The sequence below is a fragment of the Streptosporangium sp. NPDC000509 genome (assembly GCF_042898365.1).
In the GTDB taxonomy this organism is placed as follows: domain Bacteria; phylum Actinomycetota; class Actinomycetes; order Streptosporangiales; family Streptosporangiaceae; genus Streptosporangium.
This window is the reverse complement of record NZ_JBIAYX010000012.1, coordinates 112,679-168,881: the sequence shown is the minus strand read 5'-3', so window position 1 is coordinate 168,881 and position 56,203 is coordinate 112,679. Positions and strand designations below refer to the sequence as shown.

Sequence of the window (56,203 nt, the reverse complement as noted above, 5' to 3'; positions counted from 1 at the left end):
CACCTCGCCGAGGGCGATCTCCGGCCGCGACGCCCGAGGACCACGCCAGGCCACGAGGTCGTGGGGCGGGTGGCGTCCGCCGCCCCCGACGCCGTGCGGCTCGCGCCGGGCACCCGGGTGGGGGTGGCCTGGCTCCGCTCGACCTGCGGGCACTGCCGCTACTGCCTGCGGGGTGCGGAGAACCTCTGTCCCGGTTCGACCTACACCGGCTGGGACGCCGACGGCGGCTACGCCGAATACCTGACCGTTCCCGAGGACTTCGCCTACCCGCTCCCCGGCGACGTCCCCGCGGAGAAGCTCGCGCCGCTGCTGTGCGCGGGGATCATCGGCTACCGGGCCCTGCTCCGCAGCGACCTGCCACCCGGCGGACGGCTGGGCGTCTACGGCTTCGGCGCCTCGGCGCACCTGACCGCGCAGCTCGCCCTCGCCCAGGGGGCGACCGTGCACGTGCTGACCCGCTCGGCCAAGGCCAGGGAGTTGGCCGTCGCCCTGGGCGCGGCCTCGGCGGGCGGCGCCGCGGACGCCCCGCCGGAACCACTGGACTCGGCGATCCTGTTCGCCCCGGCGGGCGAACTGGTGCCGGTCGCGCTGGCCGCCCTGGAGCGGGGCGGAACCCTGGCGGTCGCGGGCATCCATCTCAGCGACATCCCGCCCCTGACCTATCAGCGGCACCTGTTCCAGGAGCGCACGCTGCGCAGCGTCACCGCCAACACCCGCGCCGACGGCCGCGCCTATCTGGAACTGGCGACGCTCCACCCACCCCGGGTGACGACGGTGCCCTATCGGCTGGCCGAGGCCGACCGGGCTCTGGCGGACCTGGCCGGGGATCGCGTCGAGGGCGCCGCCGTCCTGATGCCCTCCCACTCCGACCCCTGACGCGATGCTCACCCCCGTACGGGGGTGAGCATCGGCGCGAGCACTCCTCGCGGGTCTTTTCCGCCGCTCGGGCTATGTTCAGTCGGCGGGCCTGCCGAACCAGCGGGAGAGGTGGTCGTCCAGGTCCTGCTGGTCGTCGCCGATCCAGGCGACGTGGCCGTCGGGACGCAACAGGACGCACGGGACGTCCAGCTCCGCGGTGGGATCCGCGAGGTGATCGACCCGGTCCGACCAGCCGCCGACGGTGAGGCGTTCGGTACGGTCCAGCAGCAGGCCACGGCCACGATGCAGCAGACCGTAGAGGTGGCCCTGTTTCACGTCGAGGTCGTGCAGGCGGCGGCCGAGCAGGTCGGGGCCTTCGCCGAAGTCGTAGCGGATGCCGGTCGCGGTGATCTTTTCGGTCAGGTGGCGGTTCACCTCGTCGAAGTCCATCAGTTCGGTGAGCAGCCTGCGCACGGCCTGCGGGCCCGGTTCGGCGGACAGCAGTTCCGTCTGGGCGCGGGTGTTGTCCAGCACGTCCTCGGCGACCGGACGACGTTCGGCCTCGTAGCTGTCCAGCAGCGCCTCCGGGGCCCACCCGCGGATCTGTGCGGCCAGTTTCCAGCCGAGGTTGAACGCGTCCTGAACGCCCAGGTTGAGGCCCTGCCCGCCGATGGGGGGATGGATGTGCGCCGCGTCGCCGGCCAGCAGCACCCGCCCGACCCGATATCGTTCGGCCAGCCGGGTGGCGTCTCCGAAGCGGGACATCCAGCGCGGGGAGTGCACGCCGAAATCGGTTCCGGCGATGGCACGCAACCCCTGTTTGAAATCCTCAAGGGTGGGCGGTTGCGCGCGGTCGCCGACTTCCGGCGCGGGGACCACGACACTGTAGATCCCTTCGCCGAAGGGCCGGAGCCAGAACGGCCGATGGGTCTCGCGGACCTCGGCCATCCTGGCGGCGATCTCCTCCTGCGGCATGCCCACTGCCAGCTCGCCCATCAGGGTCTCGGTCCGTGAGGGCTCGCCGGGGAAGCCGACACCGAGCAGTTTGCGCACCGTGCTGCGCCCGCCGTCACAGCCGACGAGGTAGCGCGAACGCAGCCGCGTGCCGTCGGCCAGCTCGACGGTCACCCCCTCGTCGTCCTGCTCGAAACCGGCGACCGCGCACCCGCGCCGGACCTGCGCGCCCAGTTCGATCGCGTGCTCTGCGAGCAGGCGCTCGATGACCGGCTGTGGGATGCCCAGCAGGTAGGCGTACGTGGAATCCAGGCCCTTGGGCGCGGGTTTGGGGATGGCGGCGAAGAAACCGCCGGCCGGACGTCGTCTTCCGTGCTGGAGCAGGCGCTCCAGCAGTCCGCGCATCGCCATCAGCTCGAGGCTGCGAACATGCAGACCGACTATGCGGACGAACGACGTGGGCTCGATCTCCTTCTCCAGAACGAGTACTCGCACATCGTGCAGTCGCAGTTCGGCGGCGAGCATCGCACCGGTCGGCCCGCACCCGGCAATGATCACATCGAAGGCGAGGGAGGCGCGATCGGTGCCGGGGGCCGGCGACCGGAGAACTCCGGGAACGTCGCCCGCCGCGGAGTCACGCTCGGCACCGTCGTTCGGCTGCGGCTCGGCGGTGACCTGCTGAGAATGCATAGGTATTGCCTTTCGGGAGTGCCTTGTCCAAGCGGCGCTCCCGGCGACACCTACCTCGATCGCCCGGCCGTGACGGAAAGGGGGAGCACCCACGTCGATACAGCGTTCATGGGTCTCACCTCCTCAGGTGGTGTCACGGTCAGCCGTAAGTTACAAGCCCGAGCGTCATCCCGTCCATTCCTTTTTCTCACCACCTCGCCATCACCTCACCGTCGGTAACTCTCATCGGATGGCTTGATCGGGGCAGGGTGGAGAGGTACCAACTGATTCCCAAGAAGGAGCTCCCATGCAGACACGCCGCATCGGCGATGTCCAGGTCAGTGAGATCGGTCTCGGCGGAATGCCGATGTCGATCGAAGGGCGCCCCGACGAGCAGCGTTCGATCGCGACGATCCACGCCGCGCTGGAGGCGGGTGTGACGCTGATCGACACCGCGGACGCCTATCACCTGGGCGCGGACGAGGTCGGCCACAACGAGTCCCTGATCGCCCGCGCGGTCGCCGGTTACGGGGGCGACACCTCCGACGTGCTGATCGCCACCAAGGGCGGCCATGCGCGCCCCGGTGACGGCTCGTGGACCCTGGACGGCTCGCCCGACCACCTGAAGAAGGCCTGCGACGCGTCGCTCGCGCGTCTCGGCGTCGAGGCCATCGGGCTCTACCAGTTCCACCGCCCCGACCCGAAGGTTCCGTACGCGGAGTCGGTCGGGGCGATCCGCGACCTGCTGGACGCGGGCAAGATCCGCTTCGCGGGCGTCTCGAACGCCGACCCGGACCAGATCCGGCTCGCCAACGAGATCCTCGGCGGGCGGCTGGTGAGCGTGCAGAACCAGTTCTCGCCGTCGTTCCGCTCCAGTGAGCCCGAGCTGGAGCTGTGCGCGGAGCTGGGCATCGCGTTCCTGCCGTGGAGCCCGCTGGGCGGGATCTCGCAGGCCGGCGAGCTGGGCTCGCGGTTCGCCGTGTTCGCGGACGTCGCGCGGGCGCACGGGGTGAGCCCGCAGCGGGTGTGCCTGGCGTGGATGCTCGCCAAGGCGCCGGTGGTGATCCCGATCCCGGGTTCCTCTCGTCCGGAGACCATCCGCGACTCGGTCGGCGCGGCCGACGTGAAACTGTCCGCCGAGGAACTGGCCCGCCTCGACGCGGCCTGACGAGACACGCTCGGGCATCGGGAGCGGCACCCGAGGTGGTGCCGCTCCCGATGCTGCCCGTCCGGTGGGCCCGTGCCTGCGGTGCCGCTCCTGCCGGGCACGTCCGGCATACGCTCATCCGCTCGTATCCGCTCGTATCCGTGAGGCCGGTCGAGACGAACCGTCGTCCCGACCGGCCTCACGCTCTCTCGATCACCGAACGCGCACGGCGGGCCGCTAGGAGGAATAGACCTCGAAGGCGGAGAGCTGCCCGGCGGGCCAGCCGGTGTTCCCCGTGATGTTCAGCCGCACGTACCTCTTCGCCGTCGCCGGGAAGGTGATGGTCACGGTGTTGCCGGTGGCCGGGTCGAAGACGTGGCCCCGCGACGGCACCACCGTCTCGAAGTCGCCGCCGGACGAGGCCTGCACCGACAGTGTCTGGGTGCGCGTACCCCAGGCCGCGGACGGCGGCAACCTCAGCACCAGGCGCCCGACGGAGACCTGGGCGCAGAGGTCAACGGTGATCGACTGGGGGAAGGTGTGGTTGGCGCTCTCCCAGTAGGTGTTCGCGTCGCCGTCGACCGCGTTGGCCGCCACGTAGTTCTGGGTGACGCTGCTCGCACTGACCACCTTGTTCCTGGCCAGGTCGCCGGTACCGGGAGAGCACCCGGGTGGGGGCCCGGTCGTCGCGGTCACCGTGCCGGAGGGCGGCGAGGTGTTCTGCGCGGCGTCCCTGGCGACCACGTAGAAGCTGTAGGAGGTCGACGGCGTGAGACCGGTGACGGTGAACGACGTTCCCGCGGTGCTGCCCACCTTGACGTCGGTGGCTCCCGCCTCGCGGTAGACGTCGTAGCCGGTCACCCCGACGTTGTCGGTGGCCGCGGTCCAGCCCACCGTGATGCTCGTGCCGGAGGCCGGGACGGCGCGCGCGGCACCCGGCGCGGTCGGGGGCTGGGTGTCTCGCGTGCCGCCGGTCCTGCGGGTCTCGAACTCCGTCGCCCAGTACTTCGTCCGGTCCAGGTAGGCGGTCTCCGCCGCGGTCCCCGTCCTGCCGTAGGCGCCGTCGAAGGTCTGGTAGCCGAACCCGGCGGGCGGGGTGGAGTCCGCGGGCTCGATGGAGCTGCCCTCGTGCCACTCGTTGAACGAGGTGATGGAGACCCAGGTCGGCAGGCCGCCCTTGGCCGGGTCGAGGGCGTTGGACCACTCCAGGTCGTAGGTGGCACCGTTGGCGCGGCCCAGGGTCGGGGTGGTGTTGCCCGGCACCGCGCGGTCGTCGATGTAGCCGGGAGCCACCGAGGGCGCCCAGATGAGGTTGTTCCGCTTGGCGTACGCGCTCGCGTTGGCCCAACCGGGCGCGGTGGCACCGGCGATCCCGTCGTAGGTGTACATACCGGAGAAGTGCGCGATCTTCGACGTGTCGGTGGTCTGGGCGAGCACGATGTTGCCCGCGGTGACCTGGCCGAGCGCGGCCCAGTCGGTGATCCTCAGGCTCTCGAAGACGTAGAACGCCGCCCGATCGCCGTGCTCGGCGTCACGGTAGAAGGCCGGGTGGGAGCCGTAGCGGGTGTTGATGTAGCGGATGTCCTCGACGGTGGAGGCCGCCGTGCGCCCCTCGTACGGCTCCAGGTGCCAGGCGACCTTGACGCCGTACCGCGCGGCGGCGTCCATCACGCCCCGGGTGAGCCTGTCCTCGAAGCTGTCGCGGCCCCACCAGCTGTAGACGATGACGCCGACCCCGGCCTGCTTGATCCACTGCATGTGCCTGGTGACGGCGCCCGCGTAGTCGCCGGAGTCGTAGGCGCCCAGGCTGGGGTACAGGTCGGCGCCCACGTCGTTGGGCGGGGTGCGTCCGCCCTGCTGCCAGTGCCGCCACTCCCCGCTCGTCTGGGGGTTGCCGTACCAGGAGTAGTAGAAGAGATGGACGTTGGAGGACTGCTCGGGCACGGCCGCACCCCGTGCCGGGAGCGGTGTCTGGGCTCCGGCCCAGCACAGGGTGACCAGCAGGAGCGCGAGGACGATCTGGGCGCGTCGCCCGGTATGGCGTAAGCGGCTGACAGATTGATCGGATGTCTTCATCGGCTGACCCTTCGTCACGCGGGGCCGGATCGCCGCGGTCGACGGGACATGCGGTCGCCGCGATCCAGCCGGTGGGGGGCGGAGAGACTGCCGCCGTCACCGACGGGGATCGGCGAGCGGCGCTGCGAACACCATAGGATGACAGACAGGTGCCTGCAATGTTTCTACTTCTTTTCGCAAAAATATGCCCGCAGGATGGCTTTATGTGATGTGACGACCGTTAGAGAGCGACGGGAGGGGGTGGCACGAAACACTGCCCCTGGAACGGTCCGATGTTTCACTTTCCCGAATCGCCGCCAGAAGACAGCCGAAAGGAGCGGGGAGAGCACAGAACCACTGCCCCGGTGTGGGGAACCTGTGGTTTTTTGCAGGTGAACTCGGAGGGATCTCCCAGTGGTCCGGACGAGGCGACGTACGTAGCGTCGACCGGTGCCCGAATTTAAGATCATCAATGGCCCGCTTCCCCGACGCCTCGTGAACAGCCTCCCGACGGCCCGCGCCGTCACGCTCGCGGTGCTCCTCCTGACGGCGGTGACGACCTTCGCGGGTACGAGCGCCACCGGGGAGACCGGAGAGAACCGGAAAACCCGCGAGGCCGAGCAGATCGGTCCCGCGTCCGTCGACCGTTTCGTGAACGCCTACCGGGAGGCGACCGGCCTGCCGGGGGTCGCGGTCGCCGTCACCAAGGGGGACGAGGTCGTCCACGTCGCCGGTTACGGCCGTACCGCCTCCGGTGATCCCGTCACGGCGGACACCCCCATGGCGATCGCGTCACTCAGCAAGTCCTTCACCTCCCTGGCCGTCATGCAGCTGGTGGAGAAGGGAGTGGTCAGGCTCGACGAGCCGGTACGCGTCCGGCTCCCCGAGTTCGTGATGGCCGATCCTCGGGCGGCGCGCATCACCGTCCGCCAGCTGCTGGACCAGACCTCGGGCATGGCCGACGAGGCCTTTCCGGAAAGAAGCCTGCCCCAGCCCCGCTCGCTCCGCGAGGCCGTCGCGCGGTTGAGAGACGCGAGGCTGGCCGCCGCCCCCGGAACCCGGTGGAGCTATCACAACACCAACGCCCAGGTCGCCGCTCGGCTGGTCGAGGTCGTGAGCGGCACGACCTTCGCCGGTTACCTGCGACAGCACGTGTTCGGCCCGCTCGGCATGCGGAACAGCACCACGATCGACACCGAACGCGACCTCCCCGCGAGCGCGCGGGGCCATCTTCACCTGCTGGGCGCCACGCTCGCCGTTGCCGAGCCCTCGGGGTTTGGCAACGGCTCCGGCGGGGTGATCAGCAGCGCGAGGGACATGGCCCGGTGGATGATCACGCAGAGTGGCGAGGGAACAGGTCCCGGCGGCGTGCGTGTCGTCTCCGCCGCGAGCGTCGCGGAGATGCGCACCCCGTCCAGGATCAACGACTCCTACGCCCTGGGCTGGTCGCTCGGCACGACCGCGAAGGGCTCACCGGTCGTCGGACACGGCGGCGACCTGCTCACCGCGACGGCCCAGCAGACGCTCCTGCCCCGGTCGGGGTACGGCATCGTGGTCATGTCCAACACCGGGACGGCGTACGGCGACAGCGACGCCGTCGCGGACGCGCTGGTCGCCATGGCCGAGGGAGAGGAGCCCGAGGCGCCCCCCTCGGTCTCCCCCTTCCTCGTCATCGATCTCGCCATGGCGCTGGCCGCCGTCGCGACGCTTCTCATGGCGGGACGCGGGCTGGCCTGTTCCCGCCGGTGGGCCGGCCGGTACGGCGGCCGCCCGGTGTGGCGCGCGGCGATGCGGCTGCTGCCGTACGCGGCGCCGGGGGTGCCGTGCCTCACGATCACCGATGTCTTCGGAGTGCTGGCCAGGGGAAAGGACATCACCTGGATGCAGGTGACCTATCTCTACCCGTCCTTCATGATCTGGCTCGTTCTCGCCACCGGGGCGTGCGCGATCCTGGTCCTCGTACGGATCGGCCATCTGGTGCGGACACGCCGCACGCCCTCGCCCGGCTCCGGGGAAGGCGATCACAGCGCCGCTCAGCCGTCCAGACCTTCCAGATAGCGCAGGATCGCCAGGACGCGCCGGCTGTAGCCGGGGGTTCGCGACAGCCCGAGCTTGTCGAAGATCGCGTTGATGTGCTTCTCCACCGCGCTCTGGGACACGTGCAGACGCTCGGCGATCGCGCCGTTGACAAGGCCCTGGGCCAGTTGCTCCAGCACCTGGGTCTCCCGCCGGGTGAGCCTGCTCAGCGGGTCGGCCCGGGTGGTGCGGACGAGCAGCCGCCTGACCACCTCCGGATCGAAGACCGCCCCGCCCGCGCGGACCCGCTCCAGGGACTCCAGGAACTCGCCCACCTCGGTCACCCGGTCCTTGAGCAGATATCCCAGCCCTTCCGGGGTTCCGGCGAGCAGCCGGGCGGCGTAGGCCGTCTCGACGTACTGCGACAGCACGAGCACGCCGACGTCCGGCCACCGCTCCCGGATCGTCAGTGAGGCCCGCAGCCCTTCGCCCGCCTGTCCCGGCGGCATGCGCACGTCCACGATCGCCACGTCGGGGCGGTGCTCGTCCACGGCACCGAGCAGCCCCGCCGAGTCGCCGACCGCCGCCACCACCACGTGCCCCGCCTCCTCCAGGAGGCGGATCAGGCCCTCGCGGAACAGTACGGAATCATCGGCGAGGATCAGGCGCATGACCGCTCCTGGCGTTCGGCCCCATCGCGGGGCAGGGTCGCCGTGATCCTGGTCGGGCCACCCGAAGGGCTGTCCACCTCCAAGGCGCCGTCCAGCGCCAGAACCCGCCGCTCCAGCCCGGACAGCCCGCCACCCGCGGGATCGGCCCCGCCCCTGCCGTCGTCGGTGATCTCCACGGTCACCGTGTGCTCGTCCTCGCTCAGAACCACCAGGACGCCTTGGGCGCCCGCGTGCTTCGCGGCGTTGGCGATGGCCTCGCGGGCCACGAAGTAGACGGCCGTCTCGATCTCGGAGACCGGGCGTTCCGCGAGGCCGTAGCGGACGGTCACCGGCACGCCCGCTCGTTCCGCCACCCCGGCCAGGGCCGCGCGCAGGCCCAGCTCGTCCAGAGCGGCCGGGTAAACACTCCAGGCCACGTCGCGCAGTTCGTCCAGGAGGCGGCGCGATTCCGCGTACGCCTGGTCCACGAGGGCGGTGACCGCGGCCGGGTCGGCGCCGTGCCGCGCCCTGCCCAGCAGCATTCCCAGGGCCACGCCCCTCTGCTGGACGCCGTCGTGCAGGTCGCGCTCGATGCGGCGGCGCTCGTCGTCGACGGCCCGCACGACGCCGCTACGGGTGACAGTCAGTTCCTCGATGCGGCGGCGCATCGCCTCCCGCTCCCCAGGGCCGGCGCAGTACGCGGCCAACCGCCGCTCCGCTGTCACCGTCGCGGCGCCCCACAGCGCGGACAGCCCCAGCAGGACCAACCCGTAGACGGTGCCCAGCGGCCCGCTGTCGACCGTCAGACGCACGCCGGGGTATCGCAGCGAGACCGGGGACGACGTGCCGGAGAGGAGTTCCCCGACACCGCCGTACAGGAAGAGCAGGCCGACGAAGAGGCCAGCGAAGGTCAGATAACTCGCGAACGTGCCGAACGTCGCCCGTAGCGCGAGGTAGCCGACGCCGCTCCCGACCGGCACCCCACCGGTGTCGTATCCGAACCACGCCGCCAGCCGGGCGCGCTCCCACGCGACCAGCCGTGCCATCCCCACCTCCGCGAACCGCCGGGCGGCGCGTCGGCCCCCGGACCACGCGGCCAGGATCACGAACAGAACGGCCGCGACGCACAGGAAGCCCAGCTCGGCGAGGCCCGTCACGGCCCCTGCGGCCAGACCGGTGACGCGCCGGGCCGCCCTCGTGGCCGGTGTCCTCGCTCGGGCGGGACGAGGCAGCGGCCGCGGCGTGGTGTTCGTCATCGGCGTCGTCGACATCAGACGAATTGTATTGACCTTCCTTTGAGCCCTTCGGAGCCCGAACACCACGCGGGTGATCATCACAGGATTGAATACCTGCATAAAACAGCCCAAAAACCCCACAGGCACGAATTCGCGTTGACCGGCCACTGAGGATTGGTCATATTTGCGCAATGATTCGTCTACGTCCCCTCGCGGGAGCGATCCTCGCGTCCGTCCTGCTGACCGGCGCCCTCGCCGCCCCCGCCACCGCCTCGGCCCAGGAGACCGTCGCCGTCTCCTCCACCGAGGCCGCCGCGCGACCCGGTAACGGCAAGATCCTCTACAACCGCATCAGCGGCGGCCGGGGCAAGCTGAAGGTGAAGAACGGCACCAGCAGGGACGCCGTCGTCACGCTGGTCCGCGGCAGGTCCAAGGCGATCAGCGTCTACGTCCGCGCCCGGTCCACCGCCACCGCCTCCGGTGTGCGGGACGGCAACTACACCATCTTCTTCACCTCCGGCCACCGGTTCAACACCTCCCGGGGCAGGTTCGCCCAGTCCCCCTCCTACCAGCGCTTCACCGACCGGCTGAGGTTCACCACGACCACGACCAGCTCGACCATCTGGACCCTCACCCTCAACCCGGTCAGGGGTGGCAACGCCAGGACGACCGGCGTCAACCCGAACGACTTCCCGTCCTGATCCGACCCGATCCTGTCCGCCCCTTGTCCCGTCCTCGCGGACTCGGTCGGATACGGCGGGCTCAGGTCTCCGCTCCCCCACCCGTACGTCCATCACCACGGCAACACCCGCAGCGTCGCCGGCCACAACCGCAGGGCCGCCTTTCCCCATGGGGAAAGGCGGCCCTGCGCCCGTTCGGAGGTGGAACGGGACGGCCGTGCCCCTCATGAGCGCCTGTGGACGGCGGAGCCGATCAGCTCCCGGCGAAGGACGCGACGGCGAGCCAGGCGACGCAGCACACCCTCGCGGGACGTACCTTGAACTGCACAGGTTGTTGTATCCGACCAGACCTGGGGAAGGTGTGAACGCCATGGAAGCCGCTACCGTGGAAGGCACCGTTGAGGTTGTCGAGGCCGAAGAAGAGCTCGTTCTGACCGACGACGACGAGGCGCCCGCAGCCCTGGAAGCGAGCGTCGGAGCCAGCACCGACCCCGTCAAGGACTATCTCAAGCAGATCGGCAGGATCTCCCTGCTCAACGCCGAGCAGGAGGTCGAGCTCGCCCGGCGCATCGAGGCGGGGCTGTTCGCCACCGAGCGGCTCAACGACGGCGCCCGGCTCCAGCCCGACGTGCGCGCGGAGCTCGAATGGCTCGCCGAAGACGGCCACCGGGCCAAGAACCACCTGCTGGAGGCCAACCTGCGCCTGGTGGTGTCGCTGGCCAAGCGCCACACCGGCCGGGGCATGCTGTTCCTGGACCTGATCCAGGAGGGCAACCTGGGGCTGATCCGCGCCGTGGAGAAGTTCGACTACACCAAGGGATTCAAGTTCTCCACGTACGCCACCTGGTGGATCAAGCAGGCGATCACCCGGGCGCTCGCCGACCAGGCCCGCACCATCCGCATCCCCGTTCACATGGTCGAAGTGATCAACAAGCTGGCGCGGGTGCACCGGCAGATGACGACCGACCTGGGCCGCGAGCCCACCCCTGAGGAGCTGGCCGTGGAGCTGGAGATGACCCCGGAGCGGGTCGTCGAGGTCCAGGGATACGGGCGGGAGCCGATCTCCCTGCACAGCCCGCTGGGCACCGAGGGCGACAGCGAGTTCGGCGACCTCATCGAGGACTCCGAGGCGATCACCCCCGAGGACGCGGTGGCCTCCGCGCTGCTGCAGGAGCAGTTGCACACCATCCTGGACGCGCTGTCGGAGCGTGAGGCCGGGGTGGTGGCGATGCGGTTCGGGCTCGGTGACGGGCGGCCCAAGACCCTTGAGGAGATCGGACGCGCCTACGGGGTGACCCGCGAGCGCATCCGGCAGATCGAGTCCAAGACCATGACGAAGCTGCGCCACCCCTCGCGCTCGCGGGCCCTGCGCGACTATCTGACCTGAGCGCCCCCGGCCGGCCCGCGTCCGCACAGGCCGGTGACGCTCAGCCGGCCGTACGGGCGACGAGGGCGGTGACCGTCTCCTCCAGGCCCGACGGCGGCCGCCCCAGCAGGCGCGCGAGGTCGGAGCCGGTCGTGGCGAGGGCACCGGCGCGCACCGCGGGGAACACACCCCCCAGCCAACCGGCCTCCGCGTCGGTGATCTCCCGATGCTCGATCGGCCTGCCCAGAACACGGGTGAGAACCTCGGCGAGCTCCGGATAGGTCCACAGCGGACCGAGCAACTCGTAGGTCTCGTTCTCGTGCCCGGAACCGGTGAGGGCGGCACTCGCGGCCAGCGCCAGGTCACGCAACCTCGCGGTGTTGAGCGGCCGGCCACCGGTGGAGGAGGTGATCTCACCCTCTTTCCCCGCCTGGGCCAGCGCGGCGCCCAGGAACGCCTCGGAGTAGAGGGCGTTGCGCAGCACGGTGTAGGCCGGACCCGCCTCGCGGAGCGCCCTCTCCGTCGCCGTGTGGTCGGCGACGGGGCCCCGGCCGTCCTCCGCGCCCACGGCGCTGGTGTAGACGACGCGGCGCACCCCCGCCCGGACGGCGGCCTCGACGACGGTGCGGTGCTGCCGCACGCGGACTCCGGGCGTCATGTCCGGCCCGGACACCAGGAGCAGCACCTCGATCCCGGCGAGCGCGGCGTCGACGGACGCGGCGTCGTCATGATCACAGTGCCGCACCTCGACACCGCCGCCGAGCAGATCCTCCGCCTTCTTCGGGGTACGGGCGAGCGCGACGAGGTCGCGGGCGGGGACCCTGGCGAGCAGGTCCTCGATGACGAGCCTTCCGAGATTTCCCGTGACACCGGTCACAGCAATCATGGTCAACGGCGTTTCCTCTCCTCTTTCGCGGCTTCCCCGCGGCCTTTCCACGGGTTTCCCGCAAGCCCTCCCGGACTCCGCACCGGTTCCGCGCGGACGGCCCCGTCGACGCCCCGTCGACGGCCGGGAGATGCCCGGGGAGCGTACCGGTGAAGGCGCACCGGCCGCCTCGGATTTAATTCCCGCCACGACGAGCCCCGCGGCACGAAGGATCGCCGGACCGAACGGACACGCCGTCTCGGGAGCGGGCCCCCCGCGCCCGCGAAGGGAGCCGCCGTCTCCCGCCGTGGCGCGTCCTTCAGGCTTCCCGGGCACCCGAGGGAACGACCTTGCCGAGCCCCCAGGCGACGAGGCCGGTGATCGCTCCGACGATCACCCCGGTGAAGACACTGCTCACCGCGGCGAAGAGGCGCAGGATGAGGGACTGTACCGCCGGGTCGACGTCGCCCAGGTTTCCACCGAGTACGGGCGGGTTGTCGCCGAAGGCGGCCTCCCAGAGCACCTGATGTCCCACGGCCAGGAAGACGCCGTAGAACAGGCCCACGACGAGGAGGGTGAGGAAGGGGTTGGGTACTCGTTTCCAGAGGACGACCGCGATCCAGACGATCGGCGGCACGAAGACGAACAGGGCGTTCACGAAGGTGCCCTCGTGGATGATGTCCAGGTCGTGAAGCACGACCCGGGGCGCGGCGAGAAGAGCGAGGCCGATCACGGCGATCAGGGGCAGCCCGAGCGCCGGGCGCCTTCGGGCGAGCGGCCCACGCGGCGAGGTGTTGTGAGAGGTCATGGCCTCAAACTAGAAAGCGCGAGGGGCGTGGCACATCCGTGTCCGATCTCGAACCCGTACGTCGGAAGGCGACTTTCCGTGTCGCCTCACGTGGACTGTGGAGCGCCACGACGGCGCCGTAGGGTGGCTGCGTGGTCGAAGAACGGCGTGTTCAGGCACGAAGAAGACTCCCGCCCTGGGCGGTCGACGCCCTGATCGGCGTGGGTGTCACCCTCGTGCTGTCGATCGTCATCTCCGCCGGCCAGGGAGGACGGCAGAGCCCGGACCCGATCGCCCATCTGTGGGCCGTGGGCCTGGGGGCGCTGATGCTCGTCCGGCGACGCCACCCGACGGCCGTGCTCGCCGTCACCGCCCTAGGTTTGTTCGCCTACTACGCCGCCGGTCACCCGGCCGTGGGAGTGGCCGTTCCCGTCGCCGCGGCGCTGTTCTCGGCGGCCGAGTTCGGCCGGCTCGTCCACGCCGTCGTCACCGCCACCGTCGTGATCGCGGTCTCGCTGTTCTTCCGCCTCATCGAGGGTGAGGACTTCTCGTTCGTCGTCGGCTACGAGCTGGCCGGGCACGTCCTGCTCATGGCCGCGGCGATCGCCCTGGGAGACGGCCTGAGGTCGAGAAGGACCGTGCAGGCGGGGGCGAGGCGGATCGCCGAACTCACCGCCCAGCGCTACCGGCAGGAGGCCGACGCCCGACTTCACGCCGAACGCCTCGCCATAGCGCGAGAGCTGCACGACTCGATCGGTCACACGACCTCCGTCATCTCCCTGCACGCCGATGTCGCCCGCGAGTCGCTCGGCCACGACGAGGCACGGACCCGGGCGGCTCTGGATCTGATCAAGTCCACCAGCACGCGCACGATGAGCGAGCTGCGCAGGACCGTCGCCCTCCTCCGCACCCCCGGCGAGAATCCGAGGTCGGTCCTCTCTCTGTCGAGCGTGGGCTCACTACGTGAGACGGCTGCCGCGGCGGGGATCGACCTCGACCTCGAGATGCGCGTCACCACCGAGCTTCCCGCGACGGTCGACGCCTGCGCGTTCAGAATCGTCCAGGAGGCGGTCACCAACATCGTCAAGCACTCCCGCGGCACCCGCGCCCGCGTCGTCGCGCTCGACGACGGAGCGGTCCTGCGCCTGTCCGTGACCGACGACGGCCCCGGGCAGGGCCCCGACAGCGGAGCGGGGCACGGCATCGCCGGGATGCGCGAGCGCGCGGAGACGCTCGGAGGCACCCTGACGGCCGGACGCGAGTCCACGGGTTTCACCGTCCGAGCCGTCCTTCCACTGGAGCAGACATCATGATCAGGGTGGTCATCGCCGACGATCAGGAACTCGTACGCGCGGGCCTGCGAGCACTCCTCGAAAACGATCCGGACATCACCGTCGCCGGAGAGGCGTCCGGCGGACGCGCGGCGCTCTCCCTCGTCCGGGAGCTCCGCCCGGACGTCGTGCTCATGGACATCCGCATGCCCGGTATGAACGGGCTCGAGGCGACCGCGGCCATCCGCGCCGACGGCTCCCTGGACGGCTCACGGGTGCTGATCCTCACCACCTTCGACGACGAGGAGGACATCGTCGAGGCCGTCACGCTCGGCGCCGCCGGTTACCTCCTCAAGGACACTCCGTCGGAGGACCTCCGCAAGGCGGTGCGCACGGCCGCCGAAGGGGGGAACGTGCTCTCCCCCGCGATCGCCCGGCGCGTCATGGAACGCCTCGCCCGGGCCCCGAGACCACCCGTGCCCGACCCCCGGCTCGCCACCCTCACCGAAAGGGAACTCGCCGTCCTGACCCGGATCGGGTACGCCGAGACCAATGACAGGATCGCCGCGGCCCTCTTCATCAGCCCGGCCACCGTACGCACCTACGTCAGCCGGATCCTGACCAAACTCGACGCACGGGACCGCACGGCACTCGCCGTCATCGCTCACCGCTCGGGCCTCGGCACCGGCGAGTAGCGGCAGGCGAGACCTCGCGCTCAGTTCGCGGGTGTGGACGTCACGTCGGGGAGCCTCGCCGGGGCGGTGTCGTGCACCTGCTGGAAGATCACCGAAGTGCGGAAACCCGCGATCTCGCGGCGCTTGCTGAGCCGGTCCAGCAGGAAGGCGTGCAGGTGGTCGAGGTCCTGGACCGCCACGTGGAGAAGGAAGTCGTCGCCACCGGCCAGCACGAAGACGCTGAGCACCTCGGGCAGGGCGCTCGCCGAGTCCTTGAAGGTGTCGATGACGGTGCGGCTGAGCGGGCGTACCTGCACGGAGACGAGAGCCTGGACGCCGCGGTTCAGGGCCGCGGGGTCGATGTCGGCGTGATAGCCGCGGATGACCCCGCGGCGAGTGAGCCCCCTCACGCGTTCCAGGCAGGTCGAGGGCGCGATCCCGAGTTTGCGGGCCAGCTCGCGATTGGACTGCCGCGCATCCGTTTGGAGAAGCCGGATGATCTCCGAATCAAGTTCGTCCATGACCGGTATTTTGCCGGTCGTTCCAGCCATACGTTCGATCGGAACCCTGAGCGGCGACCGGATATCCGATTCTTGGACCCGGACACCGATCACATGAAGGGATCGTCACATGCCAGGGTTCGACCATGAGCAGGTCGCGGTTCACACGGGGCCGCGCTCCGGCCTGCCCGTCATCGTCGCCGTCCATTCGACGGCGCTCGGCCAGGCGGTCGGCGGGTGCCGGATCTGGCACTACCCCGACTGGCGGGACGGTCTCTCCGACGCGTTGCGCCTGTCGGCCGGCATGACCGCCAAGTGCGCGGTGGCCGGACTGGCCAACGGTGGCGGCAAGACCGTCGTCGCCGTCCCCGACGGGGTCGAACTCGATCCGGTCCGCCGCCGTCACGTGCTGTACGACGTCGCGGACGTCATCACCTCCCTGGACGGCCGGTACGCCACCGGCCCGGACGTCGGGACCGTCCCGGCCGACATGGCGGTCATCGGCGAGCGCACCCCCCACGTCTTCTGCAGACCCGCGCGACAGGCCGGCAGCGGCGACTCCTCTCCGCACACCGCGGCCGGGACGCTCGCCGCGCTGCGCGCCGTCGGCAGGCGGCTCCACGGCACCCCGAGCCTCACCGGTCGTCGTCTGGCCGTGATCGGCCTGGGCAACGTGGGCGAGAAGATCGTCCGCCTGCTCGCCGCCGAGGGAGCCGAACTCCTGGTCGGCGACATCGACCCCGGCAAGCGGGCACTCGCCGACGAGGTCGGCGCCACCTGGGGCGAGCCCGCGCAGGTCGTCACCGCGGACGTCGACATCCTGGTGCCCGCGGCCCTCGGCGGCGTCCTCACCGAGGAGATCGTGCCCGGCCTGCGGTGCGCCGCCATCGCGGGGCCCGCGAACAACCAGCTCACCACCCCGGCCGTCGCCGACCTGCTGCACCGCCGCGACATCATCTGGGTGCCCGACTACGTCGTCAGCGCAGGCGGGGTGATCCGCGCGCTCACCGTCGAACTCGACCGTGGAACCGCCGACGAGGCGCTCGCCCGCGTCCAGAACATCGAGGACACCGTCACCGCCCTGCTCGCCACCTCGGAGCGCACCGGCACCACCCCCGCGCGGGCCGCTTCCGAACTGACCCGGCTCCGCCTGCGCGCGGCCGCCGCCTCGCGCCGTTCCGAGCCCGGCTTCGATTGAGGTGGACCAGGTCACGAGGCATTCACGCATCCTGGTAAGGGAGATGCAGGCCACGTTCGAAGAAGCTCTCCAGCACCATGATGGTTCGCGTCCCGGTCACACCCTCGATCTCGAAAAGCCTGCGCAGCACCTCCTGCAGTTCCCTGGTGCTCGCGGTGCGCACCTTGACCAGCAGTGACGCCGGTCCCGCGATGACGTGCGCCTCCTCGATCTCGGGAATCGCGAGCAGTGCCTCGCCCGACGCGCCCATCCACGCCTGCCCCTCCACGAGCACGAAGGACAGCACACCTCTGCCCGCGGCGACGGGATCGACCTCGATGGTCGTCCGCCGGATCAGCCCTCGTTCGCGCAGCTTGCGCACCCGTTCGTGCGCGGCGCCGCTCGACAACCCCACCGCGGCCCCGAGCGCGGCGTAGGACCGACCGGCGTCGTCCTGAAGGATGCCGATCAACATCTTGTCAATCCTGTCCATCGCCGTATCATATTCTGCGATCAAGGAGGATTACATGACGGAATCCATTGCCGCGGAGTTCGAGGTGCTCGACGAGCGGTTCGCCGATGTCGGGGGCGACAAGCGGGTCGAGCGGATCCACCACGGTTGCCGGTGGGCCGAAGGCCCCACCTACGTCCCGGCGGGCCGCTATCTGCTGTGGAGCGACATCCCCAACGACAGGATTCTCCGCTGGGACGAGATGACGGGAAACGTGGGTCCCTTCCGCGCTCCCGCGGGCTACACCAACGGTCACACCCTCGACCGGCAGGGCCGGCTGATCTCCTGCGAGCACGGCGCCCGGCGAGTGACCCGCACCGAGCACGACGGTTCCATCACCGTCATCGCCGACCGCTGGCAGGGCAAGCGCCTCAACAGTCCCAACGACGTGGTGGTCAGGTCGGATGACTCCGTGTGGTTCACCGACCCCAGGTACGGCATCGCCAGCGACTACGAGGGCCACCAGGCGGAGAGCGAGATCGGCAACGATCAGGTCTACCGTCTCGACCCCGCCACCGGAGAGATCACGGCGGTGGCCGACGACTTCGCCCGCCCCAACGGCCTCGCCTTCTCGACGGACGAGTCCCTCCTCTACGTCGCCGACACCCAGCGCGGGCATCTGCGGGTCTTCGAGGTGCGGGGCGCCGCCCTGGAGAACGGCAGGGTTCTCGCGGAATGCTCGGCGGGCGGTCTCGACGGGATCAGGCTCGACACCGCCGGCCGGATCTGGGCGGCGACGCACGAGGGAGTGCACTGCTTCGCCCCGGACGGCACCTTGATCGGCAAGCTCAGGCTTCCCGAGAAGACCTCCAACCTGGTCTTCGGCGGCCTCAAGCGCAACTGGCTGTTCATGACGGCCTCCACCTCCGTCTACGCGATCATGACCAACGTCCGCGGAGCGTGACCTTCCGAAAGCGGGACGGCGATCGGCTCGCGAATGCGACCGATGCGCCGGGAAACCTGGCGGAGTCACCGGGAACACGGGGAGAACATCGAGTTCGACGGGGCGCGTCGCGCCCTCCGACCTCGTAAACTCCGTAAACCCATCGAAATGGATCGACGCGCATCCAGACCGGTGGCGCTGCGCCGCGTTTCCTTCCGGCCCGAAGGCCGGAGTGTCCACCCCGGAGGTATTCGATGCACGTCCCCCAGGACCCCGGGTCCGAGGCGACGCCCCTCCAGCCTTCCGGCCCGCCGCCTCATCGGCCCGGTGTCCCCGACCCGTCCGGCGCGTACGGTCCGCCATCGGGCGCGTACGTTCCGCCCGTGGACCACTTCCCGCCCCCGCCGAGACACGAGCCCTGGATGGTGCCGGCGCCGCCCGGCAGCCGCTACGACCTGCTGGCGCGCACCCGCCTGCACGCCTGGTGGCGACCGGTGCTGGGCACGGTCGCGGGACTCGCGGGCCTCATGCTGGCCGGACTCGCCGTCATCCTCGGCGGTGCGACGCTCGGCGTGATCGTGGGCGCCGAGATGGGCGGATCCGAGGAGCAGATCTTCACCGATCCGGTGCTCGACCTGGGGATCAACCTGCTCTCGATCGCGGTCGTCCTGCCGATCGTGTACGGCGTGGTGGCGTGGATCCAGCGGCGCCCGCCCGGCACCCTCTCCTCGGTCACCGGCCGCCTGCGATGGCGGTGGATGGCACGGTGCACGGCGGTGGCGATCGGCGTCGTAGTGCTGGGCCAGGCCGCCGTCGCCGTCACCTACGTCGCCACCGGGGAGGAGCTCGGCGACTTGTTCGGCTGGGTCGGCTGGGAGCGCTTCCTACCCGTTCTGATCGTCACCCTGCTCCTGGTGCCCTTTCAAGCCGCCGCCGAGGAGTACGTCTTCCGGGGATGGCTGATCCAGGCGTTCGGCGCCTTCCTCTCCAATCCGTGGCCGGGCATCCTGCTGAGCACCGCCGCCTTCACCGCGGTGCACGCCTACGTCGACTGGGGCATCATCGACGTTTTCGCCTTCGGTGCGCTGATGGGCTGGCTCGCGGTGCGGACCGGCGGTCTGGAGGCCGCCATCGCCCTGCACGTGGTCAACAACGTGCTGGCCTTCGGGGTCAGCGGAGCCGACGGCAGCCTGCCGGAGGCGCTGAAACAGGGGTCGGTGCCCTGGCAGACCCTGGCGGGAACGGTCGTACAGCTCGGCCTCTACGCGATCGTGGTCCTGGCCATGACGAAGAGGCGGAGGATCGAGACCGTCTCCCCGTGACTCCCCGCGACTTCCCGTGACTCCCCGTGGGCCTGGTTTCCCCCGCTTCCCCTTTGAGCCCCGACCCCGCCGATCTTCGCACTGTGTCAGAACGGCACGTCCCCCGATCGCCCGCCTTCGGGCGCCGACACCCTGTCGTCCGCGTGGAAAGCGGTCGGCACCACGTACTCCCATCCCTCTCGCCAGCTGAACGGCGCGTCCATCAGCTCCTCCAGCTCGCGGCCGTCGAGGAGGTGGTCCAGCGCCCATCTGTTGGCGGAGTGGGAGATCACCAGGACACGATGACCGTCCCAGGCGGCCGCGAGGTCACCGAGGAAGTCACGGGTCTGCTCCACTACCTGGCGGTAGCTCTGCCCACCCGGCCACGGGATGTCGATGTGACGTGACCGCTCGTCGGCGAGCCGGATGACCGGCATGCCGTTGAGTTCGCCGTAATCGCACTCGCGGAGCCGCGCGTCTTGATGGATCGGGATGTCGGAGCCACCGAGGGCGATCTCGGCGGTCTCGACGGCGCGCCCCAGATCGGAGACGAACACGACCGAGATCGCGTCATCACGACGGCGTTCCCCGAGTTCACGGGCGAATTCACGACCGCGCGGCGAGAGCGCGCCGGGAAGCCAGCCGGTGGCGATTCCCGCCTCGTTGTCGGTGCTGATCGAGTGCGTCTCGTAGACGAGCTCCACCGCCATCGCGAGACCTCCAAGATCTCCCGTCCGCCACACCGTCGGCGACGGACCAACCGATCACGACTTCACACACCACGAAATCATCCGGGCAAGGACCGGCGAGAGACCTTCCGGGCGTCCGTTTCCGGACACTTCCATATCCGGCGCCGCGCCCGTACGGCCGAACGGGACGCCGGAGGCCGGGTGGAACCACCGCCGCGTCGTGGCGGAGCGTCCAAGCTCATGGACCGTCTTCGAGCCCGGGACCCCTCACGGGAACCCACCCGCACCCGGCGTCCCGCGTCGAGCGCCCGACGCCGGGCGGTTCACAACAGCCGTCTCTGCACGACGTCGGCGATGACCGTGGTCACGACCTTGCCGACCTCTCCCTCCTCGGGCGGGGCGCCCGCCCGCCCGGCGAACATCAGGTGCCCGGCCCCGACCAGTGAGATCGCGAGCGATTCGACGTCCGCGTCGACCGCGATGCGGCCCAGCTCGCACTCGTCGGTGAGATAGGAGGCGATCATGGCCACGGCCTCCGTCATGACCGGGACTCCGTGGGGCGGCCCGGCCTGGCGCAGCCGGGCGCGCAGTTCGTCGCGGAAGACGACGAGGCCGACGATCGACACGGTGACCGGGTCGAACAGTTCCCTCAGCGCGCCGGTGAGGTTGGCGGCCACGGTGCCGGTCCCCGCGGAGTCGCGTAGGGCGGCGGCCTGGTCGCCGATTCCGGCGATGCGCTCTCGCACGAGTTCGGCGAGGAAGTCGTCGAAGTCGGCGAAGTGCCGGTGCAGGACCCCCTTGGCGACGTCCGCCTCTGTGGTGACCGCGCGGCTGGTCAGCGCGTTCGGCCCGTCCCTGAGCAGGACGCGCTCGGCGGCGTCGAACAGGTGCCTGCGCGCGTCGCGGATGTGCACCCCGGTCGGCACAGCGTGCCCCTCCCTCTCTTGACGGCCTTCACCCGATTGACGAGTGGGCATGTGCCCACTAAAGTGGGCGAATGCCCATTTTAGTGCGGGAACAGCCCCGCCCTTCCGGTAAAGAGTCCCACAACGCCAGGCGGATGGCGGAGTCGTTCGGAGTGGACGCCGAACGCTACGACCGGACCCGGCCCCGCTACCCCAACGCCCTGGTGGAGCGGATCGTCGCCGCCGGTCCCGGACCCGATCTCCTCGACGTCGGGTGCGGCACCGGTATCGCGGCCCGGCAGTTCCAGGCCGCGGGCTGCCGGGTGCTCGGGGTCGAGCCCGACGCGCGGATGGCCGAATTCGCCCGGCGCACCGGGGTCGAAGTGGAGGTGTCGACGTTCGAGACCTGGGAGGACGCGGGCCGGACGTTCGACGCGGTGGTCGCGGGCCAGACCTGGCACTGGGTGGACCCGGTCGCCGGCGCCGCCAAGGCGGCACGGGTGCTGCGGCCCGGGGGCAGGCTGACGGTGTTCTCCCACGTGTTCGATCTCCCGCCCGCTCTCGCGGAGGCCTTCGCCACGGCCTACCGGCGGGTGGCACCCGACTCGCCGCTCAACCTCCGGTCGCAGAAGCGCCCCTCGGACCCCTACCAGGCGCTGTTCCCCAGGTTCGCCGACGGGGTGGGGGAGGCGGGCGGATTCGGCGAGCCGGAGCGGTGGCGATTCGAGGAGGAGCACTCCTACACGCGCGACGAGTGGCTGGACCTGGCGCCCACCAGCGGCGCCCTCACGCTGCTTCCGGCGGACCGACTGGCCGAGGTGCTGGAGGCCGTCGGGACCGCCATCGACGCGATCGGGGGCGGTTTCTCCGTGCCCTACACCACGCTGGCGATCACCGTGACGCGCACCGGCGCCGCCTGATCCGGCTTGCAGGACGGGCCGGGACGCTGCCCGGCCGCCGGGGCCGGTACGGGATTGACACGGAAACCAGGGAAAAACCAGGAAAACGGGGAACGCCCCGGCTCGCCCCCGAAGCCGCCTGTGAACGCGTTCGCCGAAGCACATTCACCGACGGGGCGAGGTGTCAGCGTCCGGAACCCTCGGCGATCCTCGGCAGATCCCGCCAGGCGACGCCCGGGGGCGGGGCGGTCGCGCAGACGACGTAGCGGTGCGGGGTCAAGGCCGACATGCGGCCGGGCAGCAGGCTCAGGCAGGCCGAGTGCAGCGCCTCCGGAGTGGTCCTCGCCGACGTGAAGCACACCAGCCGATGCCCGAACCGTCCGTCGGCTTCCGCGGTGACGACCGTTTCCGCGAGGCGGGCCGCCGCGTCGCCGCCGGCCGTCCGCGCGAGCGCGTCCCTCACCAGGCGTTCGACCTCGGGGAGGTGGATCCAGCATCCGTCGACCAAGAGCCAGCCTTCGTCCCGGGAAACCGGGACGACGCCGGTGAGGGCGGTCAGCTCGGTCAGCGGCACGTCCCGGTCGCCCGCCTCGATGAGCAGCCGTGCGATCCCCTCGCCGAGGGCCCGCGCGTCGTCGCGGGGCAGGCAGCGCGGGTCGGCCCACAGGGTGACGTCGAGTTCGCCGTGCAGCCGGTGGACCCAGAGCGAGGCGCGTGTGGGCAGGGTGGCCGGTGGAAGCCAGACCGAGTGAACATCCTGACCGGTACGGCCGACCCGCGCCCCCCTGCCGGGGACGCTCATGTCGTTGAACACGAGATCCCTGGCGAAGAAGAGACCGCGCTCCCGCTGGACGTCCTCCATCACCCGGATGAGGGCGTCCGAGTCGAAGCGGCTGTTCCGGTACGCGGCCATCGTCGCCGAGCGCGCGCCGCGCAACACGGCGTCGAAGCCGTCCTCGCCGATCTCCACCGGGATCAGCGCGTCCTGGGCGAGCGGTCCGACGTACTCGCGCAACTCCGGCCGGAAACGGTTCGCCGAGATGGACAGCACGACGACCGTCCGCAGGCGGGCCCGCACTCCGGCGAGTGCCGCCAGGGCCGCGAGGACCGCCGCCGACGGGCTCGCCCCGGTACGCGCGGAGATCCGCCCCAGCGCCCCGGCCGCCGGGACCGAGCGCACCCGCAGCCGGGGAAGCAACCAGTCCGTCTCGCCGTCCACGGCGACCGTGAGCGTGGACCGGGGCACCTCGCGCAGGTGGCCCTCCCAGTAGCGCAGCGCCACCTCCGCCCGCCGCAGACCGGCCGGGGTTCGCTCGGCCGCCGCGACGTCGAGCGGCTGCGGCGCGGTCACCGGCGCGAGCGGTTTGCCGAGGAGGAGCTCGTCCCACTCGGTGAGCAGTACCGCCAGCCCGGCCGCGTCCGTCGCGCTGTGCGTGGTCACCAGGACGACCTGCCGGAGTACGCCACCGGAGGTGATCACAGCGATCCTGAGCGGGATCTCCTCGGCCGGCGCGAAGCGCGTCCCGTGCAGCCGGCGCGCGACCTCCTCCGCGAGGTCGGCGTCGGGTGTCTCGGCGCGGATCCGAGCCGGTCCCCCGCCCTCGGCTCCCGCCGTACCATGCGCCCCTCCGTTCTCCGCGCCCTCCGACCCTCCGGACCGTCCGCTCCCCGTGTCCTTCTCGCTCACCGGAGCGCCCGCCCGGTCTCCGTCGGCGTCCACTCCGGCCGAGGGGTCGCCGGTTTCGTGGACCTCGACGGTCACGCCTCCCTCGGCCAGAACCCGCTGGAGGCCGTCATGGAAGGTCGTACGCAGGGACTCGTGCCGGGTCACCAGCCCGATCACCGCCTTGGTGATCGCGGCGAGCGTCGTACCCGGCTGGAGCGCCCGCACGACGCGGTAGTTCATGTGCTCGGGCGGGTCGGTGAGCATGCAGCGGACCATGTTGGCCTGCCCCGTCGTCAACGGACCGTGGCGCGCCCTCAAGCCGGAGAAACGTACGGCGAAGGAGTGCTCCGGGAGGTCGGGTCGGTGCGGGAGCCGGAACCGTTCCTGCCCGGACGAGAGCGGTCGTGCCACGGGGAGCCGCCAAACCGGAAAGTCCGTTATTGAAAAGTTTACTTACAGTTTCGGAGGTGACGTCAGTGAATCACGTCCGTGGGAGAGGCGGCAACCCCCTGCGGGCGCACCACCGGCCCACCCGGCTCGCGCCCGCGGCGAGCGGATGAAGATTCCGGCGCCCCTCACTGTTCCGGCGGAACAGTGAGGGGCGCCGGAAATGTGAATGTCAGGAAAGGATCTCTGCCAGCCACGCCGACTGCGCGGCGAGGTGGTGTGCCTGGCCGCCCTCGTGGCCGTTCCACTCGTACGTCAGGACCTCCTTCGTACCGCCGTAGTGGTTCACGCAGGCGTAGACGCCGGAGGGCGGGCAGATCTCGTCGCGCAGGGCGACCCCGAAGTGCGCCGGGCAGCGCGCGTCCCTGGCGAGGATCGCGACGTCGAAGTAGGCGAGCGTGGCGAAGGCCTGGTCGACGAGACGGTGATGCGTGTGGCACCACGTCACCAGCTCCGGGAACGGCCCGGCCGTGGCGACCTGCGTCGATCGCTTGATGTGACACAGGAACGGCACGTTGGGCATGGTGGCCGCCACGTCCGTGCGCAGCGAGGCGGCGACGAGGGCGAGCGCGCCGCCCTGGCTCGTTCCGGTGGTCACCAGGCGGGCCGGGTCGGCGCCGGGCAGCTGGGCCGCGGCCTCCACCGCGCGGACCGCGTCGGTGAACAGCCGCCGGTAGTAGTAGTGGTCCCGGTCGGGCAGCCCGTCGGTGAGGAAGCCCGGTACGTGCGGTCGCCCGGAAGCCCCCAGGTCGGCGGTGTCACCCGTCCGCCACGCGCTGCCCTGGCCCCGGGTGTCCATGATCAGGTGCGGGTGCCCGGCCGATGACCAGTACAGCCACTCGTGCGGCAGTCCCCGGCCGCCGCCGTAGCCGACGTACTCGACGATGGTCGGCAGGAGCTCCGCCCGGTCGCGCGGAACCAGGTACCACGCTTTGATCGGGTGCCCGCCGAAACCCGCGAAGGTGACGTCGTAGACGTCGACCGTGCGCAGCGGGGTGTCCCGCACGAGTTTCGCCTCCACGTTCAGCGGAAACTCCTGCGCGGCGGCCAGCGTGGCCGTCCAGAAATCGTGGAGATCCACCGGGGGGACGAGTTTCGGGCGGTAGTTTTCGAGTTGCTCCACAGCTATCTCGGTGAACATCTCGGGGTTGCTCAAGGTCGGCTCCGGGTGGCTTGGATCACATCGATTCGGGCGGCCGTCGAGAATCGCGTCCTCCAACGAGCCGTAGGCCCAGTCACCATAGCGGCCGAAGGAGAAGACCCGGCGGGCGCCACCGATCCCCGCCTCTCGTGGTCACCGAGGCCGGTCCCGGGCGGGACGGGCCGCACCGAAGCCGTTCGGGTCGGCACTCCCCGCTCTAGCGAAGGCCAACGATCTCGGCATAGCGAGTCATGTCGCGCTCATAGTTCTCGTCACCGATGCGCGGGGAGACCACGACCTCGTCGAGCCCCAGCTCCGCGCAGCGGCGGATGTAGGCGGCGTCGTCCTCCCAGTCCTTCTCCGTCTTCCCCTTGGCCCGCCGGCCGACGCGCAGGGAGACCTCGACACGGCTACGCCCCGCGGCCGTCAGGCGCCTCTCCAGTTCCTCGACGAAGCGGGCGATGTCGTCATAACTCTGGCTGTAGCCGGCCCATCCGTCGCCCAGCTCAACGATGCGGCGCAGCGTGGCCGGGCTGTTGCCGCCGACGATGATCGGGGGGTGCGGGCGTTGCGCCGGCTTGGGGAAGGCGTAGAGCGGCGGGAAGTCGACGAACTCGCCGTGGAACTCGGTCAGCTCGTCCTCGGCCCAGGTCGCCTTCATCACGCGCAGGTACTCGTCCATGCGCGCGCCGCGGCGCTCGAACGGCACGTCCAGCACCGCGTACTCCTCGGCCGACCAGCCGACGCCGACGCCGACGTTGAACCGGCCGCCTGAGAGCTGGTCGACGCTGGCGATCTGCCGGGCGGTGATGACCGGGTTGCGCTGCGGGACCACCATCACGTACGTACCGATGCGGACGCGCTCGGTGGCGGCGGCGATCGCGCCGGCCAGGACGAGCGGGTCGTGGACCCCCCGGGTGGCGTTGACCTCGGTCGCGCCGGACTCCTCGTACGGATACCTGGAGTCGTAGCGCGGCATGAAGACGACGTGCTCGGGAAGCCAGACCGAGTTGAAACCGAGTTCCTCGATCAGCTGAGCCGACTCGATGGACCAGCGCCCGGCGCGGTGGCCGGCTCCCGGGTACCACTCACTGATGCCGATCTTCACGATGCGGTCCCTTCGCTGTTCAAGAACGAGTCGCGCAGCACATGCTTCATGATCTTCATGCTGGAGTTGCGGGGCAGCTCGTCCACGAAGAAGATCTTCTGCGGCTTCTTGTATCCGGCGAGCCGCTCCCTGACGTACTCGGCGACCTGCGACTCGGTGAGGGTGTGGCCCTTCTGGACCACGATGGCGACCGAGACGGCCTCGCCCCACCGGTCGTCGGGCAGGCCGAACACCGCCGATTCCGCGACCTCGTCCATGCACAGCAGGACCCGCTCGACCTCCGCCGGGTACACGTTCGCGCCGCCGCTGATGATCAGCTCCTGGGAGCGCCCGGTGACGTAGAGATATCCGGCCTCGTCCTGGTATCCCAGATCGCCGGTGAAGTACTCGCCGTTCACGAGAGCCTCCGCGGTCTTCTCCGGCCGCCCGTGATACCCGGAGAACATCGTGTCGCACTCGATGGTGAGCTCGCCGACCTGGCCCACGGGGACGGGCCTTCGATCGGTGTCCACCACCCGGACCGTGGCCGTCGGCAACGGCCGGCCCACCGAGGCGAAGATGTCCTTGGCCCGGGTTCGGCCGGTCCAGTCCTGGCGGTTGGTGATGGTGATCGGACCGACGACCTCGGTCATGCCCCACGTCTCCACCAGCCGATCGCCGATCACGTCCACCAGTTCGCCGGCCAGCTCCGGCGGGAGCGGACCGCCGGAGTGGAGCACGCTCTGCAGGGTGTCGAGCACCTCGGGGTACAGGCGCAGCGCTTCGAGCAGGCCGGGGATGAGCGGCGTGAGACCCAGGGTGAAGGTCGAGCCTCGCTCCGCCATGTGCCTGCCCCACTCGGCGGGGGTGACACCCGGGATGAAGGAGACCGTGCCCCCCGTGTAGAAGTGCGGGAAGATGACGCCCCAGATGCCCGACACGAAGGACCAGGCGCCGGGAAACGCGCAGTGCCCGTGCAGCGGGAGCCGATAGGCGTAGGGCACCAGCTTGGTGCAGCCCACCACGGCGCGGTGCGAGGCGAGCGCTCCCTTGGGGAAACCCGTGGTACCGCTGGTGTAGCCGATGATGGCGATGTCCTCGGGAGCGGCGGTGTGCGGTAGCGGCGCGTCGCTCGCCCGCCGCAACGCCTCCGAGTAGGACTCGGCGCCGTCGGGAAGGGGGGAGCCGACGGCGAGCCACGCCTTGAGCTCCGACGCCGACCGGGTCCGCCGCACCGTGGCGACGACCCCGTCGGTGTGCACGAGAGCCCGCGCCCCGGAGTCGGTGAGCACGTAGTCGATCTCGTCGGCGGTCAGCCGATCGTTGACGTGCACCACGGGGTAGCCGCCGAGTGCCAGCCCAACATAGATCTCAAGAGACTCGATCCGGTTCTCCAGGAGCGCGGCCACGTGGGTCCCCGGCTCCAGCCCCCGGTCGCGCAGCGCGTTGGCCAGCCGTCTGCCCGCCTCCAGAACCTCGGCGAAGGTCCGGCAGGCCCCCTGGGACTCGATCGCGACGCGCGTGGCGAAGCGCCTGCCCGCCTTCTCGAAGACTTCTCCCATCGTGTCACTCACGAAAGCTCCCTGAGATCGAAAACACGGACCGCGTTGGCGGCGAGAAACAGAGCCAGCTCCTCCGCTGACAGCACCGGTGGCTCTCCCCCGAACGGCTCCGCGAGGCTGACGACCCTATCGATCCAGGTCAGAAGCTCCTCGCCCCGGGGATCCTCCTTGGTGCCGCGGATGATGTCGGAGCCGAAGACGAGCCGGTGCGCCCCTAGCTGGGACCGCATCCTCGCGACCCGCCCGCGGAACCCGGCGTAGTCGGCGAGCGCGTACCGCTGCCACAGCGACAGCTCCAGATAGGCCCGCTGCCACCCGGTGGCCGAGTCAAGCGCCTCCGCCCACCATGCCTCGATTCCCGCGTGCGCGAAGACGACGGTCAGCGTGGGATACCTGGCCAGCAGCGCGGCCACCTCGGCGGGCCGCGAGCGTACGGTCTGCAGCGGGTCACCGCCCAGTGGCGAGGTGTGGACGACGGCGGGCAGTCCCATCTCGACGAGCCGCTCGAACAGCCAGGAATGGGCAGGATCGGCCAGCGACCAGCCCGCCGCCGGGTAGAGCTTCACACCACGGCAGTTCCCCATCCCGGTCGCGTGCTCCAGGATCCGCTCGGCGTCGGGGTGTCGCGGGTCGATGCCCGCGCAGAAGAAGAGCCTGCCGGGCGCCGCGTCGGCCAGAGACTGGCAGCGGGCGTGCAGGTCACGGATGGGCAGGTGTTCCCCCACGGGGCGGCCCACGATCGTCCAGTCCACGACCGGCATGACCCCGGCGGCCACCCCGGCGGCGTCGAAGGCGGCGATGGTCAGCGAGCCGTCCGGGTCGCTCTGCCCCTTCCCGACGCGGCAGAAGATGTCCTCGGGGTCCCGCTCGGGGTGGCTGCGCCCCGCGGCCTGCCGCGCCCACGCCCTGCGGAGCCCTTCTGGCAGCCAGGACGCGTCCAGGATGTGCATGTGGCCGTCGACCACGAGTGGTCGACGGGGGGTGCCGGACAACGGGTCACGCTCCGGCGAGGATGTGCACGGAGGAGACGGCGGTCTCCCAGTCGATGACACCGCCGCCGATCTGGGCGAGGCCCACCCGGGCCCGGGGCAGTTGACGGTCGCCCGCGTCGCCGCGGATCTGCTGGGTGAGCTCGAAGACCTGGGCGAGCCCGCTCGCGCCCAGGGCGTGCCCTCGGCCGACGAGGCCTCCTGAGGCGTTCACCGGCATGGCCCCGGAGCGCTCGGTATGGCCCTTCATCGCCCATTCCTGCTCCTGGCCGGGCTCGCAGAGCCCCAGTTCGCTCCAGGTGAGCAGTTCGTACGCGACGGACGCGTCGTGCACCTCGACGAAGTCGATGTCACCGGGACCGAGCCCTGCCTGCTCGTACGCCGCCAGGCCCGCGGCCCTCGCCGAGCCGGGGGCGCCCGCCACCCCCTTGGGCGGGCGGGTAGCGATCCGGGAGGCGAGGATCCTGACGTCACGGCCCGAGCGCTCGGGGTCCGGGCGCCGGGTGACCACGACGGCCGCGGCGCCGTCGCTGATCGGGGAGCTCATCAGCACGGTGATCGGGTCGACCACGATACGGGCACCCAGCACGTCCTGGGGTGATCCACCGAACCTGCGGTGGGCCATCGGGTTGAGCCGGGCGTTCTCCAGCGACCGCGAGGCCACTCTCGCGAGGCCCTCCGTGGTCACGCCGCGGTCTTCGAAGAGTGTCCGCGCCAGGCGTGCCTGGCGGTCGACGAACGGGCTGCGATCCTGCCCGGCGTCGTCGCCCACCGCGAAGCCGTCCTCGACGTCCATGCCCGAGCCGAACGCGCTGAAGGTGCGGACGCGGTCCTCGTGGTTGGCCTTCTCCACACCCAGCGCGAGCACAGTGTCGTACATCCCCGAGGCGACCGCCATCCACGCGAGGTGCAGGGCGTTGCCTCCCGAGGCGCACGCGTTCTCCACATTGTGCACCGGGATCGTGCCGAACCCCAGGGGGTAGGTGACGGTCTCGCCTCTGATGCACTCCTGACCGGTGATGAGGCCGGCGAGCGCGTTGGCGAAGAACACAGCCTGGACGTCACCGACCCGGATGCCGGCGTCGTCCAGCGCGGCGTTGACCGCTTCCCTTCCCAGGTCCTTCATCGAGGAGCCGAGGAACCTGCCGAACGGGGTCATACCGACCCCGCGGATCACTGCGTCGCTCTGCATGAGAGTCGTCTATCCCCTCTGTAGGGCGGACGGTGGGGTGGGCCAGGCCGCGCTGACGCCGCCGTCGACGATCAGGCTCTGACCGGTGACGTAGCCGGCGTCATCGGAGGCGAGGAAGGCGACGGCGGCGGCGGCCTCCTCGGGACGGCCTTCGCGGCCCATGGGGACCACGGCGGCGCGTGCGGACGTGAGGTCCTCTCCGAACTCGCGCCGGACCAGCGCCGAGTCGATGTTGCCGAGCACGACCGCGTTGGAGCGGATGCCGCGGGCGGCGTAGCGGACGGCGATGTGCCGCATGACGGCGAGCTGCGCCGCCTTTGTGGCCTCGTAGGACAGGGAGCGGCGGCTGCTCAGCAGTCCGGCGGTGGAGCCGACGAAGACGAACGAGCCCCGCGACCGGTCCAGCATCGGCTGCAGCGCCGCCTGAGCGGTGAGCCAGTGCGACCGGACGTTGACCGTCTCAGAGCGTTCCCACTCGGGAACGCTCTGTGCCTTGATCGGTTCCCGGCCCGAGACGCCGACGTTGCACACCACGACGTCAAGCCGCTGATAGGCACCGAGCGCCGCCGCCACGGCCGCCGCACAGGACTCCGCGTCGGCGGCGTCCACCTCGACCGCGAGGCCGGGAACGGCCAGCGCGTCTACCGTCGCCCGGGCCCGGCCGAGGTCGATGTCACCGACCACGACGGTGGCGCCCTCCGCGGCCAGGCGCAGGGCGATCGCCCTGCCGTTGCCCATCGGGAGCGACTCCCCCGGACGCGCCGGCCCGTGGCTGCCGCCGCCGAGCACGTACGCGACCCGGCCGGCCAGCCGGTCCTGGATCGACACCTTCTCCCCTGTTCCGGCCATCACGGCTCAGTAACTGCGCGGCAGGCCGAGGACCTGCTGCGCGATGAAGTTGAGGGACATCTCCTGACTGATCGGAGCCAGCCGCATGATCCGCGCCTCGCGCCAGTAGCGCTCGACGTGGAACTCGTGCGCATACCCCAGCCCGCCGTGGGTCTGCACGGCCCGGTCGGCGGCGTCGTACCCGGCCTGCGCGGCCAGGTATTTGGCGATGTTCGCCTCGGCGCCGCAGGAAAGGTCCGCGTCATAGCGGCCCGCCGCAACCATGGTCATCTGCCAGGCGGCCTCAAGGCGCGCGTAGGCGTCGGCGAGCGGGTGGCTGATGGCCTGGTTGCCGCCGATCGGCCGGTCGAAGACCTCGCGCACCTTGGCGTACTCGGTGGCGCGGCGCAGTGCGGCGTAGCCGATCCCGACGGCCTCGGCGGCGATCAGGATCCGCTCGGGGTTCATGCCGGACAGGATGTGCCTGAAGCCCCTGCCCTCCTCACCGACCAGACGCCAGCTCTCCACTGGCAGCCGGTCATAGAAGGTCTCGCAGCTGGCGACGGCGTTTCTGCCCACCTTGGGGATGGGCCGGATGTCGACGTGGTCGCGGTCCAGGTCGACCAGGAACAGGCTGAGACCCTCGAACCGGCGCCGCTCTTCGTCGGGCGCGGGGGAGGTACGGGCCAGGATCAGCGCGACGTCGGACTCCAGCGCCTTGCTCGTCCAGATCTTCTGGCCGGAGATCACCCAGCCGTCGCCGTCGCGCTCGGCCGTCGTCTTGATCCGGGAGGTGTCGGTGCCGGCGTCCGGCTCGGTGACCGCGAAGGCGACGTGCAGTCTGCCCTCGGCCGACGGGGGCAGGAACGTCCTCTTGAGCCGCTCGTTGCCGTACTTGAGCACCGGCTGCAGCCCGAAGAGGTTCATGTGCAGCGCCGTGCAGCCGTTCATGGCCGCCCCGGACGCGGCGACCTCGCGCAGCAGGATCGCCGCCTCGGTGACGCCCCGGCCCGCGCCGCCGTACTCCTCGGGCAGCGCGATCCCGAGCCAGCCGCCCTCGGCCATGGCGTTGAAGAACTCCCACGGGAACCGGTGTTCCTGGTCGCAGGAGGCCCAGTACTCATCGGTGAACTCGGCGCACCGCTCGCGGATCGCGGAGGCGATCAGCTCGTGGTCGGGATCGGCGTACGCACGCCTCATGCCGACCTGACCGGCGGGTTCGCGGCACCGGTGAACTCCAGGACGAGCTTGCGCGCGTCGGCGGACTCGTAGGGGAGCATGTGCGCGGCGTCCTGGACGACCACGCTGCGTGCGTGCGGCAGGTGCTCGGTCCACCGGGCGGCGAGGGAGGAGGGCACCACTCCGTCCTGCGCGCCCCAGAGCAGCAGCACCGGGACGTGGGCGAGCCGGTAGAGCCGTTCGGCGATCCCGGTGTCCGGGATGGGGAACAGGTAGTTGCTCGCGGCGCCCAGCACCTGGACCCTGCGGATGACGGCCAGTCCCGTCTCGTGGGCGTCGGCGGGTTTCGGCAGGTGCGCGGCGGCGACCGGGCCGTTCGGGTCGGCGTAGATCAGCGGGGCGAGGTCCCTGGGCAGCAGCGCGAACATGTCGGCTCCGGGGTCGGCCTCGTCGAACATGCCCCACGGCGTCATCAGCGCGAGGGACTCGACGCGGCCGGGCTGGGCCGCCGCCATCTCGACGGCCAGCGTGGCCCCGATGCCGTGACCGACCAGGCGGGCGACGCCGGTCTCCAGCCGGTCCAGCGCCCACCAGACGGCCAGCGCCATGTCGGCGAGGCTGGAGGCGGGGCGGACCGAGGTGGAGACACCCCAGCCTGGCAGGTGGACGACGAGGACCCGGCTGCTCTCCAGCAGTTCACCGGAGAGCGGTGGCTCCTCGAACGCCCCCCACTCGCTGTGCAGGTAGACCAGAACGGGGCCGTCGGCCGTGCCGTGCTCGTCGACGATCGTGAGGTCGCCCTGGTGCGGGCCCTCGAAGTCGTGCCGGATGCTCACTTCGCCACCGCCTTCACGGGAGCCACCTGCGCCGGCTCGAATCCGGGAATCGGTTTGGGCCACCATTTGTGCTCGTAGTCGGAGAAGACCCCGGACAGGCCGGGCGCCACCTTGGTGGCGAACAGCTCGATGTTGTTCATCGCCTTGTCGCGCGGCATGTCGCCGATGTGCATCAGGGCGATCCAGTTGCCGATGCGCATCGTGGTCGACAGGTGCTCCAGCTTTTCCCTGACCGTGCTGGGGCTGCCCGCGATGATGATGCCGAGGTCGACGAAGTCCTCCCACTCGTACTCCTTCGCCGCCCGGAAGCTGTCGGGCCTGGCGGTCGACTTCGCACCCGGGGGCGGGAGCACCGCGGCGAGGGACTCGACGCTCTTGTAGCCGGGAGCCTCGGCGAAACCCGGGTAGGTGTGGGTGCACCGGCGGTAGAAGTACTTCACGTGGTCGGCGTAGAGACGCTTGGCCTCCTCGTCGGTGTCGGCGACCAGGATCGGCTGGAACATTCCCACCCGGTACGGGTTGTCGTCGACGCCGGCGGCCTCGGCCCTGTCCCAGAAACGGCGCAGCATCGAGCCGGAGAACTCGGTGCCGAAGTAGGAGAGGAAGAAGAACGGGAACTCGCGCCTGATGGCGAAGTCCATGGTCTCCAGGGAACCGCTGCCAGGCACCCAGATGGGCGGGTGCGGCTGCTGGAGCGGCTTGGGCCAGGGGTTGACGTAGCGCAGCTTGGTGAACCGGCCGTTGTGGCTGAACACCTCCTGGGACTGCCACGCCTTGAGGATCAGCTCGAAGCCCTCGTAGTACCGCTCGCGCACGGTGGCGGGCTTGATGCCGTAGGCGTAGTTGGTGTCCTGACTGCTGCCGAGCGGGAAACCGGTGATGAGCCGGCCACCGCTGATCACGTCGAGCATGGCGAGCTCTTCCGCGATCCGGATGGGCGGGTTGTACAGCGGCACCGCGTCGCCCATGACCAGGATCTTCGCGTCGGTGTCGGCGGTGCGGCGGGCCAGCGAGGCGGCCATCATGTTCGGGCTCGACATCAGGCCGTAGGCGTTGCTGTGGTGCTCGTTGACGCCGATCGCGTCGAAGCCCATTCGCGCCGCGTGCTCAAGCTCGTCCAGGTAGTCGTTGTAGAGGTGGTGGATTCGCCGCACATCCATGAGGCGCGGGTCGATGTCCACCCAGACGCTCCGGTGTTTCTGAGCGAAGTCCTCAGGAAGCCCGTCAAAGGGCATCAGGTGAAAGTAAGTGAACTTCACGCTTGTCCTTCTGCAGTGAGTTGGCCGGAGAGTCGAGCCCACTCGAAGCTTATCAAACGCTTGCTTGATAAATCAAATGCTTGCTTTATTATTTGGACGGGACCGCCCGCTCCGCGGGATCGGGTGGGTCAGGAAAGCCGCCGTACCAGCAGGTCCAACTCCTGTTTGAAGTCCTCGACGACGGACAGGTCCGCCAGATCGTTGACCTGCTCCCAGTTGTCGCGGATCTCCTCGGGCGACACCGAGCGGGAGAAGTAGCCCGGTGCCTGGGCGACGACCACCCGTGCCACACGCCCGCCGCCGACGTTGTAGACCTCACCGCTCACCGGGCACTCCCTGCCGGCGAGCCAGACCACCAGGGGCGAGACCAGCGCGGGATCGAGGCTGTCGGCCAGATCGCCGAGCAGGTCCTCGGTCATCCGGGTGCGCGCGCCCGGTTCGATGGCGTTGACCTGGATGCCGTGGCGGGCCCCCTCCAGGGCCAGCGTCTTGGTGACGCCGATGATGCCCGCCTTGGCCGCCGCGTAGGCCGTCTGACCGAAGTTGCCGAACAGGCCGGCGGCGGAGGTGGTGTTGACGATCCGCCCGTACCGCTGCTCGGTGAAGAGCGGCCAGGCGGCCTTCGTCATCCACACGGTCCCGCCCAGGTGGACCGCGAGCACCGGGTCCACCTCGGCCGGGCTCAGCTTGGCCATCGTCCTGTCGCGCAGGATCCCGGCGTTGTTGATGAGGATGTCCAGCCGGCCGAAGGCCTCGACCGCGCGGGCGACCACCCGCGTGGCCCCCTCGGGGGTGCTGATGTCGGTGGCGTCGGCCACCGCGCGCCCGCCCGCCTCGGTGATCTCCTTGATCACCTGCTCGGCGGGGGTCAGTTCCGCACCGGCGCCGTCCAGTGTCGCGCCGACGTCGTTCACCACGACGGCCGCCCCGCGCTCCGCGAGGAGGAGCGCGTGCGCGCGGCCGAGCCCGCGGCCCGCGCCGGTGACGACGGCGACCTGCCCGTCCAGTCTGATTTCGCTCACTGAGTCGGCTCCTTGGCTCCAGGTGGGATGGGGGCACTGATCCGGCCGGGTCATGACCTAGCCGAACAGGGCGGTCATGACCTCGGGACGCGACCTGAGCGAGTCTGGGTCGCCCTCGGCGACGATCGCGCCGCGGTGCATGACGTAGAGGTGGTCGCTGACGGCGAGCGCCAACTCCGCGTTCTGCTCGACCAGCAGGATGGTCGAGCCCGTCTCGTGCAACGTGGAGATGGTGGTGAACAGGACGTCGACGATCGAGGGGGCGAGTCCCATCGACGGCTCGTCCAGGAGCAGTACGTCAGGCCGGGTCATCAGCGCCCTGCCCACCGCCAGCATCTGCTGCTCCCCACCGCTCATCAGCCCGGCGTACTGGGTCCGCCGATCGGCGAGGACGGGGAACAGGTCGTAGACCCGGTCGATCTGCTGCTGGAAGCCGGCCTTGTCCCTGCGCTTGGCGTACGCCGCGAGTTCCAGATTCTCCAGCACGGTGAGCGAGGGCGCGATCCTGCGCCCCTCGGCCACCAGGGCGACACCCGCCCGGACGAGCCGGTGACAGGGCCAGCCGGTCACGTCCTTGCCGCCCACCAGAACCGTGCCCGACACCGGCCGGTGCAGCCCGGCGATGGAGTTCAAGGTCGTCGTCTTGCCCGCCCCGTTGGCCCCGACCAGCGCGACGAGCGCGCCCTTCGGCACCTGGATGTCGACGCTCCTGACGGCCTCAACCACGCCGTGCGCGGCGCAGAGTCTCGATACGCCGAGCATCGGATCGCTTGCCAAAGTAGGCCTCCCTGACATCGGGTTGTTCCAGGCACCACGCGAGGGTGCCCACGGCGAGCACGGCACCGGAGTTCATGACGGTCACCTCGTCGCAGAACTCCTCGACGAGCCGCATGTTGTGTTCGATCAGGACCAGGGTCAGGCCCTCGTCCCTGAGCCGCAGCAGCAGCTCGCCGACCTGCCGCGACTCCGCGTCGTTCATGCCGGCGGTCGGCTCGTCGAGCAGGAGCACCCTCGGCTCGGTGGCGAGCGCCCTGGCGATCTCCACCCGCCGCTGCTCGCCGTACGAGAGGGTCTCGGCCAGCGCGTCGGGGGACGCCTTGACGCCTACCTGCTCAAGCAGGCCGAGCGCCTTCTCCTTGACCTCGGCCCGCTCCCCGCGCTCGGCGCGGCTCAGCGTGATCGCGCCCAGGATCGTGGAGCGCCGCCGGGTGTAGGCGCCGGTGGCGACCGTCTCCAGGACGGTCATGCCGGGGAAGAGCCGGATGTTCTGGTAGGTGCGTGCCACACCCTCGCGGGCGATCCGGTAGGGAACCATGCCGTGCGTCTCTCTGCCGTGCACCCGGATCGCGCCGCTGTCGGGCGGCAGGAAACCGCTGACCATGTTCAGGACGGTCGTCTTGCCCGCCCCGTTCGGGCCAAGCAGACCGTAGATGCTTCGCTGCGGGACCCGCAGGTTCACGTCGGACACCGCACGCAGGCCGCCGAACGTCTTGACGAGGCCCTCGACCTCGACCGCGAGGACATCACCGGGGCCGTCCTGGACCGGCATGGTGCTCATTCGGGAACCACCGCCTCCCTGCCGGCCGCCTTCTCGTGCGCGGTCTCGGCTGTGGCGCCCGGCCTCCTGCGCAGCATGCGGAACCTCCGTAGGTCGACCAGCCCGCGGGGCAGGTAGATGATGATGAGGATGAGCAGCAGACCGGTGACGATGTCGTCGAACTCACCGAGCGGGCCGCGCAGCAACTCGGGCAGGGCGGTGAAGACCACGGCTCCGATGACAGGGCCGAACCAGTGATAGGCCCCGCCGAGGACCACCGCGGCCAAGGTGACGAAGCCCAGGTGCGTGTAGAAGGTGTCGGGCCCGATGTACTGCAGGAAACTCGACTGGAGCACGCCCGCGACACCGCCGAACACCCCGGACAGCACGAAGCCCACCAGCTGCACCGTGCGCGGAGCGATCCCCAGGGACTGCGCCACGGCCGGATCCTCCCGCACCGCGGCCGCCGCCAGCCCGAAGCGCGAGCCGCGCAGCCGGGCCAGCACGAAGGTGGCGAGCCCCAGGCACCCGAGGCACCAGAACCAGGTGCCCAGGTCGCCGGGGACCAGGGTGCCGGCCGCACCTCCGGTGAAGTCCTCCATGTTGATCACCAGGACGCGGCCGATGAGGACCAGCGCGATCGTGGCCATCGCCAGGTAGTGGCTGTCCAGCCGCAGGACCAGGAACGCGGTGAGGATCCCCAGCAGCCCTCCGCCCACGGCGCCGATGGCGATCCCCGCCACCGGAGGCAGTCCGAAGGTCAGCACCGCCCATCCGAAGGTGAACGAGCTGACAGCGCCGAAGAAGACCGGCGCCAGGCTGAGTACGCCGGTCCACAGAGAGGCGTAGATGCTGAGCGCGAAGAGCGCGCTGACTCCCGCGAACTGCAGGGTCGTGCTCCAGGCAGCGATGTTCATGTGCTCTCGACCTCTTCAGCCATGAAGCGTGGACTAGGCGCGGCTCAGTCGGCGTTCGCCGAACATCCCCTGTGGACGAACCACGAGGATGACGAGCAGCACACCGAAGGTGATCGCGTCGCGGAAGCCCGAGGAGATGTACTGGGCGCTGACCACCTCAAGGATTCCGATCATGAAACCGGCCAGGGCGGCCCCCCGGATGTCTCCGTATCCTCCGACGACCACCGCGGCGAAGCCCTTGAGCAGCAGCGCCTCGCCCAGGTCGAACGAGACGTTGTTGGAGGACAGGCCGGCCAGCACACCCGCGAGCCCGGCGATGGCGGCCGCGGTGAAGGCGACGATCCGGAGCGTGCGGGCCGAGTTGACCCCGACGATGGTGGCCGACCTCGGGTCGACGGAGACCGCGCGGACCGCGGCGCCGAACCGGGTGCGGGTGAGCACCTGGTGCAGCCCGATGGCCACGAGCAGCGCGGCGGCGATGTTGAGCAACTGCGCCGGGAGGATCACCAGGTCCCCCAGCCGGATCGGACCGGCCTGGACCGCGCGGTCGGGGAAGCTGGTCGCGGAGTCCTTGCTCACCGCCTGCGCGGCGGTGAGCAATATGATCCACACACCGATGCTGGCGATGATCGGGGCGAAATGGCCGGCATCGCGACGACGTAGCGGCTCGAAGGCCACGATGTCCACCAAGACTCCGATGAGCCCGGCGGCCATCACCCCCGCCAGCAGGGCTAGAGGGAAAGGCAGCCCCAGGTTCACCACGGCGAAGTAGGCCACCAGGGCACCCCAGGTGGCGAAGGTGCCGTGAGCGACGTTCAGAACGCCCATTTTCGTGAGAATAAGTGCGAATCCCACGCCGAATAGCGCGTAGACAGCTCCGAGAGCGAGGCCGTTCACGAGTTGTTGGATGACGAGTGTCACGACCGCTTCCTCCAGGAGAAACGTAAATCAAGCGCTCGCTTTACTTGACGCTATCGGCCCCCTGCCTGCTGTGTCAACGTTAATCAAGCACTTGCTTCACAGCCTCGGCGGCATTACGGTTAAGCGTTGCGCGAGGGCACTCGCGGGCTCGGCGCGCGTCCTGCGCCGACCTCCCCCGCACGACGATTGGCTGCGCCAACATGCCGTCTCCCAGCACGCTCCCACCGGAAAAGGCCATCCGCCTGCTCCCGGAGAGCGCCCACATCGTGGGCGCCCCGGGCTGCGGCACGCCGGAGACCCTGCTCCGCACCCTGGGCGAGAGCGCGGACCTGCTCCACGCCCCCACCCTCTACTCAGGGCTCCAACTGGGCGGCTACCCCTTCCTCGACGCCGTACGGCAGGGCCACCTGCGCTACCTCACCTGGCACCCCTACGGCCCTGCCAGGCACTCGGTCTCAGCAGGGTTCGGCGAGTACGTGCCGGCCCGCGCCTCCGCCGTCCCCGGCCTGTTCGACCACTGGGACACCGACGCCGCACTGGTGCGGGTTTCGCCGCCGGACCGGAACGGATACTGCAGTTTGGGCCCTTCCGCCAGCTATGTCAGGGCCGCCGTCACGCGGGCGCGGGTCGTACTCGCGGAAGTCGACCCGCTGGTCCCCCGCACGTACGGCGACACCACCCTGCACGTCTCGGAGATCACCGCACTGGTCGAGGCCGACACCCCGATGTGCGAGTTCCACGAGGCCCCTCGCGACGAGATCGGCGACCGCATCGCGGCGCACGTCCTGGACCTGCTGCCGGAGCGGCCCGCCCTGCAGTTCGGCCTCGGCTCGATCCCGGAGTCACTCATCCACGCCCTGGCGAACAGTGACCTGCACGGCGCCCACGTCATCGGGATGGCGACCGACGCCATGGTGGCGCTCTTCGAGCGCGGCGTGCTCAGCCCGCTGAGCGTGATGCCCTCCCCCGCGATCTCGGCGGTGGAGCTCATGGGCACCCGGACCCTGATGGACTTCGCCGACCGCAACCCCGCGATCGGCGTCTTCGACAGCCGCACCGGCCACACCCCTCGCCACCTTGGTGGCCTGCCCGGCCTGGTGTCGGTCAACTCGGCCGTCGAGGTCGACCTGTTCGGCCAGGTCAACTCCGAGACCGTACGCGGAATCCAGGTCTCGGGGATCGGCGGCGGCGTCGACTTCGCCGAGGGCGCCCACGGGTCACCCGGCGGCCTGTCCGTCATCGCGATCGGCTCCAGGACCGCCGACGGCAGGCACAGCAGAATCGTCCCCGCGCTGGCCTCCGACGCGGTGGTGACTCTCCCCCGGCACACACCCGACGCGATCGTGACCGAATACGGCGTCGCCTGGCTGCGCGGCAAGACCCGGGCCGAGCGCGCGGAGTCGATCGCCTCCGTCGCCCACCCCCACCACCGGGCCGGACTGATGTCCGCGTCCGCGGCAGTGACCACAGCGAAATGAGGGATCAGCGGTGACCGTACACACCCGGCGCGGGCTCTACTTCGAGGAGATGCACGTCGGTGACATCTTCAAGCACGAGCCCGGCCGCACCATCACCGAGGCCGACAACGTGCTGTTCTGCAGCATCACACTGAACACCCAGTCCCTGCACCTGGACGCGGTTCGCTCGGCCGAGAGCGAGTTCGGCCGGCGGCTGGTGAACAGCCTGCTCACGCTGGGGATCGTGTGCGGGATCGGCGTCGGCGACCTCACCCAGAAGACGACGGTGGCCAACCTCGGCTTCGGCGAGATCTCCTTCCCCGCGCCGGTGTTCATCGGTGACACCCTCTACTGCGAGAGCGAGATCATCGACAAACGGGCCTCCGTCTCGCGCCCACGCCAGGGCATCGTGACGCTGGAGCACCGGGGCCTCAACCAGGACGGCACCGTCGTCTGCCGCGCCCGGCGGACCGCGCTGGTCAATTTCACCCCCGAAGACGAGACCGTGCGGGCCTGAGCAGTCACGGCGGGGGGCGGTCGGTGCCCGCCCCCGCCGTGACCGCTCGCGTCGCCGGTCAGAGCGTGCGGTCATTGCCCAGAACAAGTGTGCCCGAACTCATGAACATGCCGCCGACCCCGGTGGCGAGGCTGACGTCGACCCCGGGGACCTGCGCCGCCGCCGTTCCGCGGACCTGGCGTACCGACTCCTGGATCGCGAACATGCCGTACATGCCGGTGTGGGCGTAGGAGAGCCCGCCGCCGTTGGTGTTCATCGGCAGCGACCCGCCGGGCGCGGTGTTGCCCTCAGCAATGAACGCCGGCGCCTCACCCCGCTTCACGAAACCGAGGTCTTCCAGTCCGTACACCGGAACGTGCGCGAATGCGTCGTAGATCATCAGATGGTCCACGTCGCCGTGCGAGATCCCGGCCTGCCGCATGGCGGCCGCCCCGCCCATCTCGATGGCGCGGGACGACGTCAGGTCGCGCAGCCCGGAGACGACCGAGGACTCGCTCGACTCCCCCGCGCCCAGCACGTAGACCGGCGGCGCCGCGGAGCCGAGGTCGCGGGCCCGCGCCGCCGAGGTCAGCACCAGGGCGCCGCCGCCGTCGGTCACCAGGCAGCAGTGCAGCAGGTGGATGGGGTCGGCGATCACCGGTGACGCGAGCACGTCCTCGACGGTGATCGGGTCGCGCAGCCTGGCGCGGGGGTTACGCGTCGCCCATCGGCGCTGCACGACCGGGACCATGGCGAGCTGCTCCCTGGTCATCCCGTACCTGTGCATATAGCGGCGCACGCCGATCGGGAACAGCGACGGCGCCCCGATCGGGCCGTGCGGGACCTCGAACTGCGCCATGTACGACTGCGGCGCGGGCGCCCACGGCACCATGCCCACCCGGGAGCGCCCGGACTCACCGTGCGTGACCAGCACGGTCGTGCAGAGCCCGGACACGATGGCGGCCATGGCGTGCCGCACGTGCAGCATGAACGAGCTGCCGCCGACGTTCGTGCCGTCCAGATATTCCGGGACGATCCCCAGATAGTCGGCCACGTCGACCGGAGACTCACCCGCGGACGCGACACCGTCGACGTCGGCCGCGGTGAGTCCCGCGTCGCGCAGCGCGTTCACGGCCGCCTGGGCGTGCAGCTCCAGCGCGGACATGTCGGGGACCTTGCCGATGCGGTCCGTCTCGGCGGCACCGACGACGGCGATCTTGCCTCGGAGGCTCATCCCTCACCCTTTCTCGGCCGGAATCCGACGACCTTCCGCTCACCCCGCTGTTCGAAGACCACCTCGAGCTCACCGTCGATGACGAGCCCGCTTCCCGCCTCACCGGCTCCGGTGACGACGGCGAGCAGCCTGGGTCCCTCGGCCAGCCTGACGAGCGCGACCACGTACGGCACCTCGCCCTCGAAGCCGGGCGCGGCGCGGTGGTTGACCACGTACGACTCCAGCGTGGCCACGCCGCAGACCGGTTCGAGCGCGACCTGGCCCGACATGCATTTCGGGCAGTACGCGCGCGGATAGAGGAAGAAGTGGCCGCACTCGCGGCAGCGCGGCACCTTGAGCTCACCGCCGTCGACGGCCTCGAAGAAGCCCGCGGTGTCAGGGGTGGGCAGTGGCAGGGGTTTCGTGCTCACGCGGATCGCCTCCCGTCCGTTTCCGCCGGCCCGCCGGAGGGCTCGCCGGCTCCTCCCGCCGCCTGGGGCAGCAGGTGTTTGCGGAGTTTTCCGTTGGCGCCACGAGGGAGCGTCCGCATCGTCTCGACCCGGCGGGGCACCTTGAACCGCGCCATCCGCTCCCGGCAGAACCGGATGATCTCATCGCCGAAGTCCGGATCGGCGGCGCGTTCACGCGCCTCGTCCATGGGCTGGATCACCGCGCAGACGATCTCGCCCCACTCGGAGTCGGGGATGCCGATCACGGCGGCGTCGGCGATGTCGGGGTGTTCCAGCAGCGCCGCCTCCACCTCGGCCGGGTAGATGTTGACGCCGCCGGAGACGATGACCTCGGCGGTCCGGCCGAGCAGGAAGAGGTAGCCGTCCTCGTCGAGGTAGCCGAGATCGCCCACCGTCACGTAGCCGTCGGTCACACTTGAGCGGGTCTTCTCCGGGTCGCCGTGGTATTCGAAGATTCTGGGGCCCATCTCCAGGTAGACCCGGCCCTTCTGCCCGGGGCCCGGATCGCGCCCGTGCTCGTCCATGATCCGGATGCCGGCGCCCGGCTGGGCCCTGCCGACACTGCCGGGTCTGGCCAACCACTCGTGGGAGTCGATGACGGTCCCCGCGGCCTCGCTGGCGCCGTAGTACTCGTACACCACTGGGCCGAACCAGTCGATGATCCCGCGTTTCACCGCGGGCGGGCAGGGTCCCGCGCCGTGGATCAGGTTGCGCATGCTCGACACGTCGAACGACGCGCGTACCTCGGGGGCGAGCGCGAGCAGCCGATGCATCTGGGTGGGCACGACGTGCGTCGTGGTCACCCGCTCCTCCTGAATGAGCCGGAGCATCCCGACCGCGTCGAACCGCTCCATCAGCACCACCCTGTGCCCCAGGTGCAGCGACGCCAGGGCGAGCCCGTTCACCGCGGTGTGCGACAGCGGGGAGGTCACCAGATGGGTGCCGTCCCCGAACGACTCGACGCCGAACATGCCCAGTTGCCAGAGCGCCCCGGCGCCGAGGACGTCATCGGGGTCGCCAACGGCCAGCGCCCGGCTGACGCCCTTGGGACGGCCCGTGGTGCCCGAGGTGTAGGCCATGAAGGCACCGGACAGGCGGTCCTCGACCCGCTCGGCGGAGAACGGCGCGGCGGCCTCCCCAAGCACGCGGAAACCCTCGGCGGGCCTGGTGGCGAAGCGCCGCTCCCCGGCGAGGCCAACCTCGTCGAGCGCGGCCCGCACGGTGTCGGCGTACCGCGGGGAGGTCACCACGGCGCCCGGCGCGCAGTCGCCCATGATGTACGCGATCTCACCGGCGCTGAGCGCGGTATTGACCGGGATCAGGTACCACCCAGCCTGCTGACAGGCCAGGACCGTCTCCAGGGCCGCGATCTCGTTCGCGGCCACCAGCGCCACCCGGTCGCCGGGCCGCAGACCCAGGCCGCGCAGCAGCCGCGTGATCCGGTTCGCCCGGACCAGCAGCTCGCCCGCGGTCACCGACGAGCACTCCGGCGAGACCGCGGCGATCCGGTCGGGGAAACGCTCGGCGATCCGCCAGAACCCCAGGTCCCCGGCGCTCATCACCGCCCTCCCGCACGGGCGAGGACCATCTCGGCGAGCGTGCGCCGGTGCTCTCTCGCGGTCCCGAAGGCGACGGACAGCGACATCGAACGCTTGAGCCAGAACTGCAACCCGTACTCCCAGGTGAACCCGATCCCGCCGTGCAACTGGAGCGCCTCCGTGTCGGCCGATCTCGCGGCCTCACCCGCGTACGCCTTCGCGACCGCGGCCCGCACGGCGGCGTCCGGTGCATCGGTGTCCCGGAACGCGACCATCGAGGCGGCACCCGCCAGATCCACCACCGTGGCGACGTTCGCCAGCTTGTGTTTCACCGCCTGGAACGACCCGACGGGCCGGCCGAACTGCCTGCGCACCTTCACGTAGTCGACCGTCACGTCGAGCAGGTGCCGGCTCACGCCGGTGAGCAGGCACGCGGCGCCGGCCACTGCCCGTGTCCAGGCTCGCTCGGCCACGGCGGGATCCCGGCTGATCACCCGCCCGTCCGCGGCGTCCCAGGCGACCCGGTGAAGCGGATAGAGCGGATCGACCGCCTCCTGCCGCTCCGCGGTGAACGCCCCCTTCTCCAGGGCGCGTACGCCACCGCTGTCGCAGACGAGCAGCAGGTCGGCCTGACCGGCCTCAAGCGCGACGGGGGTGCGCTCGCCGAACGAGACCGCCACCAGCGCGTCACCTGAGGCGATGCGGGGCAGCCAGGCCGCCGCGAAATCCTCGGGCGCGGCCTCCTGGATCAGCGGGCCGGCGACGACCGCGGTCTCCAGGAAGGGCTCGGGCACGGCGAACTCCCCCAGAGCGTGCAGCACGGGCGCGAGCACGTGCTCCGCCAAGCCCACCCCGCCCCATCGCTCGTCCAGCAGGACCGAGGTGAGACCCAGGTCCGACAGGCGCCCCCACAACTTCGCGTCGTGGGCGGCGTCCGCGTCCAGGCGCCGGCGCAGGTGGTCCTCACCGGCGTGCTCCTCCAGCAGCCGGCGGGTCGCCTTGAGGAGTTCCCGCTGTTCTTCGTCGAGGGGAACGTTCATCGCGGATGTGGTCATCGTCGGGGCTCCATCGGCAGCTCCAGGAGGCGTTCGCTGATGATGTTCCGCTGGATCTCGGAGGTCCCCCCGAAGATCATGGCGGCGCGCGCGTACCAGTACCGGTGGTGCCAGTCCGCCCAAGCGTGGGCGGCCCGCGGGGTGAGCGCCTCTCGCACCACGGGCGAGCCGCCGCCCAGGGTGGCGAGCCCGCCCATCAGGTCCAGGCCGGCGGCGAAGATGTGGTGTTGCGTCTCGGTCCAGTACAGCTTGTTGATGCTCGCCTGCAGGTCGAGGTTGACGCCGTTCTCCGACAGCTCCGCGAGCCGGTAGACGTTGGCCCGGTACACCTCGGTCTCGACGAAGAGCCGTCCCAGCTCGTCCAGGGCGAGCGGGTCGTCGTCAAGGCCGCGTGCCCGCACCAGCTCCGCGAACGACTCGACGTCGGCGGAGTATTTGGCGTGGTCTCCGAAGACCGCGCCGCGTTCGAAGCCGAGCGTGGACATCGCGACACGCCAGCCGTCGCCGATCTCCCCCACCGCGTTCGCGACGGGCACCCTGACGTCGGTGAAGAAGACCTCGGCGAAGCCCTTCGTGCCGTCCACCATGGCCAGCGGGCGGACCTCCACCCCGGGAGAACGCAGGTCGACGCAGAGGAAGGTGATCCCCCGGTGTTTCCTCTCCCTGCCCGCCTCGGGATCGGTGCGCACCAGCGCGAATATCCAGTCGGCGAAGCCTCCGAACGACGTCCAGGTCTTCTGGCCGTTGACGACGAACTCCTCGCCCTCGCGGACCGCCTGGGTGCGCAGCGAGGCCAGGTCGGAGCCGGAATCGGGCTCGCTGAACCCCTGGCACCAGATGTCCTCGCAGGACAGCAGCCGCGGGATCCAGCGCCTGCGCTGCTCCTCCGTGCCGTAGCGCATCAGGATCGGGCCGAGGAGGTACAGGCCCCCCATGTTGACCCGGGCGGGCGCCCCGGCCCGGTAGTACTCCTCGGCGAAGGCGATGGTGTGGAAGAGGTCGGCGCCGCGACCGCCATACTCCTTGGGCCAGTCGATCGCCGCGTAACCGCCCTCGAACAGCACCCGCTCCCACTCCCGGTGCTGTTCGAACCCCTCCTGGCTCGTCCAGGACCCCAGCGGTCCGCGCGGCACGTTCTCCTCCAGCCACCCGCGCACCCGCGCGCGAAACGCCTCGATGTCGGGCGTGGCGGCACCGTTTCGCGAGCTCATGCCGTCAGCCCCAGTGCGTGTGAGATCTCGTGCATCACATCTCCATGGTTCTCGGGTGTCATGCGCAGGGAGAGGTTCACCGCGTTCGCTCCGAGTTCGAGGTAGCGCTCCACCATCGGGCGCAGCTCGGCCAGAGCGCCGTGGAACCGGAGACCGACGACGACGTGGAAGTCCTCCCGGGAGCGGCCGTTCTCCCGCAGTCCCGCCTCGACCTCGGTCAGGTGGCGGGAGAAGTCCCCGGTGGTGAGGTTCCACGGATACCAGCCGCCGGCGTACCTCGCCGCGCGGCGGATGGCCGCCTTCGAATGGCCGCCCACCAGGATGCGCGGCAGCGGCCGGGTGGTGTCAGGCATGGCGGGTATCCCCGGCTCGCCACCGGTATGGCCCCAGAGCTCGCGGACGCGAGCCAGGTTGCTCTCACATCGGGCGCCGCGCTCGGCGAAGGGAACTCCTGCGGCGGCGAACTCCTCCGCCGACCAGCCGACCCCCACCCCCATGTCGAAGCGCCCGCCGGTGAACAGGTCGAGGGTGGACAGTTCCCTGACAAGGAGGCGCGGGTCGCGCATCGGCAGCAGCAGCACCGAGGAGCCGACGCGCAGCCGAGTGGTGTGGCGGCACAGTTCGGCGGCCGCCTGGAGCACGTCGAGCAGCCCCTGCTCCTGGGCCGCCTCCACCCGGGGCGCGGCGGCGTCGCCGTGCCCGTGGACTTCGACCATGTCGGGGTTGGCCGAGCTGGGAGCGGCCGGGTAGGGGTAGGCCGACTCGTACTCCTCGAAGAAGACCAGGTGCTCCGGCAGCCACAGCGCGGAGAAACCCGCCGCCTCGGCGGTCAGCGCGAATGTGCGCATGTATGCCAGGTCCCGTTGCGCCGACCCGTCGAACAGGTCCACCAGGCCGATCTCCATCGCCGCTCCTTCCGATCTCGTCATCGTGTGGATAGCCGTCTCGGGTCTTGTGCGGGAGGGCTCACGCAAGCCCTCCCGCGCAAGCCGGGTCAGACCCCGGCAAGGGCACGCAGCCGCTCGGGCGAGGGCAGCTCGCTGTAAACCGCAACCAGTTCGTCGACCCGGACGGAGGGGTCGTCGGCCAGTAGCTCGCGCGCCGGACCGATCTCCCACTCGGGGACGAACCAGGTACGTCTGACCTCACCCTGGTCACGGCCCGCGTCATCGATGGCCTTGGCGAGCGGGGCGAGGGCGCCGGGGAGGTCGGCGGGCGTGAGCAGCCAGCCGAGCCACCCGTCCGCCTCGCGGGCCAGCAGCCGCAACACGTCCTCGCCGCCGTGCCGCATATGGATTCCGGGTCGGCCGCCGGCCGGCCGGGGCAGGGCGATCGCACCGCTGAACACGATGCGCTCACCCTGGTGGGAGGCACGGCGTTGCGACCACAGGGCCCGCATCGCCTCCAGGTACTCCGACGTCGCGCCCAGGGTGTCCCCGCCGGAGGCTCCGCCCAGAGCGAGCGGCACCTCCCCGAGGTCCAGCCCGTATTCCAGCCTGCCGCCGGCGAACCAGTCCAGCGTGGCGACCTGCTTGGCCCTCAGCGCCGGACCCCGTATCGAGAGGATGTCCCCGCTCAGCCCGAGGCGGATCGAGCCGGTCGACCGGGCCGCGCACTGCAGCCCGAGGACCGCGTCGTGCCCGCCACCGATCTGCTCGCGGTCGCCGACCGCCCACCACGACGCGAGGCCCGCGGTCTCGGCCGCCGCGGCGGCCGCCTCGATCTCACCGGGTAGGCCGGGCCCGCCGGCCGTGATGTCGCACGCTACGCCGTACTCCACTGGAACGTTCCTCCGGTGTCGGGACTCAGCCTGCGGGGTTCAGTAGGGTGAGCTTCCCGTCGTCGGTCCACTCAAGGTAGACACCGGGATCGTCCAGGACCGCCTGGCCGTTCTCGTAACGGAGCTGGCCGTAGACGGTGTCCTGGGTGGTGATCTGCGACAGTGCCTTGCCGACCGCCTCGGGCGAGGGGTCGCCGGACTTCTTGAGGCCCTCCGCCAGCAGCCACATCGCGGTGTAGCCCTGGGCTGCGAACATGTCGGGCTCGGCGCCGAACTTCTTGGTGTAGAGGTCGGTGAACTTCTTCGCGGTCTCGTTGACCGAGTGACCTGCGGCGAAGGGGGTGGCGAACGCGAGGCCCTTCAGACCGGCTCCGCCGGTCTCGAACAGGACCGGGCCCGAGGCGCCGTAGCTGGACAGGATCCGCTCGTCGTAGCCGCGCTCGCGCAGCGACCTGGCCAGCAGCGAGGACGACAGGCCGAGCATGCTGCTGATGACGACGTCGGGCTTCTTGGCCTCGATCTGCGCGGCGGGCGCGGTGAAGTCCCGGTCGGCTGCGCTGGTCGAGACGGTGTCGAGCACCTGAACGCCGCTGCGCTCCATCGCGCTCTTCCAGACCTTGCCGTCGGCGACCATGGCGTCGTTGTCGCCGTTGACGACCAGGACGGCGCTCTTGTAGCCCTCTGCCTTCACCATGTTGTCGACGAACTTGTCGTAGACGCCGCCCGGGGCGGACGGCAGGATGACGGGGCGGAACAGGTCGGGCGGAGAGGCGAGCCCGGGCAGGATCGCCGAGGTGACGATCCCGGGCGTCTTGCTCTGCCTGATGACCGGCGCCAGAGCTCCGGCCTCACTGGACAGGCCACAGCACAGCACACCGGACGCGCCGTCGGCGACGTACTGGCGATAGAGGGCGATCGCCTTGGCCGGGTCGGACTTGATGTCCTCCACCTTCAGTTCGACGGTCGCGCCCTCGCCGAGGAACCCGGTCTGGTTGATCTCCTCCGCGGCGAGTTCGGCACCGTTCGCGATGGGCTTGCCCGCGAACGCGGCGGCACCGCTGAGCAGGGCGGGGAAACCCACCTTGTAGACCTGGCCTTCGTCCGGCTCACTGCCATCCGACGAACCGCACGACGTGAGAATCATCATGACGGAGAGGGCCGCGCTGATGACAGCGAGGCTCGAACCTCTTCTTGCACTCTTGAGACGAGACACTGCTTACCCTCCTGGGCTAAGGCCCCCAACGACCGGACCCCCGCCTTTAAAGCAAATGCTTGCTTTAAAGCAACTGTTCGATTATGCGAGACGTGATATTGGAAAAGCAAGAGGTCAACGCGGCTTTTCGATGGGAGCGGCGGCCGGAGGGCCCGCTCGCCCCGGCCTTCGGCGGCCGATGCCACCGGCAAACGGCCGGCACGCTGTTCTCCGGTCTGGTCGCCCCGAGGTCAGGACGCGGCGAGCCGGGATCGCGGGCCCGCCCGAAGGAGACGCGACGGCAGTTCGCGGCCGACGATCCGCTGGGCGAGGCCGGCGACCTCCAGCAGCGCCTCCAGGTCGACGCCCGTGTCCACGGACAACTCCTGGAGCAGGTAGACCGCCTCTTCGGTGGCGATGTTGCCGCTCGCCCCCGGGGCGTAGGGACATCCGCCCAGACCGCCGACGCTCGCGTCGAACTCGGTGACGCCCGACTCCAGACCCGCGACCAGGTTGGCCATACCGGTGCCCCGGGTGTCGTGGAAGTGCAGGGCGAGACGGACATCGGGCGCCCGGTCCCGGAAGAGGCCCACGATCCGGCGTACCCGGGGCGGCGAGCCCATACCGGTGGTGTCGCCGAAACAGATCGAGTCGGCCCCGTCTGCGACGGCGCGCAGCGCGAACGCGGCGGCGCGCTCCGCGGCGACCTCCCCCTCGTAGGGGCAGCCGAACGCGGTGGCGACGATCACCTGACAGGTGGCCCCGTTGCCGTGGGCGAAATCGATGACCTCGGCGATCTCGTCGAGCGACCGCTCCGGGGTGCGGTTCACGTTGCGCAGGTTGTGCGTCTCCGACGCCGAGACCATGATCTCCAGGTCGGTGAAGCCCTCGGCCAGGGCACGCCGCGCCCCGCGCAGGTTGGGTACCAGCGCCGAGTACTCGATGCCCGCGACCGGCTCCACCGCGCCCCACACCTCGGAGGCGTCGGCCATCTGCGGGACGGCTTCGGGGTGAACGAACGCCACGGCCTCGATACGGGACAGACCGGTCGTGCCCAGTGCCCCGATCAGTTCCGCCTTGCGGGCGGTGGGCACCGGGAGTTCGTTCTGGAGCCCGTCGCGCGGACCCACCTCACGCAGGACGACTCTGGACGGCATATCTGACATGTCTAGACTCCGAGGTTCCGGGCAACGATCTCGCGGTGATACGCGGGAGTGCCGAAGAGGGAGAAGTCGGTCAGCGCCCGCCGGAAGTGATGGGAGAGCTCGTGTTCCCAGGTGAACCCGATCCCGCCGTGAACGTGGATCGCCTCCCTGACCACGTGCAGCACGGCGTCCGAGGCTCGCGCCTTCGCCATGGAGGCGGCGTTCTCCCAGCCCGGCTCCGCTGCGGCGGCCTGATCGAGAGCGGACTCCACCGCCGACCTCGCCGACTGCGTCTCCGCGTACATGTCGGCCAGCTTGTGCTTGATCGCCTGGAAGGAGCCGATGGCCCGCCCGAACTGAGTGCGCGTCTTGGCGTAGTCGACGGCCAGCCACAGGCACCGCTCGCCGATGCCCAGCGCGTCCGCCGCGGTCAGCAGCGCCCCTTCGACGAACGCCCGGGAGGCCAGGGCCACCGCCTCGTCCCCCTCGACCAGAATCCGCCCGGGGACACGGTCCATCCTGATCATGGCCAGGCCCCGGCTGCCGTCCAGTGCTTTCATCGGCTCGACGGCAAGGCCCTGCGCGCCACGTTCGACGAGCGCCAGGCAGGCCGTCTGCGGCGTGGTGGCTCCCGTGGCGCGGGCCAGGACGACGAAGTGTGTCGCCTCCCCACCGGCGGCGACGAACCGTTTGAGGCCGGAGACCCGGCAGCCGCCGTCCGCGCGCTCCGCCTCGGTGCCCGGGGAGTCGAGGTCGATCCCCGCGGAGTCCTCATGCAGCGCCAGGGCCACGATCGCGCGTCCGGCCAGGATCTCGTCCAGGAGGCCGCGGTTCCGCTCGACGCCCGCCCGCTCAAGCAGCGGCACCGCCAGACCGGCCGTCACGAGAAGCGATGACGGCAGCCCGACCCGTCCGGCCTCGATCAGCGCCGTACCCAGGTCGGCGATCGACCCGCCTTGACCGCCCGCGTCCTCGTCCAGCAGAAGGCCGAGGATGCCCAGTTCCTCGGCGAAGGCCTTCCACAGTGGCTCTTCGGCCCCTCCACGGGAGACGCGGCTAACCTCGGCCGGACTGTGGGCATCGAGGAACCGCCCGACGGTGGCCCCGAACTCTGCACGAAGGTCTGCGTCCACCCGCATAGGTGTCCTTTCACAAACTCAAGCAAACAGTTGCTTCATTTTCTTCCTGGACCACCGCGATCCGATTCCGGAGCCACCGGCCCCGACGGCGGGAACGCGCCCTCGGGGGAGCGACGGGAGAACCCTCGCTCCGCCCGGTCCGCGAGGTCAGCGGCTCATGGGACCTGCACACCGCGCAGGAGCAGCACGGTCTCGATCTCGATCAACTCGTCGATGGTCACGGAGCCCGCCGGGTCGAACCAGCGGATGACCGCCTGGACGGCGCCCATCACGGTCCGGTAGACCATCCGCGCGCTGAACTCTCCGCGAAACACGCCACTGTCCATGCCCGCCTGGATGACGTCCATCCAGATCCGCTCGACCTCGTGCTGACGGTCGACGATGGAGGGGAAGACCTGCACATAGGACCAGTCGTTCTGCAGGATGAGAACCTCGTTGCGGTTGCGGACCAGGCTCCGCAACGCCCTCGCCATCAGCCCGGTCAACGCCTCGGAGGGGTCGGCGGCCTCCGCCACCACGGACTGGTACTCCCGGATGATCACCCCGAGGTAGTCGACGAGCACCTGCTCGACGATCGCCTCCTTGGAGTCGAAATAGTAGTAGAGGCTCCCAGAAAGCATGTTCGCCTCGTCTGCCACGTCCCGCACCGTCGCGTTGGCGAAGCCCTTCTCGGCGAAGACCTTGGAGGCCGCGAGCAGAACGCTTTCCTTGCGCGCCTGTCCGGCGGGCGATCCCGTCGACCTTCGCCGTGTCTGGGAAACGCTCTTCGTGGTCTTTCCTGGAGGGGTCATCGACTCGTCCTACCTCAACTGAAAACGGGGCGAAATATTCAGGCGTGCCTATCACACCGGCTCAGGGTCCTTGACTGGACACGATGGAGACGGCGCTCACGAGCGCACCGGGACTACCTCCTTGATTTTGCACCAGCCCGAAGGCGGGATTGGCGACTTGGCGCTCACCGGCCTCGCCCCGGAACTGCTGCCACATCTCGAAAAGCATCCGCAGACCACTCGCGCCAACCGGGTGGCCGAAGCTCTTCAGCCCTCCGTCCGGATTGACCGGCAACGCACCGCCCAGGTCATAGCGACCCGCCAGGACATCTCGCCACGCCTGTCCGCGCGCCGAGAAGCCAAGTTCCTCCATCAGCACCAGTTCGGTCGGGGTGAAGCAGTCGTGCACCTCGGCCAGTGAGATCTGACCGGCCGGGTCGGTGATGCCGGCCTGCTCGTAGGCGATGTGGCTGGAGTGGACGACCTCGGGCAGATCGCAGTAGTCGTAGCGGTCGTCGTTGCGCCCGGTCGCGGCCCCCGCGCTCAGCGCGAGCGCGTGTACGTACAGCGGGCGGTCGGTGTACCTGTGCGCATCCTCGGCCCGGACGATGATCGCCGCCGCACCGCCGTCCGCGACACCGGAACTGTCAAAGACGCTGAGCCTGCCGGCGATCGCCGGCGCGCGGGCGATGACCTCCTTGGGGATGTTCTTACGAAACTGCGCCCGAGGGTTCAGTGCACCATTAGCGTGGTTTCGCCATGCAATGTGCGTCATGGCCTCTTTGACCTGTTCCTCCGAAATCCCATAACGTCTCGCGTACGACGGCACGATCATCGAGTACATGGCGGGCGCACTCAGATTCGGCGACGTACCGTCATTGGGCACGCTGGGCATTTCCAGCCCGGAGAAACCAAAGTCCTTCAGCTTCTCCCCGCCCACCGCCATCACCGTGTCATAGGCACCGGAGGAGACCGCGTAACAGGCGTTCCTGAACGCCTCGGATCCGGTGGCGCACATGTTCTCGACCCGGGTGACCGGCCGGTTGCTGATATTCATCGGCCTGGTCAGGGTGAGGCCGGAGACGCCGGAGGTCATCGTTCCCAGCCAGTAGGCGTCCACGTCGCCGAGTTCCAGGCCCGGGACGCTCCGCACCGCGCCGAGGGTCGCCTCGACCAGGAGGTCGTCCACCGACCGGCCCCAGAGCTCGCCGAATCTGGTGCAGCTCATACCTACGACGGCCACCGGGTTCTTCAGAGCGTGGGCGGGCATCAGGACTCCTCCTCGTGGGGGTGAACCTTCCAGACGTAGTTGCGGATCTCGTTGGAGGCCACGCTCGCGAGCCGGAAGACGGGCGCGACCCGATCCCCGATGGCCACCTCACGCCCGGGGGCGTCGGTCATCTCGAACTCGAAGCGGCCCCCGCCGTCGAAGTCGACCGCCACCGCCTTGGCCGGCAGCTGCACCGACTCCGAGAGCCAGTCGTCGGTGAACGTCGCGACGGTGCCCAGCAGGTCCCGCATGGGCGCGGGCTCACCCTGGTCGACGGCCCCGCAGCCGAGACAGACCTGTCGCGGGGGAAGGTTGCGGGTCCCGCAGGCGGTGCAGCGGGCCGCGGTGAAGGAGAACTTCCAGCGCACGCTCCGCCACGACGCCGGCGGGGCCGGAGCCTTGACCTCGGGACGCCGCGGCGGCTCCCGGTCGAGCACGCCCCGCCAGGTGAGGTAGTCGGCGTATCGAAGCGGAAGCGCCGTCAAAGGCACCGGGGAGGAGCGCGCCGCGCGGAGCGCGCCGAGTTCGGGCGTGGCGCGGAACACGAACGCGTCTGCCCCGTCCGCGGCCAGGACGGCCAGGATCGTCTGCCCGGGCTCGGCCCGGTCCAGCGCGGCGCAGAGCCGCAGCCCGAAGTCCGCGGCGCCGGCGTAGCCGGTGTCATCGGCGAGGCCCGCCGCGAGCCGGTCCGCGCCGAAACGCCTGCGCGCGGCCTGTACGGCGCGCAGGTGGGGGCCGCTGATCACCACGTGGTCGATCTCGGACGGTTCGAGCCCTGCCTCCTTGGCCGCCTCCGCGGTCACCGCCTCGATCAGCTCCAGGTATTCGTCCACGCCGAAGCGCTCTTCCCACGACCGGGTGCGCAGCGCGCCCGGGGAACGCCAGCGGTCCAGCAGTTCCATGGTGCGGGCCGCCCCGCCCAGCAGCTCGGCGACCGGGTTCTCCCCCATCGCGAAGGCCGCGGCGGCGTCTCCACCATGCAGCTCGTCCTCGGAGCCGGGAAGTCCGTACCGCAGGTCGGCCAGGGCGACGACGGCTCCGGCGCCCCTGAGGCCCGCGCGGAAGGCGCCCGCACCGGACCGGATGGAGCCGCACGCGTCGAAGGCCGCCACCTCCTCGGGCAGGCCCAGTGCCATGGCGACCGCAGAGGCGTTGCTCCGCTCCATGTAGGCGGGACGGGAGGTGGCGAACCAGAGCTCGGCCGGGAGAAAACCGGGTGATCGCCGCAGGGTGCGTCGCAGCGCCTCCACCGCGAGGGTCGTGCTGTCCTCGTCGTGCGAGGCCACCGAGCGGGTGCCCTTCAGTCCTGGAATCCCGAGAGTCCTGCCGATCTCACCCCGGTCGAGCCGGTAGGCCGGGATGTAGGCGCCGTAGGCGGTGATTCCGATCATCAAGGTTCCTCTTGGTCCCGGGCCTGGCGGACGCTTACCCACGAAGCATGTAAATCAAGCATTTGCTTTGCTAGCATATCCAGCCCCGAGCAGATGAAGCAAACGCTTGACGCGCCGAACCGTTGGAGGACCATGAACCGGCTGCCCGACGAGGACGCATTCCACCGCGAGGCGGTCGCGTTCCTCGACTCCTACGCCACCCGCCGCTCCGATGAGACCGGTCAGGCGGCCTGGGGCCGTGGCGACGACCGGGTCTCCGTCGTCGCCGAGCGTGCCGAGGGCGAGGAGGAGGAGATCGCCCGTCTCAAGGACTACCGCGCCGCCCTCGACCGGGCGAGGCTCGCCTGGGTCGACGGTCCGGCCGCCTACGGCGGGCGCGAGTTACCGACGCACCACGCGGCAGGGTTCCGCGAACTGGAGTCCCGGTACGACCTGCCCGATGACGGCTACACGAGATTCAGCGTCTCGACGTTCTGCCCCGCGCTGCTGAAGCATGGCTCGGAGTTCCTCAAGCAGACATACCTGCACCACCTCAGGAGCGCCAGGCTCCTCGCCTGCCAGCTCTTCTCCGAGCCGGGCGCGGGGTCCGACCTGGCCGGTCTCAGCACCAGGGCGGAGCGGCACGGCGACGGGTGGATCCTCAACGGGCAGAAGGTCTGGAGCTCCGGCGCTCACTACAGCGACCTGGGGCTGTGCATCGCGCGCACGAACCGCGACGCGCCCAAGCACGCCGGCCTGTCCACGTTCCTGGTCGACATGCGGGCGCCCGGCGTCGAGATCCGCCCGATCCGGCAGCTGACCGGCGGCGCCTCCTTCGACGAGGTGTTCCTCACCGACGTGTACGTGCCCGACGACCACCGCCTCGGCGAGGTGGACCAGGGCTGGCAGGTGGTGGTCGACGTGCTGCTCAACGAGCGCGGCGCGATCGGCCTGGAGAGCGGCATCGACGAGGCGTTACTGTTCCGCCTGGTCGACCTGGTCAGGCACACCGGCGCCTCCGGGGACCCCCGCGTCCGCGACGCCCTGGCCGACCTGCACATCCGGAGCTGGGCGGCGCGCGAGACCACGACCCGCCTGCTCGCCGCAGCCGAGGGCGGAGTGCCGGGGCCCGAGCTCGCCCTGTCGAAACTGATCCTCGTCGATCTGCTGCGCAGGGCCGGCGATATCGCCTCCGACGTCCTCGGCGCCTCGATGATCGCCGACACCGGCGAGTGGGGGACGTTCGCCTGGTCGGAACTGACCCTCGGACTGCCCGGCCTACGGGTCGGCGGCGGGACCGACGAGATCCTCCGCAACGCGGTGGGCGAGAGAGTGCTGGGACTACCGAAGGACGCCAGATGAAGATCGATCTCGGGATGATCGGTTCCTCCGCCGCCGCGTGCGGCCCGATCGCCGCACGGG

The 56,203-nt window shown here is 70.3% G+C and carries 52 protein-coding genes and 1 pseudogene (2 of these 53 cut by a window edge); 15 read left to right on the top strand and 38 right to left on the bottom strand.

Annotated elements, in window-relative coordinates; translation table 11 throughout:
• On the top strand, positions 1-876 hold the 3' portion of the coding sequence (locus ACFY3D_RS23015; protein ID WP_389982212.1) for a zinc-binding alcohol dehydrogenase family protein. Its footprint begins 195 nt before the window's first position; the window shows 876 of its 1,071 coding nt (coding positions 196-1,071); its start codon lies off the left edge, out of view; it ends in the stop codon at positions 874-876.
• 78 nt (positions 877-954) lie between these two features.
• Here ACFY3D_RS23015 and rox read toward each other — a convergent pair whose 3' ends face one another.
• The gene (gene rox, locus ACFY3D_RS23010; protein WP_389982209.1) at positions 955-2,502 is read right to left on the bottom strand and encodes a rifampin monooxygenase; all 1,548 of its coding nucleotides are present in this window, start codon (positions 2,500-2,502) and stop codon (positions 955-957) included.
• 286 nt (positions 2,503-2,788) lie between these two features.
• Here rox and ACFY3D_RS23005 point away from each other — a divergent pair, with 286 nt between their 5' ends.
• Positions 2,789-3,649: an aldo/keto reductase gene (locus tag ACFY3D_RS23005; RefSeq protein WP_389982206.1), complete on the top strand. Its 861-nt coding sequence runs from the start codon at positions 2,789-2,791 to the stop codon at positions 3,647-3,649.
• Positions 3,650-3,865: 216 nt separating this feature from the next.
• Here the strand turns inward: ACFY3D_RS23005 and ACFY3D_RS23000 are convergent, their stop codons facing one another.
• Complete coding sequence (locus tag ACFY3D_RS23000) at positions 3,866-5,704, bottom strand: discoidin domain-containing protein (RefSeq protein ID WP_389982203.1); 1,839 nt, start codon at positions 5,702-5,704, stop codon at positions 3,866-3,868.
• 429 nt (positions 5,705-6,133) lie between these two features.
• Here ACFY3D_RS23000 and ACFY3D_RS22995 point away from each other — a divergent pair, with 429 nt between their 5' ends.
• Positions 6,134-7,741, top strand: a complete 1,608-nt coding sequence (locus ACFY3D_RS22995; RefSeq protein ID WP_389982200.1) for a serine hydrolase domain-containing protein — start codon at positions 6,134-6,136, stop codon at positions 7,739-7,741.
• On the opposite strand, the gene ACFY3D_RS22990 is transcribed toward ACFY3D_RS22995, so the two are convergent.
• Positions 7,717-8,370 (bottom strand): response regulator transcription factor, encoded by a 654-nt coding sequence (locus ACFY3D_RS22990; RefSeq protein WP_362515582.1) that lies wholly within the window; start codon positions 8,368-8,370, stop codon positions 7,717-7,719. The genes ACFY3D_RS22995 and ACFY3D_RS22990 overlap by 25 nt on opposite strands.
• Positions 8,361-9,620 carry a sensor histidine kinase gene (locus ACFY3D_RS22985; RefSeq protein ID WP_389982196.1) on the bottom strand — a complete coding sequence of 420 codons (1,260 nt, stop codon included), beginning with the start codon at positions 9,618-9,620 and terminating at the stop codon, positions 8,361-8,363. The genes ACFY3D_RS22990 and ACFY3D_RS22985 overlap by 10 nt, the downstream gene beginning before the upstream one ends.
• Before the next feature lie 155 nt (positions 9,621-9,775).
• On the opposite strand from ACFY3D_RS22985, the gene ACFY3D_RS22980 reads away from it, so the two are divergent.
• Together ACFY3D_RS22980 and ACFY3D_RS22975 are read left to right on the top strand one after the other, a co-directional pair.
• Positions 9,776-10,285, top strand: coding sequence for a hypothetical protein (locus ACFY3D_RS22980; RefSeq protein ID WP_389982193.1), 510 nt, complete (start codon positions 9,776-9,778; stop codon positions 10,283-10,285).
• 367 nt (positions 10,286-10,652) lie between these two features.
• Positions 10,653-11,651: pseudogene (locus ACFY3D_RS22975) on the top strand (RNA polymerase sigma factor); the annotation flags it as partial.
• Between the two features lie 40 nt (positions 11,652-11,691).
• Here the strand turns inward: ACFY3D_RS22975 and ACFY3D_RS22970 are convergent.
• Both ACFY3D_RS22970 and ACFY3D_RS22965 read right to left on the bottom strand, forming a co-directional pair.
• Positions 11,692-12,516 (bottom strand): NAD(P)H-binding protein, encoded by an 825-nt coding sequence (locus ACFY3D_RS22970; RefSeq protein WP_389982516.1) that lies wholly within the window; start codon positions 12,514-12,516, stop codon positions 11,692-11,694.
• 298 nt (positions 12,517-12,814) lie between these two features.
• Positions 12,815-13,303, bottom strand: a complete 489-nt coding sequence (locus ACFY3D_RS22965; RefSeq protein ID WP_362515588.1) for a hypothetical protein — start codon at positions 13,301-13,303, stop codon at positions 12,815-12,817.
• Positions 13,304-13,434: 131 nt separating this feature from the next.
• Between ACFY3D_RS22965 and ACFY3D_RS22960 the strand changes: the two genes are divergently transcribed.
• On the top strand, positions 13,435-14,595 hold the full coding sequence (locus ACFY3D_RS22960) for a sensor histidine kinase (protein ID WP_389982190.1): 1,161 nt from the start codon (positions 13,435-13,437) through the stop codon (positions 14,593-14,595).
• Entirely contained in the window at positions 14,592-15,248 is a 657-nt protein-coding gene (locus tag ACFY3D_RS22955; protein ID WP_389982187.1) for a response regulator, read from the top strand. The genes ACFY3D_RS22960 and ACFY3D_RS22955 overlap by 4 nt, the downstream gene beginning before the upstream one ends.
• A 20-nt stretch (positions 15,249-15,268) precedes the next feature.
• Here ACFY3D_RS22955 and ACFY3D_RS22950 read toward each other — a convergent pair whose 3' ends face one another.
• Entirely contained in the window at positions 15,269-15,748 is a 480-nt protein-coding gene (locus tag ACFY3D_RS22950; protein ID WP_350947239.1) for an Lrp/AsnC family transcriptional regulator, read from the bottom strand.
• A gap of 109 nt (positions 15,749-15,857) precedes the next feature.
• On the opposite strand from ACFY3D_RS22950, the gene ACFY3D_RS22945 reads away from it, so the two are divergent.
• Positions 15,858-16,925, top strand: a complete 1,068-nt coding sequence (locus tag ACFY3D_RS22945) for a Glu/Leu/Phe/Val dehydrogenase dimerization domain-containing protein (protein WP_389982183.1) — start codon at positions 15,858-15,860, stop codon at positions 16,923-16,925.
• A gap of 22 nt (positions 16,926-16,947) precedes the next feature.
• Here ACFY3D_RS22945 and ACFY3D_RS22940 read toward each other — a convergent pair whose 3' ends face one another.
• Entirely contained in the window at positions 16,948-17,397 is a 450-nt protein-coding gene (locus tag ACFY3D_RS22940) for an Lrp/AsnC family transcriptional regulator (RefSeq protein ID WP_389982180.1), read from the bottom strand.
• A gap of 34 nt (positions 17,398-17,431) precedes the next feature.
• Between ACFY3D_RS22940 and ACFY3D_RS22935 the strand changes: the two genes are divergently transcribed.
• Together ACFY3D_RS22935 and ACFY3D_RS22930 are read left to right on the top strand one after the other, a co-directional pair.
• Entirely contained in the window at positions 17,432-18,319 is an 888-nt protein-coding gene (locus ACFY3D_RS22935) for an SMP-30/gluconolactonase/LRE family protein (protein WP_389982177.1), read from the top strand.
• Positions 18,320-18,681: 362 nt separating this feature from the next.
• The gene (locus tag ACFY3D_RS22930; RefSeq protein ID WP_389982174.1) at positions 18,682-19,620 is read left to right on the top strand and encodes a CPBP family intramembrane glutamic endopeptidase; all 939 of its coding nucleotides are present in this window, start codon (positions 18,682-18,684) and stop codon (positions 19,618-19,620) included.
• 86 nt (positions 19,621-19,706) lie between these two features.
• Here the strand turns inward: ACFY3D_RS22930 and ACFY3D_RS22925 are convergent, their stop codons facing one another.
• Both ACFY3D_RS22925 and ACFY3D_RS22920 read right to left on the bottom strand, forming a co-directional pair.
• Positions 19,707-20,309, bottom strand: coding sequence for a histidine phosphatase family protein (locus ACFY3D_RS22925; RefSeq protein WP_389982171.1), 603 nt, complete (start codon positions 20,307-20,309; stop codon positions 19,707-19,709).
• Between the two features lie 302 nt (positions 20,310-20,611).
• Positions 20,612-21,214: a TetR/AcrR family transcriptional regulator gene (locus tag ACFY3D_RS22920; protein WP_389982168.1), complete on the bottom strand. Its 603-nt coding sequence runs from the start codon at positions 21,212-21,214 to the stop codon at positions 20,612-20,614.
• Positions 21,215-21,285: 71 nt separating this feature from the next.
• Here ACFY3D_RS22920 and ACFY3D_RS22915 point away from each other — a divergent pair, with 71 nt between their 5' ends.
• Positions 21,286-22,113 carry a class I SAM-dependent methyltransferase gene (locus ACFY3D_RS22915; protein WP_389982165.1) on the top strand — a complete coding sequence of 276 codons (828 nt, stop codon included), beginning with the start codon at positions 21,286-21,288 and terminating at the stop codon, positions 22,111-22,113.
• 163 nt (positions 22,114-22,276) lie between these two features.
• Here the strand turns inward: ACFY3D_RS22915 and ACFY3D_RS22910 are convergent, their stop codons facing one another.
• The 15 genes from ACFY3D_RS22910 to ACFY3D_RS22840 form a co-directional block, all read right to left on the bottom strand.
• A complete protein-coding gene (locus ACFY3D_RS22910; protein ID WP_389982161.1) occupies positions 22,277-24,076 on the bottom strand; it encodes a hypothetical protein in 1,800 nt (599 codons plus the stop codon).
• A gap of 301 nt (positions 24,077-24,377) precedes the next feature.
• Positions 24,378-25,361: an acetylxylan esterase gene (locus ACFY3D_RS22905; RefSeq protein ID WP_389982158.1), complete on the bottom strand. Its 984-nt coding sequence runs from the start codon at positions 25,359-25,361 to the stop codon at positions 24,378-24,380.
• Positions 25,362-25,563: 202 nt separating this feature from the next.
• Positions 25,564-26,454 carry an LLM class F420-dependent oxidoreductase gene (locus ACFY3D_RS22900; RefSeq protein ID WP_389982155.1) on the bottom strand — a complete coding sequence of 297 codons (891 nt, stop codon included), beginning with the start codon at positions 26,452-26,454 and terminating at the stop codon, positions 25,564-25,566.
• Positions 26,451-28,007 carry a class I adenylate-forming enzyme family protein gene (locus ACFY3D_RS22895; RefSeq protein ID WP_389982152.1) on the bottom strand — a complete coding sequence of 519 codons (1,557 nt, stop codon included), beginning with the start codon at positions 28,005-28,007 and terminating at the stop codon, positions 26,451-26,453. The genes ACFY3D_RS22900 and ACFY3D_RS22895 overlap by 4 nt, the downstream gene beginning before the upstream one ends.
• Positions 28,004-28,987 carry an amidohydrolase family protein gene (locus tag ACFY3D_RS22890; RefSeq protein WP_389982149.1) on the bottom strand — a complete coding sequence of 328 codons (984 nt, stop codon included), beginning with the start codon at positions 28,985-28,987 and terminating at the stop codon, positions 28,004-28,006. The genes ACFY3D_RS22895 and ACFY3D_RS22890 overlap by 4 nt, the downstream gene beginning before the upstream one ends.
• Positions 28,988-28,991: 4 nt before the next feature.
• On the bottom strand, positions 28,992-30,176 hold the full coding sequence (locus tag ACFY3D_RS22885) for a thiolase family protein (protein WP_389982146.1): 1,185 nt from the start codon (positions 30,174-30,176) through the stop codon (positions 28,992-28,994).
• Between the two features lie 9 nt (positions 30,177-30,185).
• The gene (locus ACFY3D_RS22880; RefSeq protein WP_389982143.1) at positions 30,186-31,025 is read right to left on the bottom strand and encodes an SDR family NAD(P)-dependent oxidoreductase; all 840 of its coding nucleotides are present in this window, start codon (positions 31,023-31,025) and stop codon (positions 30,186-30,188) included.
• Positions 31,026-31,031: 6 nt separating this feature from the next.
• Positions 31,032-32,204 (bottom strand): acyl-CoA dehydrogenase family protein, encoded by a 1,173-nt coding sequence (locus ACFY3D_RS22875; protein ID WP_389982140.1) that lies wholly within the window; start codon positions 32,202-32,204, stop codon positions 31,032-31,034.
• Positions 32,201-33,019 (bottom strand): alpha/beta fold hydrolase, encoded by an 819-nt coding sequence (locus ACFY3D_RS22870; RefSeq protein WP_389982137.1) that lies wholly within the window; start codon positions 33,017-33,019, stop codon positions 32,201-32,203. Before ACFY3D_RS22870 ends, ACFY3D_RS22875 begins: the two co-directional genes overlap by 4 nt.
• Positions 33,016-34,278, bottom strand: a complete 1,263-nt coding sequence (locus ACFY3D_RS22865; protein WP_389982134.1) for an LLM class flavin-dependent oxidoreductase — start codon at positions 34,276-34,278, stop codon at positions 33,016-33,018. The genes ACFY3D_RS22870 and ACFY3D_RS22865 overlap by 4 nt, the downstream gene beginning before the upstream one ends.
• Before the next feature lie 128 nt (positions 34,279-34,406).
• A complete protein-coding gene (locus tag ACFY3D_RS22860) occupies positions 34,407-35,300 on the bottom strand; it encodes an SDR family NAD(P)-dependent oxidoreductase (protein WP_389982130.1) in 894 nt (297 codons plus the stop codon).
• 57 nt (positions 35,301-35,357) lie between these two features.
• Positions 35,358-36,077 (bottom strand): ABC transporter ATP-binding protein, encoded by a 720-nt coding sequence (locus tag ACFY3D_RS22855; protein ID WP_389982127.1) that lies wholly within the window; start codon positions 36,075-36,077, stop codon positions 35,358-35,360.
• On the bottom strand, positions 36,019-36,858 hold the full coding sequence (locus ACFY3D_RS22850) for an ABC transporter ATP-binding protein (protein ID WP_389982123.1): 840 nt from the start codon (positions 36,856-36,858) through the stop codon (positions 36,019-36,021). Before ACFY3D_RS22850 ends, ACFY3D_RS22855 begins: the two co-directional genes overlap by 59 nt.
• Positions 36,855-37,754 carry a branched-chain amino acid ABC transporter permease gene (locus ACFY3D_RS22845; protein WP_389982120.1) on the bottom strand — a complete coding sequence of 300 codons (900 nt, stop codon included), beginning with the start codon at positions 37,752-37,754 and terminating at the stop codon, positions 36,855-36,857. The genes ACFY3D_RS22850 and ACFY3D_RS22845 overlap by 4 nt, the downstream gene beginning before the upstream one ends.
• A gap of 33 nt (positions 37,755-37,787) precedes the next feature.
• Positions 37,788-38,651: a branched-chain amino acid ABC transporter permease gene (locus tag ACFY3D_RS22840; RefSeq protein ID WP_389982513.1), complete on the bottom strand. Its 864-nt coding sequence runs from the start codon at positions 38,649-38,651 to the stop codon at positions 37,788-37,790.
• Between the two features lie 224 nt (positions 38,652-38,875).
• On the opposite strand from ACFY3D_RS22840, the gene ACFY3D_RS22835 reads away from it, so the two are divergent.
• Positions 38,876-40,153: an acetyl-CoA hydrolase/transferase family protein gene (locus ACFY3D_RS22835; RefSeq protein WP_389982117.1), complete on the top strand. Its 1,278-nt coding sequence runs from the start codon at positions 38,876-38,878 to the stop codon at positions 40,151-40,153.
• 10 nt (positions 40,154-40,163) lie between these two features.
• Positions 40,164-40,649 (top strand): MaoC family dehydratase, encoded by a 486-nt coding sequence (locus tag ACFY3D_RS22830; protein WP_389982115.1) that lies wholly within the window; start codon positions 40,164-40,166, stop codon positions 40,647-40,649.
• A gap of 58 nt (positions 40,650-40,707) precedes the next feature.
• Here ACFY3D_RS22830 and ACFY3D_RS22825 read toward each other — a convergent pair whose 3' ends face one another.
• The 13 genes from ACFY3D_RS22825 to ACFY3D_RS22765 all read right to left on the bottom strand — a co-directional run bounded on the left by ACFY3D_RS22825 (position 40,708) and on the right by ACFY3D_RS22765 (position 54,802).
• Positions 40,708-41,862 (bottom strand): thiolase, encoded by a 1,155-nt coding sequence (locus ACFY3D_RS22825; RefSeq protein WP_389982112.1) that lies wholly within the window; start codon positions 41,860-41,862, stop codon positions 40,708-40,710.
• The gene (locus tag ACFY3D_RS22820) at positions 41,859-42,272 is read right to left on the bottom strand and encodes a Zn-ribbon domain-containing OB-fold protein (protein ID WP_389982109.1); all 414 of its coding nucleotides are present in this window, start codon (positions 42,270-42,272) and stop codon (positions 41,859-41,861) included. Before ACFY3D_RS22820 ends, ACFY3D_RS22825 begins: the two co-directional genes overlap by 4 nt.
• A complete protein-coding gene (locus tag ACFY3D_RS22815) occupies positions 42,269-43,870 on the bottom strand; it encodes an AMP-binding protein (RefSeq protein ID WP_389982106.1) in 1,602 nt (533 codons plus the stop codon). The genes ACFY3D_RS22820 and ACFY3D_RS22815 overlap by 4 nt, the downstream gene beginning before the upstream one ends.
• Complete coding sequence (locus ACFY3D_RS22810; RefSeq protein ID WP_389982103.1) at positions 43,870-44,904, bottom strand: acyl-CoA dehydrogenase family protein; 1,035 nt, start codon at positions 44,902-44,904, stop codon at positions 43,870-43,872. Before ACFY3D_RS22810 ends, ACFY3D_RS22815 begins: the two co-directional genes overlap by 1 nt.
• A complete protein-coding gene (locus ACFY3D_RS22805) occupies positions 44,901-46,115 on the bottom strand; it encodes an acyl-CoA dehydrogenase family protein (protein WP_389982100.1) in 1,215 nt (404 codons plus the stop codon). Before ACFY3D_RS22805 ends, ACFY3D_RS22810 begins: the two co-directional genes overlap by 4 nt.
• On the bottom strand, positions 46,112-47,020 hold the full coding sequence (locus ACFY3D_RS22800; protein WP_389982097.1) for an LLM class flavin-dependent oxidoreductase: 909 nt from the start codon (positions 47,018-47,020) through the stop codon (positions 46,112-46,114). Before ACFY3D_RS22800 ends, ACFY3D_RS22805 begins: the two co-directional genes overlap by 4 nt.
• An 89-nt stretch (positions 47,021-47,109) precedes the next feature.
• Positions 47,110-47,895 (bottom strand): LLM class flavin-dependent oxidoreductase, encoded by a 786-nt coding sequence (locus ACFY3D_RS22795; protein WP_389982094.1) that lies wholly within the window; start codon positions 47,893-47,895, stop codon positions 47,110-47,112.
• A gap of 25 nt (positions 47,896-47,920) precedes the next feature.
• A complete protein-coding gene (locus tag ACFY3D_RS22790; protein WP_389982091.1) occupies positions 47,921-49,042 on the bottom strand; it encodes an ABC transporter substrate-binding protein in 1,122 nt (373 codons plus the stop codon).
• 296 nt (positions 49,043-49,338) lie between these two features.
• Complete coding sequence (locus ACFY3D_RS22785; protein WP_389982088.1) at positions 49,339-50,253, bottom strand: hydroxymethylglutaryl-CoA lyase; 915 nt, start codon at positions 50,251-50,253, stop codon at positions 49,339-49,341.
• A 2-nt stretch (positions 50,254-50,255) separates the two neighbouring features.
• A complete protein-coding gene (locus tag ACFY3D_RS22780) occupies positions 50,256-51,365 on the bottom strand; it encodes an acyl-CoA dehydrogenase family protein (protein WP_389982085.1) in 1,110 nt (369 codons plus the stop codon).
• A 161-nt stretch (positions 51,366-51,526) separates the two neighbouring features.
• A complete protein-coding gene (locus ACFY3D_RS22775; protein ID WP_389982082.1) occupies positions 51,527-52,162 on the bottom strand; it encodes a TetR/AcrR family transcriptional regulator in 636 nt (211 codons plus the stop codon).
• A gap of 61 nt (positions 52,163-52,223) precedes the next feature.
• Positions 52,224-53,411: an acetyl-CoA acetyltransferase gene (locus ACFY3D_RS22770; RefSeq protein WP_389982079.1), complete on the bottom strand. Its 1,188-nt coding sequence runs from the start codon at positions 53,409-53,411 to the stop codon at positions 52,224-52,226.
• Positions 53,411-54,802 carry a zinc ribbon domain-containing protein gene (locus tag ACFY3D_RS22765; protein ID WP_389982076.1) on the bottom strand — a complete coding sequence of 464 codons (1,392 nt, stop codon included), beginning with the start codon at positions 54,800-54,802 and terminating at the stop codon, positions 53,411-53,413. The genes ACFY3D_RS22770 and ACFY3D_RS22765 overlap by 1 nt, the downstream gene beginning before the upstream one ends.
• A 132-nt stretch (positions 54,803-54,934) precedes the next feature.
• Between ACFY3D_RS22765 and ACFY3D_RS22760 the strand changes: the two genes are divergently transcribed.
• Both ACFY3D_RS22760 and ACFY3D_RS22755 read left to right on the top strand, forming a co-directional pair.
• On the top strand, positions 54,935-56,143 hold the full coding sequence (locus ACFY3D_RS22760; RefSeq protein ID WP_389982073.1) for an acyl-CoA dehydrogenase family protein: 1,209 nt from the start codon (positions 54,935-54,937) through the stop codon (positions 56,141-56,143).
• On the top strand, positions 56,140-56,203 hold the 5' portion of the coding sequence (locus ACFY3D_RS22755) for a TIGR03617 family F420-dependent LLM class oxidoreductase (RefSeq protein WP_389982070.1). It continues 977 nt past the right edge of the window; only the first 64 of its 1,041 coding nucleotides appear in the window; it begins with the start codon at positions 56,140-56,142; its stop codon lies beyond the right edge, outside the window. The genes ACFY3D_RS22760 and ACFY3D_RS22755 overlap by 4 nt, the downstream gene beginning before the upstream one ends.

Bases quoted from the DNA above. Each gene is read 5' to 3' on its own strand.
- ACFY3D_RS22785 (WP_389982088.1), bottom strand. From the start codon at position 50,253: ATGTCAGATATGCCGTCCAGAGTCGTCCTGCGTGAGGTGGGTCCGCGC.
- ACFY3D_RS22805 (WP_389982100.1), bottom strand. From the start codon at position 46,115: ATGAGCTCGCGAAACGGTGCCGCCACGCCCGACATCGAGGCGTTTCGC.
- ACFY3D_RS22815 (WP_389982106.1), bottom strand. From the start codon at position 43,870: ATGAGCGCCGGGGACCTGGGGTTCTGGCGGATCGCCGAGCGTTTCCCC.
- ACFY3D_RS22765 (WP_389982076.1), bottom strand. From the start codon at position 54,802: ATGATCGGAATCACCGCCTACGGCGCCTACATCCCGGCCTACCGGCTC.
- ACFY3D_RS22935 (WP_389982177.1), top strand. From the start codon at position 17,432: ATGACGGAATCCATTGCCGCGGAGTTCGAGGTGCTCGACGAGCGGTTC.
- ACFY3D_RS22925 (WP_389982171.1), bottom strand. From the start codon at position 20,309: ATGGCGGTGGAGCTCGTCTACGAGACGCACTCGATCAGCACCGACAAC.
- ACFY3D_RS22760 (WP_389982073.1), top strand. From the start codon at position 54,935: ATGAACCGGCTGCCCGACGAGGACGCATTCCACCGCGAGGCGGTCGCG.
- ACFY3D_RS22850 (WP_389982123.1), bottom strand. From the start codon at position 36,858: ATGAGCACCATGCCGGTCCAGGACGGCCCCGGTGATGTCCTCGCGGTC.
- ACFY3D_RS22845 (WP_389982120.1), bottom strand. From the start codon at position 37,754: ATGAACATCGCTGCCTGGAGCACGACCCTGCAGTTCGCGGGAGTCAGC.
- ACFY3D_RS23005 (WP_389982206.1), top strand. From the start codon at position 2,789: ATGCAGACACGCCGCATCGGCGATGTCCAGGTCAGTGAGATCGGTCTC.
- ACFY3D_RS22985 (WP_389982196.1), bottom strand. From the start codon at position 9,620: ATGTCGACGACGCCGATGACGAACACCACGCCGCGGCCGCTGCCTCGT.
- rox (WP_389982209.1), bottom strand. From the start codon at position 2,502: ATGCATTCTCAGCAGGTCACCGCCGAGCCGCAGCCGAACGACGGTGCC.
- ACFY3D_RS22880 (WP_389982143.1), bottom strand. From the start codon at position 31,025: ATGGCCGGAACAGGGGAGAAGGTGTCGATCCAGGACCGGCTGGCCGGC.
- ACFY3D_RS22885 (WP_389982146.1), bottom strand. From the start codon at position 30,176: ATGCAGAGCGACGCAGTGATCCGCGGGGTCGGTATGACCCCGTTCGGC.
- ACFY3D_RS22970 (WP_389982516.1), bottom strand. From the start codon at position 12,516: ATGATTGCTGTGACCGGTGTCACGGGAAATCTCGGAAGGCTCGTCATC.
- ACFY3D_RS22980 (WP_389982193.1), top strand. From the start codon at position 9,776: ATGATTCGTCTACGTCCCCTCGCGGGAGCGATCCTCGCGTCCGTCCTG.
- ACFY3D_RS22825 (WP_389982112.1), bottom strand. From the start codon at position 41,862: ATGAGCCTCCGAGGCAAGATCGCCGTCGTCGGTGCCGCCGAGACGGAC.
- ACFY3D_RS22945 (WP_389982183.1), top strand. From the start codon at position 15,858: ATGCCAGGGTTCGACCATGAGCAGGTCGCGGTTCACACGGGGCCGCGC.
- ACFY3D_RS22800 (WP_389982097.1), bottom strand. From the start codon at position 47,020: ATGGAGATCGGCCTGGTGGACCTGTTCGACGGGTCGGCGCAACGGGAC.
- ACFY3D_RS22950 (WP_350947239.1), bottom strand. From the start codon at position 15,748: ATGGACGAACTTGATTCGGAGATCATCCGGCTTCTCCAAACGGATGCG.
- ACFY3D_RS22875 (WP_389982140.1), bottom strand. From the start codon at position 32,204: ATGAGGCGTGCGTACGCCGATCCCGACCACGAGCTGATCGCCTCCGCG.
- ACFY3D_RS22955 (WP_389982187.1), top strand. From the start codon at position 14,592: ATGATCAGGGTGGTCATCGCCGACGATCAGGAACTCGTACGCGCGGGC.
- ACFY3D_RS22775 (WP_389982082.1), bottom strand. From the start codon at position 52,162: ATGACCCCTCCAGGAAAGACCACGAAGAGCGTTTCCCAGACACGGCGA.
- ACFY3D_RS22770 (WP_389982079.1), bottom strand. From the start codon at position 53,411: ATGCCCGCCCACGCTCTGAAGAACCCGGTGGCCGTCGTAGGTATGAGC.
- ACFY3D_RS22790 (WP_389982091.1), bottom strand. From the start codon at position 49,042: ATGATGATTCTCACGTCGTGCGGTTCGTCGGATGGCAGTGAGCCGGAC.
- ACFY3D_RS23000 (WP_389982203.1), bottom strand. From the start codon at position 5,704: ATGAAGACATCCGATCAATCTGTCAGCCGCTTACGCCATACCGGGCGA.
- ACFY3D_RS22810 (WP_389982103.1), bottom strand. From the start codon at position 44,904: ATGACCACATCCGCGATGAACGTTCCCCTCGACGAAGAACAGCGGGAA.
- ACFY3D_RS22990 (WP_362515582.1), bottom strand. From the start codon at position 8,370: ATGCGCCTGATCCTCGCCGATGATTCCGTACTGTTCCGCGAGGGCCTG.
- ACFY3D_RS22835 (WP_389982117.1), top strand. From the start codon at position 38,876: ATGCCGTCTCCCAGCACGCTCCCACCGGAAAAGGCCATCCGCCTGCTC.
- ACFY3D_RS22965 (WP_362515588.1), bottom strand. From the start codon at position 13,303: ATGACCTCTCACAACACCTCGCCGCGTGGGCCGCTCGCCCGAAGGCGC.
- ACFY3D_RS22915 (WP_389982165.1), top strand. From the start codon at position 21,286: ATGCCCATTTTAGTGCGGGAACAGCCCCGCCCTTCCGGTAAAGAGTCC.
- ACFY3D_RS22940 (WP_389982180.1), bottom strand. From the start codon at position 17,397: ATGGACAGGATTGACAAGATGTTGATCGGCATCCTTCAGGACGACGCC.